The organism is Dyadobacter sp. CY312, assembly GCF_021390535.1.
In the GTDB taxonomy this organism is placed as follows: Bacteria; Bacteroidota; Bacteroidia; order Cytophagales; family Spirosomataceae; genus Dyadobacter.
Window position 1 is genome coordinate 57,672 of sequence record NZ_JAJUXG010000007.1, and the last position, 57,671, is coordinate 115,342.

At 42.5% G+C, this 57,671-nt stretch carries 44 protein-coding genes (2 of these 44 cut by a window edge); 11 read left to right on the forward strand and 33 right to left on the reverse strand.

Going from position 1 to position 57,671, the window contains the following annotated elements; translation table 11 throughout:
• From LZG71_RS10035 to LZG71_RS10045, 3 genes are all read left to right on the forward strand, one after another.
• Window positions 1-3,008 carry the 3' portion of a gliding motility-associated C-terminal domain-containing protein gene (locus tag LZG71_RS10035; protein WP_233819955.1) on the forward strand. The gene continues 490 nt to the left of window position 1, outside the view, so 3,008 of the gene's 3,498 nt are visible here — the last part of the coding sequence; its start codon lies beyond the left edge, outside the window; it ends in the stop codon at window positions 3,006-3,008.
• A 90-nt stretch (window positions 3,009-3,098) separates the two neighbouring features.
• Window positions 3,099-3,548 (forward strand): DUF4920 domain-containing protein, encoded by a 450-nt coding sequence (locus LZG71_RS10040; protein ID WP_233819957.1) that lies wholly within the window; start codon window positions 3,099-3,101, stop codon window positions 3,546-3,548.
• A 73-nt stretch (window positions 3,549-3,621) separates the two neighbouring features.
• Window positions 3,622-5,406 carry an SGNH/GDSL hydrolase family protein gene (locus LZG71_RS10045; protein WP_233819959.1) on the forward strand — a complete coding sequence of 595 codons (1,785 nt, stop codon included), beginning with the start codon at window positions 3,622-3,624 and terminating at the stop codon, window positions 5,404-5,406.
• Window positions 5,407-5,550: 144 nt separating this feature from the next.
• Here LZG71_RS10045 and LZG71_RS10050 read toward each other — a convergent pair whose 3' ends face one another.
• From LZG71_RS10050 to argS, 3 genes are all read right to left on the reverse strand, one after another.
• Window positions 5,551-6,447, reverse strand: coding sequence for a 1,4-dihydroxy-2-naphthoate polyprenyltransferase (locus tag LZG71_RS10050; protein WP_233819961.1), 897 nt, complete (start codon window positions 6,445-6,447; stop codon window positions 5,551-5,553).
• A 118-nt stretch (window positions 6,448-6,565) separates the two neighbouring features.
• Window positions 6,566-7,123 carry a glutathione peroxidase gene (locus LZG71_RS10055; protein WP_233819963.1) on the reverse strand — a complete coding sequence of 186 codons (558 nt, stop codon included), beginning with the start codon at window positions 7,121-7,123 and terminating at the stop codon, window positions 6,566-6,568.
• A gap of 164 nt (window positions 7,124-7,287) precedes the next feature.
• Entirely contained in the window at window positions 7,288-9,066 is a 1,779-nt protein-coding gene (argS, locus tag LZG71_RS10060) for an arginine--tRNA ligase (protein WP_233819969.1), read from the reverse strand.
• Window positions 9,067-9,327: 261 nt separating this feature from the next.
• On the opposite strand from argS, the gene LZG71_RS10065 reads away from it, so the two are divergent.
• Complete coding sequence (locus LZG71_RS10065) at window positions 9,328-10,875, forward strand: hypothetical protein (protein ID WP_233819971.1); 1,548 nt, start codon at window positions 9,328-9,330, stop codon at window positions 10,873-10,875.
• A 150-nt stretch (window positions 10,876-11,025) separates the two neighbouring features.
• On the opposite strand, the gene pyrR is transcribed toward LZG71_RS10065, so the two are convergent.
• A complete protein-coding gene (gene pyrR, locus LZG71_RS10070; RefSeq protein ID WP_233819973.1) occupies window positions 11,026-11,568 on the reverse strand; it encodes a bifunctional pyr operon transcriptional regulator/uracil phosphoribosyltransferase PyrR in 543 nt (180 codons plus the stop codon).
• Between the two features lie 150 nt (window positions 11,569-11,718).
• On the opposite strand from pyrR, the gene pth reads away from it, so the two are divergent.
• Window positions 11,719-12,279: an aminoacyl-tRNA hydrolase gene (gene pth, locus LZG71_RS10075; protein WP_233819977.1), complete on the forward strand. Its 561-nt coding sequence runs from the start codon at window positions 11,719-11,721 to the stop codon at window positions 12,277-12,279.
• A 749-nt stretch (window positions 12,280-13,028) separates the two neighbouring features.
• Here the strand turns inward: pth and LZG71_RS10080 are convergent.
• Window positions 13,029-14,423, reverse strand: coding sequence for an OmpA family protein (locus LZG71_RS10080; protein WP_233819978.1), 1,395 nt, complete (start codon window positions 14,421-14,423; stop codon window positions 13,029-13,031).
• 73 nt (window positions 14,424-14,496) lie between these two features.
• Between LZG71_RS10080 and LZG71_RS10085 the strand changes: the two genes are divergently transcribed.
• Window positions 14,497-15,378 carry a DMT family transporter gene (locus tag LZG71_RS10085; protein WP_233819979.1) on the forward strand — a complete coding sequence of 294 codons (882 nt, stop codon included), beginning with the start codon at window positions 14,497-14,499 and terminating at the stop codon, window positions 15,376-15,378.
• A 25-nt stretch (window positions 15,379-15,403) separates the two neighbouring features.
• On the opposite strand, the gene LZG71_RS10090 is transcribed toward LZG71_RS10085, so the two are convergent.
• From LZG71_RS10090 to LZG71_RS10115, 6 genes are all read right to left on the reverse strand, one after another.
• A complete protein-coding gene (locus LZG71_RS10090) occupies window positions 15,404-16,189 on the reverse strand; it encodes a PhzF family phenazine biosynthesis protein (RefSeq protein ID WP_233819980.1) in 786 nt (261 codons plus the stop codon).
• A 134-nt stretch (window positions 16,190-16,323) separates the two neighbouring features.
• Window positions 16,324-17,874 (reverse strand): alpha,alpha-trehalase TreA, encoded by a 1,551-nt coding sequence (gene treA / locus LZG71_RS10095; RefSeq protein ID WP_233819981.1) that lies wholly within the window; start codon window positions 17,872-17,874, stop codon window positions 16,324-16,326.
• A 124-nt stretch (window positions 17,875-17,998) separates the two neighbouring features.
• The gene (locus LZG71_RS10100; RefSeq protein WP_233819983.1) at window positions 17,999-18,931 is read right to left on the reverse strand and encodes a M20/M25/M40 family metallo-hydrolase; all 933 of its coding nucleotides are present in this window, start codon (window positions 18,929-18,931) and stop codon (window positions 17,999-18,001) included.
• Window positions 18,932-19,010: 79 nt separating this feature from the next.
• Complete coding sequence (locus LZG71_RS10105; protein ID WP_233819984.1) at window positions 19,011-21,974, reverse strand: glycoside hydrolase family 3 N-terminal domain-containing protein; 2,964 nt, start codon at window positions 21,972-21,974, stop codon at window positions 19,011-19,013.
• Window positions 21,975-22,084: 110 nt separating this feature from the next.
• A complete protein-coding gene (gene chrA / locus LZG71_RS10110) occupies window positions 22,085-23,272 on the reverse strand; it encodes a chromate efflux transporter (protein WP_233819992.1) in 1,188 nt (395 codons plus the stop codon).
• 37 nt (window positions 23,273-23,309) lie between these two features.
• The gene (locus LZG71_RS10115) at window positions 23,310-24,266 is read right to left on the reverse strand and encodes an isopenicillin N synthase family oxygenase (protein ID WP_233819993.1); all 957 of its coding nucleotides are present in this window, start codon (window positions 24,264-24,266) and stop codon (window positions 23,310-23,312) included.
• A gap of 90 nt (window positions 24,267-24,356) precedes the next feature.
• Here LZG71_RS10115 and LZG71_RS10120 point away from each other — a divergent pair, with 90 nt between their 5' ends.
• Together LZG71_RS10120 and LZG71_RS10125 are read left to right on the forward strand one after the other, a co-directional pair.
• Window positions 24,357-25,166, forward strand: a complete 810-nt coding sequence (locus LZG71_RS10120) for a glycoside hydrolase family 25 protein (RefSeq protein WP_233819994.1) — start codon at window positions 24,357-24,359, stop codon at window positions 25,164-25,166.
• A gap of 162 nt (window positions 25,167-25,328) precedes the next feature.
• A complete protein-coding gene (locus tag LZG71_RS10125) occupies window positions 25,329-26,606 on the forward strand; it encodes an amidohydrolase family protein (protein WP_233819995.1) in 1,278 nt (425 codons plus the stop codon).
• Between the two features lie 78 nt (window positions 26,607-26,684).
• Here the strand turns inward: LZG71_RS10125 and LZG71_RS10130 are convergent, their stop codons facing one another.
• Complete coding sequence (locus LZG71_RS10130; protein ID WP_233819997.1) at window positions 26,685-27,740, reverse strand: agmatine/peptidylarginine deiminase; 1,056 nt, start codon at window positions 27,738-27,740, stop codon at window positions 26,685-26,687.
• Between the two features lie 165 nt (window positions 27,741-27,905).
• Between LZG71_RS10130 and LZG71_RS10135 the strand changes: the two genes are divergently transcribed.
• On the forward strand, window positions 27,906-28,808 hold the full coding sequence (locus LZG71_RS10135) for a sterol desaturase family protein (protein WP_233819999.1): 903 nt from the start codon (window positions 27,906-27,908) through the stop codon (window positions 28,806-28,808).
• A gap of 3 nt (window positions 28,809-28,811) precedes the next feature.
• Here the strand turns inward: LZG71_RS10135 and LZG71_RS10140 are convergent, their stop codons facing one another.
• The 10 genes from LZG71_RS10140 to LZG71_RS10185 form a co-directional block, all read right to left on the reverse strand.
• Window positions 28,812-29,402, reverse strand: a complete 591-nt coding sequence (locus tag LZG71_RS10140) for a hypothetical protein (RefSeq protein WP_233820004.1) — start codon at window positions 29,400-29,402, stop codon at window positions 28,812-28,814.
• Window positions 29,403-29,416: 14 nt separating this feature from the next.
• Window positions 29,417-30,517, reverse strand: coding sequence for a hypothetical protein (locus LZG71_RS10145; RefSeq protein WP_233820006.1), 1,101 nt, complete (start codon window positions 30,515-30,517; stop codon window positions 29,417-29,419).
• Between the two features lie 141 nt (window positions 30,518-30,658).
• Window positions 30,659-31,846, reverse strand: coding sequence for a histidinol-phosphate transaminase (locus LZG71_RS10150; RefSeq protein WP_233820008.1), 1,188 nt, complete (start codon window positions 31,844-31,846; stop codon window positions 30,659-30,661).
• A 60-nt stretch (window positions 31,847-31,906) separates the two neighbouring features.
• Window positions 31,907-32,473, reverse strand: coding sequence for a hypothetical protein (locus tag LZG71_RS10155; protein ID WP_233820010.1), 567 nt, complete (start codon window positions 32,471-32,473; stop codon window positions 31,907-31,909).
• 45 nt (window positions 32,474-32,518) lie between these two features.
• Window positions 32,519-33,997 (reverse strand): SusD/RagB family nutrient-binding outer membrane lipoprotein, encoded by a 1,479-nt coding sequence (locus tag LZG71_RS10160; protein ID WP_233820012.1) that lies wholly within the window; start codon window positions 33,995-33,997, stop codon window positions 32,519-32,521.
• A 39-nt stretch (window positions 33,998-34,036) separates the two neighbouring features.
• Window positions 34,037-37,195: a SusC/RagA family TonB-linked outer membrane protein gene (locus LZG71_RS10165; protein WP_233820014.1), complete on the reverse strand. Its 3,159-nt coding sequence runs from the start codon at window positions 37,193-37,195 to the stop codon at window positions 34,037-34,039.
• A gap of 700 nt (window positions 37,196-37,895) precedes the next feature.
• Window positions 37,896-38,801 carry a carbon-nitrogen hydrolase gene (locus LZG71_RS10170; protein WP_233820015.1) on the reverse strand — a complete coding sequence of 302 codons (906 nt, stop codon included), beginning with the start codon at window positions 38,799-38,801 and terminating at the stop codon, window positions 37,896-37,898.
• Window positions 38,802-38,852: 51 nt separating this feature from the next.
• Window positions 38,853-39,863 carry a glycosyltransferase family 9 protein gene (locus tag LZG71_RS10175; protein ID WP_233820016.1) on the reverse strand — a complete coding sequence of 337 codons (1,011 nt, stop codon included), beginning with the start codon at window positions 39,861-39,863 and terminating at the stop codon, window positions 38,853-38,855.
• On the reverse strand, window positions 39,856-40,773 hold the full coding sequence (locus tag LZG71_RS10180; protein ID WP_233820017.1) for a lysophospholipid acyltransferase family protein: 918 nt from the start codon (window positions 40,771-40,773) through the stop codon (window positions 39,856-39,858). Before LZG71_RS10180 ends, LZG71_RS10175 begins: the two co-directional genes overlap by 8 nt.
• A gap of 102 nt (window positions 40,774-40,875) precedes the next feature.
• Window positions 40,876-41,775: a lysophospholipid acyltransferase family protein gene (locus tag LZG71_RS10185; RefSeq protein WP_233820018.1), complete on the reverse strand. Its 900-nt coding sequence runs from the start codon at window positions 41,773-41,775 to the stop codon at window positions 40,876-40,878.
• A gap of 153 nt (window positions 41,776-41,928) precedes the next feature.
• Between LZG71_RS10185 and LZG71_RS10190 the strand changes: the two genes are divergently transcribed.
• Window positions 41,929-42,225 (forward strand): hypothetical protein, encoded by a 297-nt coding sequence (locus LZG71_RS10190; RefSeq protein WP_233820019.1) that lies wholly within the window; start codon window positions 41,929-41,931, stop codon window positions 42,223-42,225.
• Between the two features lie 2 nt (window positions 42,226-42,227).
• Here LZG71_RS10190 and cobA read toward each other — a convergent pair whose 3' ends face one another.
• From cobA to LZG71_RS10235, 9 genes are all read right to left on the reverse strand, one after another.
• Window positions 42,228-42,992 (reverse strand): uroporphyrinogen-III C-methyltransferase, encoded by a 765-nt coding sequence (gene cobA / locus LZG71_RS10195; protein ID WP_233820020.1) that lies wholly within the window; start codon window positions 42,990-42,992, stop codon window positions 42,228-42,230.
• Between the two features lie 199 nt (window positions 42,993-43,191).
• Window positions 43,192-45,417, reverse strand: coding sequence for a HEPN domain-containing protein (locus LZG71_RS10200; RefSeq protein WP_233820022.1), 2,226 nt, complete (start codon window positions 45,415-45,417; stop codon window positions 43,192-43,194).
• A 333-nt stretch (window positions 45,418-45,750) separates the two neighbouring features.
• Entirely contained in the window at window positions 45,751-46,995 is a 1,245-nt protein-coding gene (locus LZG71_RS10205; RefSeq protein ID WP_233820025.1) for a sulfate adenylyltransferase subunit 1, read from the reverse strand.
• A gap of 139 nt (window positions 46,996-47,134) precedes the next feature.
• Window positions 47,135-48,094 carry a sulfate adenylyltransferase subunit CysD gene (gene cysD / locus LZG71_RS10210; protein WP_233820034.1) on the reverse strand — a complete coding sequence of 320 codons (960 nt, stop codon included), beginning with the start codon at window positions 48,092-48,094 and terminating at the stop codon, window positions 47,135-47,137.
• A gap of 110 nt (window positions 48,095-48,204) precedes the next feature.
• Entirely contained in the window at window positions 48,205-48,906 is a 702-nt protein-coding gene (locus LZG71_RS10215) for a phosphoadenylyl-sulfate reductase (RefSeq protein WP_233820036.1), read from the reverse strand.
• On the reverse strand, window positions 48,903-49,367 hold the full coding sequence (locus tag LZG71_RS10220) for a DUF3368 domain-containing protein (RefSeq protein WP_233820045.1): 465 nt from the start codon (window positions 49,365-49,367) through the stop codon (window positions 48,903-48,905). Before LZG71_RS10220 ends, LZG71_RS10215 begins: the two co-directional genes overlap by 4 nt.
• Window positions 49,360-49,587 carry a UPF0175 family protein gene (locus LZG71_RS10225; protein ID WP_233820047.1) on the reverse strand — a complete coding sequence of 76 codons (228 nt, stop codon included), beginning with the start codon at window positions 49,585-49,587 and terminating at the stop codon, window positions 49,360-49,362. Before LZG71_RS10225 ends, LZG71_RS10220 begins: the two co-directional genes overlap by 8 nt.
• 13 nt (window positions 49,588-49,600) lie before the next feature.
• A complete protein-coding gene (locus tag LZG71_RS10230; RefSeq protein ID WP_233820053.1) occupies window positions 49,601-50,788 on the reverse strand; it encodes a PLP-dependent aspartate aminotransferase family protein in 1,188 nt (395 codons plus the stop codon).
• A gap of 185 nt (window positions 50,789-50,973) precedes the next feature.
• The gene (locus tag LZG71_RS10235; protein ID WP_233820055.1) at window positions 50,974-52,134 is read right to left on the reverse strand and encodes a sulfite exporter TauE/SafE family protein; all 1,161 of its coding nucleotides are present in this window, start codon (window positions 52,132-52,134) and stop codon (window positions 50,974-50,976) included.
• A gap of 191 nt (window positions 52,135-52,325) precedes the next feature.
• Here LZG71_RS10235 and LZG71_RS10240 point away from each other — a divergent pair, with 191 nt between their 5' ends.
• A complete protein-coding gene (locus LZG71_RS10240; RefSeq protein ID WP_233820057.1) occupies window positions 52,326-53,273 on the forward strand; it encodes an Rpn family recombination-promoting nuclease/putative transposase in 948 nt (315 codons plus the stop codon).
• 65 nt (window positions 53,274-53,338) lie between these two features.
• Here LZG71_RS10240 and LZG71_RS10245 read toward each other — a convergent pair whose 3' ends face one another.
• Window positions 53,339-55,630 (reverse strand): FAD-dependent oxidoreductase, encoded by a 2,292-nt coding sequence (locus tag LZG71_RS10245; RefSeq protein WP_233820059.1) that lies wholly within the window; start codon window positions 55,628-55,630, stop codon window positions 53,339-53,341.
• A gap of 226 nt (window positions 55,631-55,856) precedes the next feature.
• On the reverse strand, window positions 55,857-57,671 hold the 3' portion of the coding sequence (locus LZG71_RS10250) for a glycoside hydrolase family 2 protein (protein ID WP_233820069.1). The gene runs 264 nt beyond the window's last position; the window shows 1,815 of its 2,079 coding nt (coding positions 265-2,079); its start codon lies off the right edge, out of view; the stop codon is at window positions 55,857-55,859.

Below are 57,671 nucleotides of genomic sequence, written 5' to 3' on the forward strand. Positions count from 1 at the left end.
TGCGCATATACATGCACGAGTTTACGCTCAAATATGAGTTCATCTTGCAACCATCGTCTAATGCGGATGCTATCGCACTCAAATATGAAGGAGCATCTGATCTTTCGTTAAGTGAGGAGGGGCAGGTTATCATAAAAACGCCGCTATCGTCTTTTAAAGAAGCCGTTCCCTATTCTTTTCAGCAGGTTGGGAAAAAAACGGTTGAAGTGAAATCAAAATTTGTCCTGAAAGACGGAAACACCGTTCATTTTGCTCTTCCCGATGGGTACAACAAATCTGAAAAGCTGGTTATTGACCCGGAACTGATTTTTTCAACTTATTCTGGTTCGGCGGCTGACAACTGGGGGCATACCGCTACTTATGATGATGACGGTAATCTATATTCCGGAGGGACCGTTTTTGGAAGCAATTTCCCTACAACAACTGGTGCTTATCAGGTACGTTTTCAGGGAATGGTCGACGTGGCTATCATGAAGTTTAGCCCCGATGGGAGCGAACTGCTTTATGCAACTTATCTGGGTGGCAGCAGTACAGATATTCCCAATAGCCTGATCGTCAATAGTAAAAAAGAGCTCGTTATTCTTGGTACAACTTCTTCTCTTAATTTCCCTGCAACCACTACTGCTTTTCAGAAAACCTTTGGAGGAGGTACAGCTGTCTTCCCAATCTCAGGGCTGGATATGCCCAATGGAAGTGACATTTTTATTGCCAAATTATCGACAGAGGGCAAACAGCTTTTGGCATCAACCTTCATTGGTGGCCGTGGTAACGATGGATTGAGTACAGAAGAAAACGTGACCGTTAAAAACTACGGAGACAGTTTTCGAGGAGAAGTGGTGGTAGATAAGGAGGATAACATCATAGCGGTAACTTCCACAACGTCAGTTAATTTTCCCTTGAGAAATCCGGTTCAAAGCACTTTGTCTGGCAGGCAGGATGGTGTTTTGTTTAAACTTACCACCAATCTCAATACGTTGCTATGGAGCACTTATGTAGGTGGAAATGAATACGATGCTGCGTTTTCTGTCAAAGTGACCAGTAGCGGAGATACCTACTTAACAGGAATTACGCAAAGCACGAATCTGGCGGTGCATACAACCGCAATTCAGCCAAAATTAAAAGGAGATGAAGACGCTTTTATAGCCAGGTATTCGAATGAAAAACTTGCAGGAATCACTTATTTGGGTACCGACTCGTCTGATGGTGCATATCTTCTGGATCTTGATAAAAGTGGAAATGTCTATGTATACGGAATAACCTACGGCAGTTACCCTGTGAGCAGCGGCGTTTACAGCAATGCGAAAAGCGGTCAGTTTATTCATGCACTGAGTGCTGATTTGAGCAAAACAGTTTTTTCAACGGTAATAGGTTCGGGAAGAGGTACGCCTGACATTTCTCCAACTGCGTTTTTGGTTAATGAATGTGGCAATATTTACATCGCAGGCTGGGGTGGAGATGTCAACATTGTAAGCTTACATAACCTGGCAAGTAATACAAATGGAATGGTTGTGACGCCGGATGCTATTCAATCTCAAACCAATGGCAACAATTTTTACATAGCCATTTTGGAAGAAGGGGCAAAGTCGTTGCTGTATGCCACCTACTTCGGTAGTCTGGATCGTTCAGGTAATTCGCAGGGAGACCACGTCGATGGAGGTACAAGCAGGTTTGATAAAAATGGCGTCATCTACCATGCGACTTGTGCCTGCGGTGGCAGCCATTTCCCGGTGACATCCCAGGCGTGGTCGACAACCAATAAGAGTGAAAACTGTAACAATGCTGCCTTCAAAATTGATATTGACAGACTGAAAGCAGACTTTGATGTTTACGATGGAGACAAGAAAGATGTACTAAGTGGCTGCGCACCATTGACATTGTCATTTGAAAATACCAGCGAAGGAGGAGTAGATTACCTATGGGACGTAAATGGCAGTACCATTTCAAGAGAGGAAAACGGCGGTGACTTTGTATTCAGAACGCCTGGTGAATACATAGTTACTTTAAGAGCTTTTAATCGACTGTCGTGCAAAAGGGTAGATGTGGCGCAAAAGAAAATTGTTGTGGGAACCATTAACGCCACGGTTACTGCAGACACAACGGTTTGTGAAAATACTACTTTAAAACTGAGCGCTTCTGGGGGTACGAAATACAAATGGTCACCATCAAAAGGAATGCGTGATTCTTTAAGTGCTTCGCCAGCAATTCTTATAAATGAAAGTGCAACCTATACCGTAGAAATAAGCAATGTGGAAGGATGTAAAGTGACGAGGCAGGTGAAAGTGAGTGTAGAAAAGAAGTCTGATTTTATTGAAATGCCCGATTTGGAAGTCTGTGCCGGAGCTTCGACCACACTCTCTGTTACGGGCGGAGCAACAAAATTTCGCTGGTTGGCTGCACCCGGCTTGCCCGAAACTTTCGGGAATTCAGTTACGGTACAACCGGAATCGACAACCACATATACCGTTGAAGGTTTGTATGCGGATGGCTGTAAGCCGATCAGGCAAATTACGGTTAACGTGGATCGTTCCTATGAACCAGATTTTGAGATCGTGAGATCGGGAGAATCCTGCAATGGGCCATTTAGCTATGGAATGTTAAATAAGACCTCCAACGCAGCCAGGCATGAATGGAACCTGGGTGTCGGTAATGCGGTAAATGAGGTGAACGTTGAGAACTACGTTTATGAAACTCCGGGTGAATATGTTGTAACCCTCACATCTTACAATGTAGCCGGTTGCGCTTTATCTGCTACGAAGAAGCTGAACGCTGAGCCACCATTCATTCTTGCGAATGTAATAACACCAAACGGCGATGGTAAAAATGACTTTTTTCATGTGCCGGTTGCAAAGTCTTCACTGGAAATTTACAATCGCTGGGGGAAGAAAATATTTCAGTCGGCGGATTACAAAAATGACTGGGGGAAAGGAATTAGTAATGGAACCTATTACTACGTTGTGAATACACCAAACGGGAAAAACTGTAAAGGCTGGCTCGAAGTGCTGGAATGATCTGAGAACCAGGATTTATTTATTCAAATGCTTTCATGCTCTCTTATTTATATTAATTTTACATAAGCAAACAAATCAAATAATATTAACATGAAAAAAATACTTGCACTTCTATTTATGACAGTGTCTTTTTGTGCTGTTCAGGCTCAAACGGATGAAAGTTTTGGTAAAAAAATAGATGCGAAAAAAGCGATAACCGCAAGTGCTCTTCCTGAAAAAATGGGAAAGGAAGAGAAAATGGATGCCAAAGTTACCGGAACTGTGGAGTCGGTTTGTCAGGTTAAAGGTTGCTGGATGAAGGTGAAAATGGATAACGGTGAAACAATGCGTGTAATGTTTAAAGATTATGCATTTTTTGTTCCTAAAGATATAGCAGGAAAAACGGTTGTCTTCGAAGGAGAAGCACAGAAAAAACTGGTTTCGGTTGAACATTTACAGCACTATGCGCAGGATGCCGGTAAAAGCAAAGAAGAAATTGCAAAGATTACCGAGCCAAAGCAAGAGTTAACATTTATAGCTGACGGTGTAATTGTTAAATAGTTTAGCACCGTAATAGGTAATAACCTTACTGAGGACACTTTTGTAGCAATACATTGGTGTCCATTTTTTATTTATGAAAATCAAGATTTTTATATTCTTCGTACTCTTCGTTTTTGTCAAAAACCAGTCATTTTCTCAGTCAGCTGTACTAAAATGGAGAAATCCGGAAAATGAAGCGCAAAACGTAGTAGAAGGACGGGCCTGGTCGAAGGAAGTGAAAAATCCGTATGACAGATTTCCGGCCCGTGCAGAGAAGGATGTAAGAAAACAGGTTTGGGATTTATCCAGGCAGTCTGCTGGCTTAATGATCCGTTTTCGTTCAAACGCTGAACAGATTAAAATCAGGTATACAGTCGGTGGAAATCATGCTTTGCCTCATATGCCTGCAACTGGTGTAAGCGGCGTGGATCTATACGCCGTTTCAAGTGATGGTGATGAACTTTGGTGTGCGGGAAAATATGCTTTTAAGGATACTATTTCATATGATTTTCAGAATCTCAATCCTAACGATCAATATCATAAACATGGTCGGGAGTACCGGCTTTTTCTTCCTTTATACAACAGCGTGAAATGGCTGGAAGTCGGGGTTCCCGAAGGGACAGAGTTTAAATTTTTACCTATACGACCTGAAAAACCTATTGTTGCATATGGTACGTCCATCATGCAGGGTGCCTGTGCATCTCGTCCCGGTATGGCATGGACTTCCATATTGAGCCGAAAAATGGATCGGCCGCTCATTAATCTGGGTTTTTCTGGAAACGGAAGACTGGAAAAGGAAGTGACCGACCTTGTTGCCGAAGTGGAGGCCAGTGTTTACATTCTCGATTGTCTTCCAAATCTGACCATTCGCACCGATAGTGTTTACAGTATGACCGCAACGGAAGTAGCCAAGCGAATCAAAGATGCGGTGAGGACTTTGAAAAATAAACACACGGATACACCAATTGCGTTGGCAGGGCATCCCGGCTGTACGGATGGCGCCATTAATCCCAAAAGACTTTCCTATTGTCAGGAAGCAAACAAGGTATTGACTGAAACTTTTGCCGAACTAAAGGCGGAAGGAATACAGGGTATTTACCTTATTCCAAGTGATGATTTTCAACAGGGAATTGAAACTATGGTGGATGGCACGCATCCGACAGACCTTGGCATGATGCTTTATGCGCAGGGCTACGAAAAACACCTTCGTAAAATACTGCATGAAGAAGCTGGGACGATGATGACGACCAGGCCACGTACTCAGCTACGAGAGTTGAATAATTATGATTGGGAAACCCGGCACCGGGATATTTTAGAACTGAATTCTAAAACTCCACCTAAAACCGTGGTGATTGGTAATTCCATCACACATTTTTGGGGAGGATTGCCAAAAGGTCCGCGCGCAGTTGGAGAAACGTCATGGTCGGATACATTCGGGAAAAACAAAGTTCTGAATGCAGGTTATGGTTGGGACAGGATCGAAAACGTGTTGTGGCGTATTTACAGCGGCGAATTGGATGGATTTACAGCCAATCAAATTTTCGTCAATATTGGTACCAATAACCTTCAACATAATACTGACGAGCAGATTGTAGAAGGCTGGGAATTGTTGATAAATGCGATTAAACAGCGCCAACCCACGGCTGGACTTTACATGATAGGAATTTATCCGAGAAGAAATCAGGAAGAACGTGTAACTAAAATCAATTTGCAACTCGCCAAACTATGCGGATCACTAAACATCCATTACATCAATCCCGGAAAAGTATTTTTAAAATCCGATGGCAAAATTGACGAAGGCATGTTCTCCGACGGTCTGCATCCAAACGAAAAGGGATATACAAAGCTGGGAGCTGCAATAAAGCCTTATGTGAAGTGATTTTTTTAGGGAGTGAGACGTAAAATGTGAAAAGTGGGGGGCACATTGTAGCCAATTATTTTATGCCCGGCCTACCAACATTCGTGTCTTAATGGCAAAAAAAGTGAAAAATAAATCATCTCACTTTTCACTCAAATCGAACAGCTAATTCAACACTATCCCCAAACCGAACAGAATTACGAACAAAAGCGTAGACAATGCCATTTGTTTGAGATATGGATCGAGTTCTGATGCTTTTTTTAGTCTCGTAATTGCCAATCCGTTTTTGATAAACAAGGGAAAACTAAGAAGGAAAAGCAAACTGGTAAAGCTGGAAAAGTTTTGGATCGTATAAATCAAAATACAAAGCATGCCTGTAAGCAATATCGTCCAGTGATAGATAACCGCCTTTTCACGTCCAAGTCTTACAGGAATTGAATTTTTACCAGTAGCTCTGTCCGATTCGATATCACGGATGTTGTTGATGTTCAATACACCCACAGCAAAAAGTCCGCAACTGCTAGCAGGTAGTAGCAAATCCCAGTTCCAAACCAGCGTATGCAGGTAGCTGCTGCCAATAACGCCTACCCAGCCGAAGAATACAAGAACAGATAAATCTCCCAGTCCCACGTAGCCATATGGGCGCTTTCCTGCTGTATATGTTATGGCCGCGATTATACAGGCAATCCCGATTCCGAGAAAAACCCAAAAGGTATTCGCCGGAGCATTTTTCAAAGCAATGGTCAGTAACGCTATCCCGGAAATCAGCGCAAGGATTGAGAAAACGATAATGGCTTTGAGCATGGTGGAGGCCGGAATAGCGCCCGAGTGAACTGCACGTATAGGGCCTTCCCGCAGTTCGGTATCTTTTCCGTTTACAGCATCACCGTAATCATTGGCAAAGTTGGATAGTACCTGCAACAATATCGTCGTCAGTACGCTGAGCGAAGCGACTGTCCAGCTAAAATTTCCCGTTGCAGCAGCCAGGAAGCTGCCCATTAGTATACAGGAAAGGGCAAGAGGTAATGTGCGGGGACGTGCTGCTTCTATCCAGGATTTCATTGTTTTTCGTAAAAGTTATTTTGGAGAGGTATTTAAAAACCCATAGGCATACACATTTTACAATGCATGGCTATGGGTTTAATCACTTATCCGATATTGTAATCACAATTGACATGTATCAGATTCCTACTGCCTTCAAAAATTCAGGATCAGTAGGAAGTATTTTAGAGGCAAAAAACTGGGTCAATTCACCGTTTTCATTCACTACATATTTGCAGAAATTCCATGAAGGTTCTTTGTCGTTCCAGCCATTAAGATCTTTTGTACTTAGCCATTTGTAAAGAGGCGCTTTGTTTTCTCCCTTCACTTCTACTTTTTCAAACATTGGAAACGTAACACCGTAAGTCGCTGAGCAGAACGTCGCGATTTCTTCGCTTGTACCTGGTTCCTGGCCACCAAAGTTGTTGGACGGGAAACCCAATACAACAACTTTGTCTCCATGATCCTTGTTGAATTTTTCCCAGTCAGCATACTGCTTGGTATATCCGCACTTAGATGCAACATTAAGAATAACCACTTTTTTCCCTTTATACTGGCTTAGGTCAACTACCTTGTCTCCAACAAGAGACTTTACTTTAAAATCGTATAAAGATTGCTTGGCAACAGGTACTTCGGCAGGCCTTTTTACAATTTCGCTTTTGTCGGCAAAAATACCCGTGATCAGTGATGTAATCATGATAAAAACTGTCTTTAAAAAGTCCATATTAATTATTGGTTATCGGTTAAAAGTAATAGCAAAAATCAGTTTTATTATTGATCTAACTAATTGCTTAAAGCAGATCGCTAAGAGCTATTTAATCCAAATCAGACTGGTCATTCAGCTGTTTATCCTGGCCCGGCTTACATTCTTTCCGGTACATCTATTCCCAATAACTCCAAAGCGCTGTGAATCGTTTCAGAAACGACTTTGGATAACGCAATTCTAAATTTTACAGCTTCCGGATCAGGATCCTGGAAAATGGAAACCTCTGCATAAAACTGGTTGTACACCTTCGCCAGCTCAAAAGCGTACAATGAAATCACAGAAGGAGCGAATTCGTTGGCAGCAGTAAGAACGCGGGACGGGTACAGCGATAATGAGAAGATAAGCTCCTTTTCTGCTGCGTGAATTTTATAGTTTTCAGACGGTACCGTTGGAATCAATCCACTCTGCTCCGCTTTGCGTAAAATAGAGCGTATTCGTGCATAAGTGTATTGTATGAATGGACCTGTATGTCCTTGGAAATCAATTGATTCTTCCGGGTTGAAAAGCATTCTTTTCTTAGGGTCAACCTTCAAAAGGAAATATTTTAAAGCACCAAGAGCAAGCTGATCGTATAGCTTTTTGGCTTCTGCGCTTTCAAAATCGTCAATTTTTCCTAATTCTTGTGTGCGATCCGCTGCGGTTTGAATCATCTGAGAAACCAGTTCATCGGCATCCACTACGGTACCTTCACGCGATTTCATTTTACCTGATGGAAGGTCAACCATACCATAACTGATGTGGTAACAACCATCTGCATAAGGACGTCCCAATCTTTTTAATATTGCAAAAAGAACTTTGAAATGGTAATCCTGCTCATTTCCCACAACCCATAAGTATCTGTTATTGTGAAAATCGCTGAATTTCAGTTCGGTTGTTCCAAGATCCTGGGTAATGTATACCGAAGTTCCATCGCCACGAAGCACCAATTTTTCATCAAGGCCTTCTTCTTTCAGATCTATCCATACAGAATTGTCGTCTTTTCGGAAGAATACATTCTTTTTAAGCCCTTCTTCGATGATATCTTTTCCTAACAAATAGGTGTTGGATTCGTAATAGGTTTTGTCAAATGCAACACCGATTTTATCGTATGTCTGGCGGAAACCGTCATACACCCAGCCATTCATTTTATTCCAAAGATCCACAACAGCCTGGTCGCCCTGTTCCCAGGCCAGAAGAAGCTGCTGCGCTTCGAGCATCCACGGTGCTTTTTTAGCGGCGAGTTCCTCACTCATGCCTTCTTCTACCAGCTTACCGATTTGTGCTTTGTATTCTTTATCAAACAGCACGTAATACTTACCCGCAAGATGGTCGCCTTTCAACCCAGACGATTCCGGAGTTTCGCCGTTGCCAAGCTCACGGTAAGCGAGCATAGACTTGCAGATGTGAATTCCACGGTCGTTAACCAGGCAGGTCTTCACAACATCATAGCCGCTGGCTTTCAGGATTCTGGCGAGAGAGTCTCCCAGAAAGTTATTTCTTAAATGTCCGAGATGGAGCGGTTTATTGGTATTTGGAGATGAGAATTCAACCATCACCGACTCCCCGTTTGAGGGGAAAGTGCCAAATGCAGGATTTGTAAGAATGCTATCGAATAGTCCCCGCCAGGTCGAATCTTTTAGGCTCAGGTTCAGAAATCCCTGCACGACGTTGAAATGTGAAACAAGAGAAGAACTCTCCTGAAGTTCGGTGCCAATGATCTGACCTATTTCGGCTGGGGATTTTCTTGCAGTTTTGCTTAGCGAGAAAGTAACAAATGTGTAAAATCCTTCAAATTCCTTTTTGGTAGGTTGCAAAATGATATCGTCCGCAGCTACATCGAAATGTTTCTGGATTGCTATTCTTATATCTTCTTTTAAAATTGCTTCAATCGTCATGAAAATTATTTTAAATTGACAGTCAGTGCTTTTCTGAGAATTCAGGGTAGATTTCTCTTATTTTTTATTTGAATAAAAATATTATCAGTATTAATAAGGATGTTATCCTTTTTGATGCAAAATTAGGGTAAATATTGAACCGACTTGCACCCCGGTAAAAGAAGTTATGAAACAGGTATTGATTGGCTGAAGGAATAGGACGAAAAATCCCCTTTGTGGTCCGTATCTTATTCATAAAACGTTAAAATTAACCTTTGGCAAATGAAGAGGCGAATTCTATACAATGTATTTTCTGTAGTATTTCTTTCTGCCGGCCTGGCGCTTATCTGTCCGGCTTATGCTCAGCTCGAACAATCCGATCGGCTGGAAATTCCTGCAAGTTCTTATTCTACCGAGCAGTTTGAGGTTTTTGGCCTGGGAGAAGAGGGAATCTTATCCGTGATACGCGGAGACCCTTTTTCGAGCCGGAGCGAGCAATGGCAGTTTGTCAAGTATGATACAACGCTTAAAGCAGTATGGCGGAATGCCTACAAACTTGATTTTAGATATACGCCCGTGATGGCGCACAAAACGGAGCACTTTGGCTATTGGCTTTTCGCTGAGCCGGATACCGACCGCTTTCTTTTTTTAAAACTCAATTTTTCTGACGGTACGATAGATATTCACAAAGGAAACCTGTTGGCTGGCGTAGATGTGCAGCAGTTCAAAGTGATTGGAAGTAAGGCTCTTATTTCGGGTTATTACAGGTCCAGACCGGTGGTATTGGTTCATTCTTTCTTCGACCATACAACCAGGGTATTACCAGGCCTCTACGAGAAGAACACGGAGATTAATAATGTGGACATCAATGAAGTGGACGGGTACATCAATGTGATTACCTACGCGTATCGTAAAAAGAACTGTGTATTTGAAATAAAAACTTACAGTTATGAAGGGAAGTTGCTGAAAAAAACAACGCTAAGTGATCCTAAAAACAGCTTCATATCCGGCCAGATTGTACCATTAAATCCTGACGATTCTTATCTGATAGGAAATTATTCTGTGGGATGTACGCCTTATTCCCAAGGGCTGTATGTTACACACATTGAGCATAATGAACCAGCGCAGCCGGAGTTTATAGAGTTCTCGGAATTGCAGAACTTTTTCAACTTTATGAAGCCTAAACGGCGCCAGAAAATGCTGGAGCGCATTGGGAAGCGTAAAAGTATGGGTAAGGAAAATAGGTTTCGTTACAGGTTACTTGTGCATGAACTGATCCAGACGGAGAATGAAATTGTGCTGGTTGCAGAGGTATACTACCCGAATCAAAGGTCTACTACACCCGTTATTTCCGGGGGAATGACCCGACCTTATATCTCCCGTTCAATAGAAGGATATCGCTATACACACGCTATCGTCTGTGGCTTTGACAGAAATGGGAAATTCAAATGGGATAATTGTATAACCATCAAAGATCTGACCAGTTTTGATCTTCAGGAAATGGTGCAAATCACACGTGTTGATGATTATTTTGTTTTGGCATACCCGCAAGAAGGTGAAATCCATACGGAGGTCATCAGAAGAGACAAGGTGGTTGTGCAAGGTGAAAAGTTCAAAATTGAAACCAAGCAGGAGGGACAGAAAATTCTTAACAACGAAGACGGCTACCTGTTACCATGGTACGGACAGTATTTTCTTGCCTATGGAATGCAGAGAGTTGGAGGCTCATCAATAGGGCAGGGAAAGGAAGTTTTCTATGTCAACAAGCTCAATTACAAAACCGAAGATATAGGTAAGGTGGAAAATGCTGAGGATAAGGAGCTCAGGTAAGCTTAGTTTTTAAGTTAAAAGTTTACAGTAAAAAAGTTACAATAAACAGTTTTTGTTGCTGATTATTAATTGAATGGGCAAATAATGCGGGGCTAGAAACAGGGCCTGTTTACTTAACTGTAAACTCATTTTAGACTGTAAACCTGCAAACTAATCCACCATCCAGATGTGATCAGCAGTAAATCCCTGTTCTTTCCACTCTACCTGTACCCTCTGGCTTTCAAGCGTGCTTACTTTCATGCCTACATAATCAGGTTCAATCGGGAGCTCACGGTTGTAGCGTCTGTCAATCAATACCAGTAATTCGACCATCTTGGGTCGCCCAAAGGCCGTCATGGCATCCAGTGCGGCTCTTACCATTCGTCCGCTAGCCAGCACATCGTCTATAAGTATCACACGTTTTCCTTCGATCAGGAAAGGAACATTTGTTTTGTTTGGTAAAAGCGGGGAATCCCTGCGGCGAAAGTCATCTCTGTAAAAAGTGGCATCCAAATGACCAATGGGAATATCCTTTCCCGTAATTTGTCGTAATTCTGTAATTACACGTTCTGCAAAGTGGATTCCTCTTGGCTGAAGACCCATGACAACAGAATTGGAAAAATCCTGATGGTTTTCAATAAGTTGCTGGCAGAGCCGGCTGGTCATAATTTCCAGCAGCGGGCTGCTTAGTATCAATCGTTTTTGGGGCGTCATGTATTTTGCATGAATTTTAGCCTAAATTAACTTGACAATTGTGAAATCTAAAACTTTTCAGGTTAATAGATTTGTTAATTTATTTCGGGATCGCTTTCTCAATTAGCTTATTTTGCGATTTGATCCGCTTGAACATACAATATTGCACAAATGAAATACCTCATTGCCGGCCTTGGAAATATAGGTCCTGAATACGCGCTAACCAGACATAATGTAGGTTTCATGGTTTTGGACAGACTTGCTGCGTCCAATGGTTTTACATTTTCTTTCGAAAAACTGGCGTTTGTTGCCGAATGGAAGCACAAAGGGCGCCAGTTCTATTTTATTAAGCCGACTACTTTCATGAATCTGAGCGGGAAAGCGATCCGGTACTATATGGATCAGTTTAAAATTTCACCTGAAAACCTTTTGGTAGTTGTAGACGAGCTGCAACTGGAGTTTGGTACACTCAGGCTAAAACCGAAAGGCAGCCACGGCGGACATAACGGACTCAGGCATATTGAGGAGGTTTTAGGCAACTCCAATTACTCCAGACTGAGGTTCGGGATAGGTAATAATTTTCCTCGCGGAAGACAGGTAGATTATGTTTTGAAGGCGTTTTCGAAAGACGAAATGGTAGAATTGCCTATCTTTTTGGACCGGGCAGGGGATATGGTCGTTTCGTTTTGCACTTTGGGTATACAAGCTACAATGAATAATTATAATCAATGATTGTATTTTTTTAAGAATTTATAATTATTTCAAGAATCATATAAATTTTGGCAAATGCTATTTTTGTAAAATATTATTTTAACACAGACGCTGTAAGTATCTGATTGTTGTTTTAATGCAGCAAGTAAGCTTTAATTGTTCCAAATATTATTCTGTTTGTGAGCTTTATTGTTATTTGTAATTATGAAATTTATAGTGATATTTGTATTACGATTCAGTTGCAACCGAATTGAATTAAACCATGAAGGGAATTGTTATTGGCTTGATGGGGCAATTTGACAAATGGATCGTGTTGATTTGGGTCGTTGCCAGTGAATGAGGAGTAAAACTAAATGTCTCTGCCTAAATCGAAACAAGAATTTATTTCGTATATACGTTGAAATCCTTGTTGAGAATTTTGCTAGAAAAAATGGAGTATTATAAGAACGGAAGTGACTTTATAGAACCAATCGACGTCTGATATAATAACTTTCCGAGATTGCGACGTAAAGGTTTTAAGTAAGAAGTAGTACAATTATACACTGAACTGAAAGTAGTTATTTGTAGTTAAGTGCTTAATTGAAAATGGAAAGAGGAACAAAGAAATTAAATGTTCTGGTCCGAAATTTTAGGTTTTGAAATTAATACAGATTGACTAACATTGATGGTGACTAATGCACTCAATTGTAGTAATCTGAAAGATATTAAAGATAAGAAAAGGTTAAGGGTTTAGGAATAGTCAGTATAAAGCCATCTCATTTGAGATGGCTTTATCTTTTTATAGGCTCTGCCCACACTTCCACCCTCCGGTTACGCTGTTTCTGTGTCTCAGTCTGGTTTTGGGCATTTGGACGTGCCGGACCATAACCAGTTCCCTCAATACGATCAGCTGGAATTCCCCGTTCCACCAGATAATTTTTTACGGTTTCTACACGCTGTCGTGACAGTGCGATATTTTTATCGAAATCACCCATATTGTCCGTGTGACCTTTCAGCAGAATCCTCAGGTCTTTTCTTACATTGAAATAAGATACCATCGAATCCAGCTTTGTTTTTGCATCACCTTCCATTTCTTCAAGACTTTGAGGGAAATAGATGGTTACAATAGGAGACTCGTAACTTTCCGGGGAAAGGTTAAATAGTGACTTTACTTCCTGCGACTTTCCCGAGGTTTTAACAGGCATACTCTTGCTTTGAAAGCCAACTGCGTCCACCGAAATTTTATAAGATTCGTAAGGTTTCAGCTCCACCACATATAGTCCGTCAATTGTCTTGGTCTGGGTTACCAATAAATCATCTTTGCTCTGGCGAACCGACACACTTGCATCCTGAACGGGTTTTAAATTTCGACCGTCGTAAACTCTTCCACTCACACTGACAAGGTTTGAGGGAGCTTTGGCCTCTTCCTTAATGGCTTCTTGTTTGATCTCCTCAACAGGTTCTTTTTCTGCCACCTCCACAGGGGGCTTTGCCTTGTTTATAGATTGAAAACTTCGTCTGATAAAAACTGGCGTCATTACCCGGTCGTATATCCGGATCAGGGCCACAGAGCCGGCGCTGGCTTCATGGTTGGCAATGAGATCATCCTGGAAAAGGTTCAGTACCTGATCCTGATCCAGCACACCTTCCGTTCCCGGGTCTTTAAATTCCAGTTTAAGCAGGCCATTGATGTACATCTTAATGGTTTTCGTTTCGAAGTCTCTCGAATACACATAATGCAAATACTGGTTGCGCCTTATCGGAGCCTTTTCACTGATCGCAAAATCGTAAAAGTTAAGCTTTCCATCATAGATGTAGCAACCGTAGTCACTTTTACGGTTTTTAAAATCAAGTACGCGCTTCCAGCTCCCGAGTGTGTCCAGTTTGAAATAGATCTCCACAGTGAACGATTTGTTCAGAAAGCCCTTCGCTTCGGTGTTATTAAACTGTAAGCCGCTGTTTGTTTCAAAGCGATAGGTGGTCCTGAAAAGATCTTCTGTACCAGGGATTTTTTCTTTGACGTATTGTCCGGGCTGCCCCAACATTTTGAGTGAAATACCTCCACTTTCAATTGGATTGAGTCCGTTGTTAAAATCGTAGGTCCACTGGCTTTGAGAAAAAGAAGGAATTCCTATTGAAAGGAATAAAAACAGATAAAGCCAGCAGACATTTTTTTTGCAAATCATTTTCAAAAATATGAAAAGTGCAGGCGGAAGCCGAAAGGCATCACGTATTTTTGAGAGATAATTAATTTCGCGTGTGAAAAATATTGCTATTGGTCTTCTTTTTTCCATTCTATGGGCTTCGGCTTCCGTTGCAACCAAGTTTGGGGTACAATCGGCGGCTCCTTTAATTTTGGCTAATGTTCGGTTTTTTATTGCAGGAATATTACTGCTGGGCTTTTCTTACGGTTTTATCAAAGACCAAAGTTATCGATTACCCACCCGCAGGGAATTTGGGCAGCTGGCGTTATTTGGCTTCCTCAATACAACGCTTTACCTGGGTCTCTACGTGTGTGCGATGAAATATACTGCCGCGGGGATAGGGAGTCTTGCTGTATCTACCAATCCTTTAATAATAGTTTTGCTCTCATCATGGTGGCTGAGTCGCCGACCCGCTACCGAAGAGTGGCTGGGTATTATACTTGGCATGGCAGGTATAGCGATAGCCACTTATCCCTTAATGAAAAACAGTTTTACCACGCCGTTTGGAATCACACTTCTCATGATCAGTATGATCGCCGTTTCGGCGGCAAGTGTTTATTATGCCAGTGTAAAATGGGAGTTGCCCAATTTGCTGATCAATGGATGGCAGGTATTTCTGGGCGGTGTTTTCCTGCTTCCTGCAACATTATGGATGGGTAATGAAACGCAGACACAGTGGAATGCTCAATTTTGGGCGTCTGTATTGTGGCTTAGCCTCGCAGTGTCAATTGTGGGACTTATTTGCTGGTTTTACCTGCTCCGGCTGGATACCGTCAAAGCTTCTATGTGGTTGTTTCTTTGTCCGCTATTCGGATTTCTCTTTGCCTGGTGGCTGATGGATGAACCGATTACGATTTACACGATCATCGGAACGATACTCGTTGTCGGAGGATTGTATGCAGGTCAGCGTAAGAAACTGAAAAAGGGCAGTGTATAGTTTTAACCATACACTGCCCTGAATATTAATCTACCTCTATTTCTCCCTGTAAATACAATCTAGCCTGGCCGGAAATATTTACGCGGTCGCCCGCAAGTTCACATTTAAGATAACCTCCTCGTTTAGATAATTGTTTGGCGGTAAGTGTTTTTTTGTCAAGTTTATCTGCCCAATAAGGAATCAGGGTGGTATGAGCGGAGCCTGTAACAGGATCTTCATCTATACCTGATTGGGGAGCAAAAAACCTTGATACAAAATCCACATCGTCTCCAACTGCTGTGATAATAATTCCACGGGCAGGAATTGTCGACAACACAATGATATCAAAGTCAAGATTTTTAACTTCTTCCTCCGAATCCAGAACAACCAGGTAATCCGTTTTTCCTTTGTAAACCTCCGCCATGGTGATGTTGAGACTTTCAACCAAAGCGGGAGGCGGAACTGCGATCTGATACTGATCAATAGGGAAATTCAGCGTAAGCCAGTCTTCTGCCAATTTTACAGTCAAAATACCACTACGCGTATCAAAGCGGATTTCATCACCTTCGTAGTTTTGCAGATTGAAAATAACATACGCAGCTGCTAGTGTGGCATGTCCGCATAGATCAACTTCTACTGTAGGAGTAAACCACCGAAGGTCGAATCCAGCATCTGTTTTTACATAAAAGGCTGTTTCTGCAAGGTTGTTCTCCGCTGCGATGTTAAGCATCGTTTCATCAGATAACCAGTTAGTTAGAGGAACCACGGCCGCAGGATTTCCGCAAAAAAGCTTGTCTGTAAATGCGTCGATGTGATATATAGGTAATTTCATAAAAGCGTCACAGATGATGGTTATGGTTTTACCAAGGTATTAAAAATATTTCCTATTCAACGATGATGGACTCCGGAAATTTTAAGAATCTTATTAGAAAGAGATAAATGGAGTGTTAGAACTTGTACTATCACTTATCTCTTTCTGTTCTTCATTCTGAGGTAAACGCCATTTGTCCAGCCAAAGCCTTCCTGGATTTCATACTCACCGCCACCGGCCGTCAAATTTGTGTCAGATACGTTGTACTTTTCCAGCATTTTTCCGGAATGTCTGAATTCTTTTTCAAGCAAGCCGAGCCACTCCGCACTAAGCTCATTTGCTGTACGATGAAAATTGTAATTTCTTAGTCCCTTGTAAGTAATCCACTGCAAAGGCGCCCATCCATTCGGAGCATCCCACTGCTGCCCTGATCGAACCAGTGTTGTAAGCAATCCGCCCGATTTCATGAAATTGAGCCTGATGTAGGCACGTATGTAATGGGATTGTGTTTTGCTTGCAAGCTTGAAAAACAAGGGAAATGTTCCGGCGAGTGTCACGGAGTTCGTACATCTTTTTTTCTTGAAATCGTAATCCATATAAAAGTTACGCAGTCCATCCCAAAAGTAGGTCTGGATGGCATCGCAACGATCTTTGGCCAGTTGTACGTACTTGTAATGCAGGTCAAACTGGTCGTTCAGGAAGTAGGCCTCGGCCAGCGTTTTTTCCAGATTATGCATCAGGCAGTTCAAGTCAACAGGTAATATATCTGTTGTATGTATGGAGGCAAAATCGTCTTCGTCCCGGAACCAGCGGCTGCTAAAATCCCAGCCGGACTCGGCCGCAGCGCGGACATGCCTGTAAATATCTTCTTTTGATGCCTTGTATTTGTACTCAGCCTCTTCTGCAAGTTCTAAATCTTCTGAATAGGATTCCGGTCGGGGAGTTGCCTTGTCGTCCCAGTAACGGTTCAGTTTCAACCCCGAAGGTAAGTTCACCACCCTGCGGTGGGCCGTGAAAGGCTCTGTGAGGCTCTCGCTTCCGTCCATCCAGTAATCGTATTCCCTTTGCAGTTGGGATAAATACTTTTTAAGTACCTTTTTTCCCTCCATTTCGCTGTATAAATTGATCATCAGCGAAAAAAATGGCGGTTGCGAACGGCTGAGATAGTAGGTGCGGTTTGCGGTAGGTACGTAACCAAATGTATCAATAAGGAATGCGAAATTATTGATCATACCTTCTATAAGGTCTCCTCTTCCGGATTCCTTCAAGCCCAGCATGGTAAAGTAGCTGTCCCAGTAATAAATTTCCCTGAACCGACCTCCCGGCACTACATAAGAATGTGGTAATGGAATAAGTGATCCGCCGCGCTCCTGGCTTTCCGGATGCCGTGTAAGCACATTCCAAAGCTTTTGGACATGCTGTTCCGCAGTTGATTCCTTGTCCGCGGTGAAGCTGGATTTTATTTCTTCTGCCTCGCGAAAGTAGTTTATGACGAAACTTTTTATACTGAAATCAGGTAAGTTTTTCTCCTGGTGATATCTTTCAATGATCAATACCGGATCTGCCAGAGGGATACAATCAGCAAATGTTTTTGAATCAATAAATATATGGGCCCGTTGCACATCCCTGAAAAGAGTTCCGTATAAATCTTCCGGAGAAATGTAAGACTGACCGTAGGTAAAGGCTGGTGCTATGAATCCGTACACTATTCTTGTTTTAAGGGTTCTTACAATTTGTTGAATGTTAACAACGCAATTTTAAATGCGAATGTTGCCTGAGCGGAAAGTATCCGACCTGTTGTCGGATACCAATAAATTCATGCCAAAAGTATTATTTGGCTTCTGTGAATGTTAGTTTAGGAAGCTTTAACGCGTTTTCAATCAGCTGAATCTCAATGTTCAGGATGCCGGCCTCTGCAACCGTATCTACCTTGTTGGCATCATCGGTAGGCTTGTGATAATCGTCGTGGCCGCCGGTGTGAAAAAATAGCACCGGGATTTGTTTAGCATAAAAAGAACCATGGTCAGATCCGCCGCTGCCGGCATTGTCAGTGAAATATTTCGTTTCACTTTTTACATCCTTAAATATCTCAGGCCATTGGGGGCTGGTACCGTAGCCACCAATACCTACTCCACGGTTTTTGTCATACCTGCCAATCATATCCATGTTGGTCATGAAATTGATAGAGCTTAGCGGGATGGTCGGATTATTCACAAAGTGTCTCGATCCAAGAAGTCCCAGTTCTTCGGCACCAAAGGCGATGAAGAGAAAATTACAGGTTTCATTTACATTATTTTCGGAGAAATATCTGGCGAGTTCCAGTAATCCAGCCACGCCGGAAGCATTATCGTCGGCACCATTATGAATTTGTCCCTCGGGATTTTCAGCTTTGGAGCTTCCCTGTTTGCCCATACCAAGGTGGTCGAAGTGAGCTCCTATAACTACGGTGTAAGCAGCGCCGTTATCCAGAAAGCCAATTACATTCCTTGTCTCTCTTAAACTATCGGGAACCACAACCCGCCTCACCTTTGCTGTAAATTTCTGGTAGAACCCGTCCGTTCCTTTGGGCTGTAAATCGTACTTTCTGAATTGCTTTGCTACGTACTTTGCCGCCTTTTCATTTTCCTTACTGCCTGTACCACGCCCTTTCATCTTGTCGGATGCAAGATAGGAGATGTGTTTGGAAATGATTGTGGGGGATGGGGATTGGGCAAAGCAGGTTAACGTAACTAATGAGAATAAAGAAGTTGCCAGGAATTTCATAGGTTAAATAACTTTTGTTTTATAAATAAAATCAGGATGAGTGGAGGCTCATCCTGATTGGTAATATTCGGTCGGGTTTCTATTTCTTCATTAAAGCCTCGTAAATCACATCCATAATCCCGGTTCTGATATTCAGCTCTGATATTTTGTTGTTCGCCCTGGTGGGATACACCCGGTTGGACAGGAATACGTAGTTGAGATTCCAGGCAGGATCGGCCCAGGTCATGATTCCTGTGTAGCCAGTGTGACCATAGCTCGACGGACTTGCGAAACGAGGTGAACTACCCGTATACTTAAATGCTGGCTTGTCGAATCCTATACCGCGCCGGCTTCCCATTTCAGGATACTGATAGCGGGTAAATTCAAACAGAGCGTCTTTACTCAGCAATTGTTCGCCACCATAATAGCCCTGTTGCAAATACATCTGCCAGACTTTCATCACATCATTTGCGTCACCAAAAAGCCCCGCATGTCCGCTCAATCCGCCCAGCATTGCCGCTGCTTCGTCATGTACCTGGCCGTGAAGCTGCGTCATACGGAAAAACGTGTCGCGTTCTGTCGGAACGATGTCTTCAGGTTTAAAAAAGCGTTTTGGATTGAAAGTGAGTGTGTTTGCGCCCAGTTTGTGGTAATAATGGTTTTTGAGATAATCTTCGAAACCCTCACCGGAAAGACTTTTTACAATTTGCGGATACAAAATGAATGAAAGATCGCTGTATACATATCCTTCTTTTTCATTTAGAGGAGAATCCCGGATGGATTTGAAGATCGTTTTATCGTAATTCTTGTAAATAAACAAACTGTCGCCCACCACAGAGATAGGATATTTGGCTGATTGCTTTGTGCTGAAAGTCTTCTTTTTCCAGCTACCGTCAGCATTTTGTGCTTCCTTCCAAAGAACAATAAAAGCTTTCAGTCTTGCACTGTGCGTAAGCACCCGGCGCCAGGAAAGGTCAGCCTTATCTGACTTTTTAAAGTCAGGCAAATAATCTCCCATGCTGGCATCCAGGTCAAACTTCTTTTCGTCCCAAAGGCTCATAAGTGCCAGTGTGGAAGCGGTGATTTTGGTTACAGAGGCCAGGTCATACAAATCCGTCAGCTTTACTACTTCGGGTTTTTCATAAGTATGTTTGCCATAAGCTTTGCGGAAAAATACCTTTCCATCTTTTGCCAGTTGAACCACAGCTCCGGGTGTTGCTTTCTGGTTGACTGCAAGGTTAGCGATGGAGTCAATTTTGAAGGTAATAAGCTTGGAATCCAGCCCGACTTCTTCCGGAATCGTATATTTCAGCCTGCCTATGGCAGTGGTTTCTATTCCAGCATTGTAAGGGAAATTCGCGTTCACAGTAACAGGTAATTTCCCCTTTGCCGGAATTGCTCCGAAAATTAGCTGAGCCGACAGATCCTGTGTATAAGGCGTAAGTTGGTAAGCCATCACGAGTGCTTTGGCGGCTTCTGTGCCTTTGATTTTATTAAGCGAATATGGATTGCCGAAAACCGATACGACTGTTTTTTTAGCGGTCATCAGTTCTGCAAGAACATTATTCATCGGTTCTGTTAATCCGTAACTGGTTTTCGGAGAGATGCTACCCAGGTGAACACCCACGAGTAATAAGTTATAGGCACCCATTTTGCTTTTCAGTTCAGTAAGCTGGGCTTCGGTAGGTTTAGCTGGGATGGTGTAATTGTCAACAGTTGTGTAAAGCGAAAGTGTTTTTTGAAATGTAGTCACGCTGTCTGCTCCGATGGAAACAGATGCAATTTTTAACGTATCAAGCGCACGCAGAGGAAGCAAATTATTTTCATTTTTTAAAACGGTAAGTGCTTTTTCCGTGAGAAGGCGGTTTGTTAATTCTGCTGCCTTTGGATTAAGATCTTCGTAAAGATTTTTAAGGTCAACAGATTGATAACGATTGAGTCCAACCCACGCTTTGGCTTCCAAAACCTTGCGGCAACGAGCATCAATTTCCGCCTGAGAAATGCGGCCTTCTGCGATACTTTTCTTGATTTCTGCAATGGTTTTTGTTACGTCTTCGGTGAACTCCAATACATCCATTCCTGCTTCAAGTCCCATTGCGTCCGCTTTGCCATTCGGGAAATATTTGGTGACTCCCTTCATATTCATGGCATCGGAATAGATCAGCCCCTCAAAACCGAGTTGTTTTTTTAACAGATCGGTAACAATAGGTTTGGATAAAGTTGAAGGCAAGTTCGGTGTTTTGTCAAGAGCCGGAATGCTCAGGTGGGCGATCATTACGCCGCTCAATCCGTTGCTCATCATCGCCCGGAAAGGGTAGAGTTCAAGAGAATCGATCCGGTTCATGTCGTGGGCTATTAAGGGCAGATCGAAATGGGAATCTACACCGGTATCGCCATGTCCAGGAAAATGTTTTGCACTGGTTAGCAATCCGTTTTCCTGCATTCCACGCATGTATGCAATGGCTTTGTCTGCCACTTTATATTTATTTTCTCCAAAAGACCGGAAACTGATCACCGGATTGTTCGGGTTATTGTTAACATCGGCAACGGGAGCAAAATTGATGTGAACACCAAGTCGCCTTGCTTGTCGGGCAAGTTGTGCTCCCATTTCATATATCAGGTCGTTATTACCCTGAATAGCGCCAAGCGTCATTTGATACGGATACCGGACGGTGCTGTCAATACGCATGGCGAGCCCGAATTCAGCGTCCATAGCAACAAGAAGGGGAACCTTGGATACGGACTGAAAATGGTTGGTAAGCCTTGCCTGAGGAACAGGACCTCCCTGAAAAAACACAACACCACCTACTTTATTTTCCCGTATCAGCTTTTCCACAAAAGCCGGATTACTGGTTTTTGGGTCAATAACAGCTCTTTTTACGTCCGAAACGGCTGCAACCATAATTAGTTGTGCAATGCGTTCGTCAGGTGTAAGGCTCGCAAAAACGGAGTCAACCCACTGGCGATTCTGATGCAGGAAACCGGGGACGGATCGGATTTGTGCGTGAACGAGTTGAAAGGTAGTAGCAATTAGTAAAAGGAAAATTGAAATGTATTTTTTCATGAGACAGGATATAGACAAACCATTCGTCAAAGTTTGAAAAACCTTGGCATTAATGCAAAGTAACGTAATAAGTTATTGGAGAAGACAATTGACCAAACAGTAAGCCAACCTCACGGTGCCAGTAATCCCAGCAGCAAACCTGCAATAATGATCAGGTAGGATGGGGTTTTGGTAAAAGTCAGGATCAATAAAGTTGCTATTACAGTAATGATCGGCTGCGGACTTTTGAGCATGGGCTGAAACATGGAGATGGCGGCCGCAATCGTAAGCCCGCAACTTGCAGCGTGAACTCCTTGCAAGGAAGCCCGTATTCCACGATACTTTTTTAGCTGGTCCCAGAAAGGGTAAGCAAAGAAAATAAAGAATGTTCCGGGTAGAAATATGCCGGCTGTTGCCACAAAACCACCAATAATCTGGCCAGTGATGCCATCCGGCTGCATTGACATGCTCCCCACGAAGGTGGCAATGGAAAAGACCGGCCCGGGAACTACCTGAGTAAGAGCCATTCCGGATAGAAATTCCTGATCTGTGAGATAGTGTTTGAATTCTACAAATTCGTTGTAAAGAATCGGAATAAGAACTTGTCCGCCTCCGAAAACGAGACTCCCATTACGATAAAAATTCTCAAAGAGCCTTACCGGAAGCGATTGTGTAACCTTTCCCACCAAGGCAGCTGCAACCAAAACGGATATCCAGAAAATGAGTGGTCGCCACGTGATTTTAATGGGGCCCCTTTCCATTTTCTCATGTTTTCTGAAATTTAGCGATGCTGCCACACCTCCCGATATGATCAGCACCGGGGTCATATAAGGCGATGGATACAGATAAGTTAGTATAATTGAAATAACCAAAAATGTCCATGACTGGGCATCGTGAATTACCTTTCTGGCAATGGCATAAGCTCCGAATATCAAAAAAGCTACAGCCATTGGCCCCACAAAACGTGTGAAGGAAAGCGATATCTGATTTTTTTCAAGGTAGTGAATGCCAATTGCGGCAAGAGTCATGAGAATCATACCGGGCAGGGACCACACGAGCAGGCTAAGGTAGGCGAGCGGTTGACCACCAATTTTGAGTCCGATCGCTGTTACGGTCTGTGTGGAGGTGGGACCAGGAAGAACCTGGCACAATGCCTGTAATTCAAGTAGTTCTTCTTCGGTAATGTACCGTCTTTTTCTCACCAGCCTTTCGATCATCATCATTAAGTGAACCTGTGGACCTCCAAATGCAGTACAAGACAGCAGCAGGATGTCCAACAGGTAAATGATGTATCGGAAACGCCGGATGGGGTGAGCCAATGTGTGGGATATTTACTTATTCAAATGCAGTCGCCACTTATTTTTTTAGTCCCAATTCCCTTAAACGCTCATCCAGAAATTCTCCCGCAGTCATATCTACATACATCTTTGGATTTTCAGTATCAATACAGCTTTCCAAAGAAGTAAGACTCATATCAGCACGCGGGTGCATGAAAAACGGAATCGAATATCGGGATGTGCCCATTTTTTCGCGAGGTGGATTCACAACACGGTGGATGGTCGATTTCAGTTTATGGTTGGTAAGCCGGTCGAGCATATCACCAACATTTACCACGATTTGATCAGGCAACGCGGTGATGGCTATCCATTTTCCATCTCTGCGAAGTACTTCAAGCCCTTCGGCACTGGCTCCCATCAGCAAAGTGATCAGGTTGATATCACCATGAGCGGCAGCTCTCACGGCACCTTCCGGTACCAATTCCGGATTTGGGATCGGGAAATAGTGTAGCGCACGAAGCAGACTATCTCCATTTTTTACTTTGTCCTCAAAGTAATCTTCCGGTAAGTTAAGGTAAATCGCAATGGCGCGAAGAAGCGTTTTGCCGGCGTTTTCAAATGTTTTATAAACCTCCAGTGTGAGTGCTTTAAATTCAGGAAGTTCGTCTGGAAAAACATTGCCGGGCATAGAGCCAATAGGGTCGGGCTGACCAATGTGATAGAATTCCTTTAAATCAGCCACTTTGAAACCCTTTGCCGTTTCTTTTCCTTTGCCGATATAACCCCGTTGGCCGAACAGCTCAGGATGTTCATATTTCTTTTTTTGATCATCGGGCAGCGAGAAAAAACGCTGGACAGCCTCGTATAGCTGGATGCGTAAGTCATCGCTTAGACCGTGGTTTTTGATTGCAACAAAACCAATATTGGTAAATGCTGCGCCAAGCTCTGCAACGAATTTCTCTTTTTGTTCCGTATTCCCGGAAGTAAAGTCCGCCAGATCAAGAGAAGGGACTTCGTTCAATAATGCTGGTTCCATAGTTTTATTTTTTTGCAAAGTATAAAACAATCTATTGTCCATGCAACTAAATATATACCAATACTCATCTTTTCGTACTTTTACAGTTGTATGGCGAAAAAAAATAGACACACTTCAAAAACGACAAAATCTTCATATTTAAAGCCGTTGCCGGCCAAAGGCTGGGCGATTATCGGTGGAATTATCATTGTTGTTGCAGCGCTTTTCTGGTGGAAAGACACCACAGATGAAAACCAGTGGGAATTTGTTAGCAAATTCGGGATAAAACTTCCGCTTAAATATGCCATTCATGGTATTGATGTTTCACATCACAATGCCAGAATCAATTGGGATAAATTGAAAGATTCCCGCACCGACCAGGTAGGAATTGACTTTGTGTACATCAAGGCAACGGAAGGTGCGACACACCTCGACAGGCAGTTTCAACGTAACTGGAGTGAAGCCAAACGGATCGGGATGAAACGTGGTGCGTATCATTTTTACAATCCTCGTGTGATGTCCGACAGGCAAGTAGCCAATTTTATTGGACAGGTGCGGCTTGAACCGGGTGACCTGCCACCCGTGCTGGATCTTGAAACGGATGCAAGAAAACCCAACGATATTATTGTAAAGGGCGTGCGTAACTGGCTGGTTTTGATTGAGAAACACTATGGAGTGAAGCCAATTATTTACGTGAATGAGCATTTTTACAAAAAATACATTGCCGGAAATTTTGATGATTATCCACTTTGGCTTGCAGGATATTCCAGAACCGATTTGAAAGACCTCGCATCGGATGCGCACGTACTTTTTTGGCAACACAGCGAAAAAGGCTGGGCGGATGGCATTAAAGGGTTTGTGGATTACAATGTGTTTTTGCACGAACCGGGAGATTGGGAGCGGCTGGGGGAGTTGAGGTAAGAGTATCCGAATCCAGCAAACAATTTTAATGCGAATTTGAGCCATCACGGGAAGCAGTGAGGGCTTTTTTTGTTTTGAATCAATCCGTATATTTAAGAAACAGATACTCAGTCAAGAGAATCTTATTAATAAAAATCACTTTTTATATAAATAGTAGCAATTATGAGATTTATCTACCTGACTGTGTTTGGTATGTTGATGACCGGCAGCGCATTTGCCCAACGTTCCCTTATCTATTGTGGAAATTTGTTTGACGGTGTAAGTGGTAAAACGCGCTCATCGGTAACCGTTGTGGTTGAGAAAAACAAGATTATTTCAATCGCCGATGGATTCACCGCTGCCTCTGGTACAGATAAAATAATTGACCTGAAAAGCAAAACAGTTTTGCCGGGATTGATCGACATGCACGTACACCTGGAAGGGGAGACGAGTAAAGATCAATTTCAAAAGCGTATGCAGTACAACATGGCTGATGTTGCTTTTGAGGCACAAAAAAATGGATTAACCACGCTTATGGCTGGTTTTACTACGGTTCGTGATTTGGGTGGAAGTGGTGCAAACATTGCTCTGCGAAACGCGATCAATAAAGGAACTGTAACGGGTCCAAGGATATTGACATCCGGCAAAACAATTGCAACAACGGGTGGGCACGGTGACCCTTCCAACGGTATCAAGCCCGATCTCCATTTGCCGGAAGCGGCGTTGGATGGAGTGGTTAATAGTCCGGATGAGGCGAGGCAGGCCATTCGTCAGCGATATAAAGATGGCACTGACTGGATCAAGATTACGGCTACGGGTGGAGTGCTCAGTATTGCAAAAAATGGAAAAGGGCCGCAATTTCAGCCGGATGAGCTTAAAGCGCTTATTGAAACCGCCAATGATTATGGTTTTAAAGTTGCTGCACATGCTCATGGCGCCGAAGGCATGAAACGTGCTCTGCGGGCGGGCGTGACAACTATTGAGCATGGTTCATTTCTTGATGACGAATGTATCAAGCTTTTTGTTGAAAAAGGAGCCTATCTGATTCCTACCATTATTGCCGGAAAAACGGTGGCTGATTCTGCAAAAATACCAGGATATTATCATCCTTTTGTCGTTCCAAAAGCATTGGAAACGGGAGTTTTAATTCAGCAATCCTTTGCAAAAGCATACAAAGCAGGTGTAAAAATTGGTTTCGGTACCGACGCCGGAGTTTTTGTCCACGGGAGAAATGCCAAAGAGTTTGTTTACATGACAGAAGTAGGGATGCCAATGAATGAGGCACTTTTATCCGCTACAAAAACCAATTCTCAGATTTTAGGTATGCAGGATCAGATCGGCTCTATTGAAGCAGGGAAATTGGCAGATATCATTGCCGTTGATGCAGATCCTTTAAAAGATCCGACGGTAATGATGAATGTGAGTTTTGTGATGAAGGATGGGGTGGTTTATAAGGAGTGAAGTGAACGGAAGTACAGGTTTCCGATAAAAGTAACGGCGCAGAACTCTGGAAGTTTTGCGCCGTTATTTTTGTTACTGTTAAACCGGCTCCTGCTGGCTTAAACAGTGAAAACTTCCTTGTCCCCAGATGATTTCGGTAGCTTCTAGCGGAATGATTTTTCTACCTGCGAAAGCTTGCCCGAGTATATCCAAAGCAATGGTATCATTCGAATTATTGAAAACAGGAACAATTACACCTGAATTGCAGATCAGGAAATTGGCATAAGAACCCGGTGTACGGAATCCGTCGATTACAACTGCTTTTGGCATAGGTAGCTCAATGATATCCGGCTGCTTGCCGTTAAGCAACCTCATACCTTTCAACATGTTCAGGTTGGTCTGCAGTACTTCGTAATTCTCATCATTCCGGTCGTTTTCTACGCAGGCAACAATCGTATTCTCATTTACAAACCTTGTCGTGTCGTCTATATGTCCGTCGGTGTCGTCACCTACAATTCCATCTTCTACCCACAAAGCCTGCTCTACACCGTAAAAATTATATAAAAACTCTTCGATTACTTTTTGGCTCAAATGTGGATTACGGTTTTTATTCAACAAACATGATTTACTGGTTAGTAAACTTCCTGCACCGTTGAACTCCACCGAGCCACCTTCCATGATAATTCCTGCACTCACCGCCGGCAAACCCAGATATTGAGCAATGGCGCGCGGTGTTCTGTTATCATCGTCGTAAGGCGGATATTTTCCTCCCCATGCATTATGGCCCCAGTCAATGATCATTTTTTTGCCGGTTTCTGGATTGATAAGGAATGCAGGTCCATGATCGCGGCACCAGGCATCGTTTGTAGGTTTCACTACAAATTCTATTTTGGCAAGATCCACTTTGATCTTGTCCAGCTCTGTAATGATGAAGTTTTTCAACTTTTCGTCATTAGCCACAATCCCCACATTTTCGCCCTGACTAATTGCCTTGATGAATTGCAGATATTGCGGACGCATTTTTGCGAGTCTGTCTCCCTGCCACGAAGCATCATTGTGCGGAAAAGTGAGCCAGGTAGCACGGTGTGGATGCCATTCGGCTGGGAAAACAAATCCTAGGTCTTTCGGAGTTTGAAACAGATTAATTTCTGACACAATGAATACGGCTTGCAGATGATAAAATAAACGTCGCAACAAAGGTCGTAAAGGATTGGAAAATTCTTACCCTTCGCCTCTTTATTAATCCTGATCTTCCATATGATTTAAATATCTTCCATAAAAATCATAAATTCGTTATGTTTTTTAATAGAATACTTCATCATGAAAGATATTATTCTATACGCCATTCCTGTTTTTGTATTTTCTCTGATTGCCGAGATACTCTATTTCCGGTCGCAGCAAAAGCATCATGAGTACTATCTGACCAAAGATACGGCGAGTAGTCTTTCTATGGGTATTGGAAATGTGATCACAGGATTCGTATCCAAGGCTGTTGTTTTTGGCGCAATTGTGTTGGTTTATCAGTACCGCATTTTCGAACTGGAGCGAGGTGTTTGGTGGTATTGGGTGCTCATTTTTTTTGCAGATGATTTCAGTTATTATTGGTTTCACCGTATGAGCCACCAGATACGGTATTTCTGGGCATCGCATGTGGTGCATCATTCTTCGCAATTCTATAATCTGGGCACGGCATTACGGCAAACCTGGACCGGAAACATTACAGGATCTTTTGTTTTTTACCTCTGGATGCCATTGTTCGGCTTTCATCCCATTGATATCGTTTTTATGCAGGCTGTGAGTTTGTTATATCAATTTTGGATTCATACCGAAGCCATTGATAAAATGCCTCGTTTTTTCGAATTTATCTTCAATACGCCCTCTCATCATCGGGTTCACCACGGTTCAGATGTGAAATATCTGGATAAAAATCATGCAGGTATACTCGTTATCTGGGATAGAATTTTCGGCACTTTTCAGGCAGAAGAAGAGAGGCCAAAATATGGACTAACAGGCAATTTGTCAACTTACAATATATTTACAATTGCCTTTCACGAGTGGAAAGCGATTGTGAACGACATCAGAAAAGCACCTGATTGGAAAGCGGGAATGGGTTACCTTTTCGGTCCTCCGGGATGGAGCCATGATGGTTCCCGAAAAACAACAGAACAACTTCGGAAGGAACTGCGAACTGAAAAGGAAGTCGTGGATGTAACGGAATACTGATTATTACTGTGCCATAACCATATTGCCAATTAGATAAGTGCCTTCCTCTGTTTCAAGGTTATATGCTTTATTAACCTTGCGGGCTTTTGTATGAATCAATCCCACTTTCCAGCTCGAAACTACACCAGTTTCAGGCTCGTAATGAATAAGAATATCGTTCTTGGATAATTCCTTCATTTTTTTCTTTCCATGACTGGTTTGGACCAGGTGATGAGGTGTGGCCTCCAGCAACAAAGCAGGTATCAGAGGCTCATTGGTATAATTAGATTTTTCCGACGGGCGGAGATATACAGCTGTCAGTAAAGAAGATGGGCTTTCGAAAATTTCTACCTGTTTTACCTGGGTAGTAATAGTTTTTCCGTTCCGACAGGTTTTTACATTTTCACCAATTTTTACTTCGGAAATAGACTTGACACTGCCATCAGCCATGGTTACGGATGCGTTGTCGGAGAAATATTTGTAACGTTTATTTTTCTTAAAGAACTTATGTGTTGCTTCGGATCTGATAATTTTCGGGCCAACATTTTGCGCCAAAACATTACCAGAAATTAAGACAAACATGCAAATGGCAATTCTTTTTTTGATAAACATCATGTTGAAATTCATTATTAAGCTTTCGAAACTTTTACAAACACTCTGCTCAGTGCATTAGGTAGCGCGCCCAAACTAATCAGGATTAATCCGGAAGTGATCAGTGTAGACGTGTGAGCGAAAAATGCTCCCGATGATAATATTGCTAGAATCAGAATGGTTGAAAATGGCAATGAGAACGCCAATAAAAGCACTGCGAGTTCAAGGTCAAAAGTTCTTTTTTCTTTGGGCAAAGACTTTGCATCTTCCCGTAGATTAAATGCCGAAATATGAGCAAGAGGCCAGAAACTTGCCGCACTCAACGGAATCACAATAGCAAGCAAAACCATAGACAGATCGCTGATATTCAGAATGTAGATCATACCTGCGCTGATAAGCATTGTGATGCCTGCGCGGAAGAACAGTATACTTGCAACGATACGCTTCTTGCCTTCTTTTAGTTGCACGGCCAGCCCGATAAATAACAATACAAGCGGTGTCATCATTGCACTGGTTTTGTCAAAAAGATCGGTGATCACATAAGGCAGTGTGTTGTAATTGATTCCGAGGCTCAACAAGATGATCGCCAGAAAAATAAGTGCATTGATCGGTTCCTGGAGCATACTCAGCAACAGGCTTTTCAGCTTGTCTGCCATCTTTGTTTCTTTTTTCTCTTCGTTGCTGTTTTTCAGGAACATATTCATGGCAAGAATATAAAGCGAGATCAAAACGAAGAACTTGTTGCCAACATCGGCAAGGGCGGCAATGGCAAGGCTTTTCTCTCCCAAAAATTCGGCGATAAAAGGAAAGCAAGACAAACCCGGAGCAAGTGAAGGAATAAGCATCATTAGCGTTCTTCCTGTCGGGCTGTTTTTTTCTATACCAAATAATGTAAATGCGAGCGGCGCAGAAAAGAACATGAGAAAATTAAAAACCAGTGTCACCAGCGGAATGATGATCATGGATGAATCCATATCTATTTTCATCAATGAGATAAAAATAGTTGAAGGAAGTGCGACGGAAAGTATGATTTCCTTTATACCGTTTGTCTGCTCTTTGTTTTTAAATTTCCCTTTAAGAAAAAGTCCAAGAGCAATCAGTAATAGAAGTGTTATGGTTTTTTGCAGTGCATCACTCATGAGTAAAGAACTTTTGGATTGTCGATTTTTTGAATGAGGTTGTCGGAGTAGGATTGCGTGTGTTGGGTATTGTGCAAGATTAATTTCTTATGGATGGATAAAGTAAGGAAGCCAGGATTTGCTCCTGACTTCCCGGATTTTTTAACTCAACTGACCAAGGGCGTTTACAAATGTTTTCATTTCGTCCATAGTTCCGATACTTACACGGCACCAGGGTTTGTTCAGAATATCAAATGAGCGTATGGAAATACCTTTGTCAGTCATTTTTGACAATAACTCTTTTCCCTGTATACTGACAGGGAAAAGAACAAAATTGGTATATGAAGGAATGTACTTGTACCCCATTTTATCAAGATTGCTATACAAATACAGCTTCGCTTCATGGTTGAGCTTGCGAGTCATATCCTGAAAGTCGTTATCATCCATGCTTGCTTTTGCAGCTGCCACTGTGGTATTGGTTATGCTAAAACCTCCTCTTGTGATTTTGTTTATCTCTTTAAGGAAAGACGGTAATGCTACCATGTATCCGAAACGAAGCCCTGCCATTCCCATAATTTTGGAAAATGTACGTGCAACTATTACGTTTTTCTTTTGAGACAAAAGCGATACCATACTTTGTGTGTCAGCGCCTACGGCAAGTTCTATGTAAGCCTCGTCAACAAAAACAGGTACTTTCTCTGAAACGCGGGAGCAGAAATCAAGCAAATCCTGGCCGTTGGTGATTGCGCCGGTAGGGTTGTTTGGGTTACAAACGTAAACCAGTTTGGTATCTTTATCTATTGCCGCTTCCATTGCTTTTAGGTCGTGAGACCAGTCTGCGGTGCAGGGAATTGCTTTCCATTTGGCTCCAACAGACTCCGCTACTCTGATCATGGACATGTAGCAGGGATCTGCTGATACAATATTGCCGCCGTTCATGAAAAGGACAATCGCTACTTTTTCAAGTAAGTCGGAAGAGCCTGGCGCAACCATAAGGTGATCAGCTGTAACGCCTTCTTTTTTAGCGATTTTTTCTACCAGTTCGAACATATCTCGTCCTGCGTAACGGTTACCGTTTTTAACAGCATCAATTACCGCTTTCTGAGCAGATGCAGGCGGGCCGTAAGGATTCTCGTTGGAACTCAGTCGGGCAACAATTTTAGGTGCTTTGAAATTTTCTGGCAAAAAATGCTCGCGAACCATAGGACTTCTGAAAATACGGTTTTCAGGATCCATTGTAATTGGCTGGCCTGCAAATGCGCCCATACTTAGATGAGGTGCCAAAGTCATTCCTCCAATTGCCAGTAAGCCAGATTTTAGTAAGCTGCGACGGTCGATTTTTTGATTCATTGCATTCATGTTTAGTAATAGGTGACGATTATTGTTTTATTAGGTAGGATTTGTATTATTCTATTTATCTGTCACTGTGATTTGGGAGAAGCGGGTAAACGGAATTCCTTTATGCGTCCCCTTCCAGGTGATTTTAATAATATCACCTTTTCGCTGAATTAGATTTTCTTCAAACCCAAGTTCTTTATAACTTGTTTTGATGGAAACCTGTCCATTAGTATCTGTTGTGATCTCTCCCCAAGTATCACTCTTTTTATATACTTCATCCTTGAAAGTATATGTTATCCCCTTAAAAAGGAGGGTGTCAACCTTTACAGTCTTTGTGAGTTCGTAAGTAAGAGTTACTTTAATGCCGGCAACAGGTATTGAATCAATGCCTTTGGTATTGTCAAGAATATTGGTTTTATCTAGTTCCAGCAATCTTGAGGCTACTGTAATTTCTTTTGAAGAACTATCGGTAGGAACATTCGCCGTGGCGGAAATTGGGGCGCCAAAGGTTGCTCCTTGTACATCTACCAAAACAGGTGCTACAGTGCTGTCCAGAAACGGGTCCTCGACTTTACAGGATACGATTACCACGGTGAAAAAAGCCAGGACCCCGATAGAAAGTGTTTTTATATTTTTCATAATTCTGAAATTTTCGATGACTTGCTATTCCAATTGTTGCTTAACTTATTTTTCCGCCCACCAAAGTTTGGTTTTCATGTCATCAGATCCTCCGTTCAAGGCTACGCCTGCAGCTACGGAAGTTGCGTTCAATGAGAATTCTGAACTTGGGTAGTTGAAACGTGTTGGTAGTACTCCATCGTTTTTCAAAACTGCACGTGAGTCGGGAGCAGGGAAAACGGGGAAGCCGGTGCGGCGCCATTCTGCCCAAGCCTCAATACCCTGTGCGTATAGCGAAACCCATTTTTGCTCCAATATCTTTTCACGGGTTACGGTGCCAAGTGCCGTTGTGAATGCGGCAGGTGGAGTGAGTCCGTATTGTTGAAAAGAAGCCTTAATTGCTGCATCAAAATAGGTTTGGGCATCGCCGGTAATATCTCCATCTATCACAGCTTCGGCAAGAATGAAGTTTAGTTCAGAGAAAGTCATGATTACTTCTGGCGCATCTGCTTTGGTAAACGCACTTCCGATGGTGGAGCTGGTAGCGAGGTAAGAAGTCGCAATTGCGTCCGGCAAACCATTAGGGTGACCCTGGTACACGCCGTCTTTGTTTGGATTTGCATAAACAGTGATTCGTGTATCTCCCAATGAGTTCATTTTGTCAGCAAGAGTGCTGCTAATATTCCAGTCGGTTCTGCCACCCTGGATCAGGATCTGATTCCATTCGTTGTTGCTTGGCAAAACGGTGGTGCATTTTAGTGATGCGTTGTCATCGTTGCTATTGAAAATGGGATAGGTAGTAGGATTACCCAATATCTCAGCCATGATCGCCCGGGATTCAGTTGGTTTTTTCGCAGCCTGACGATTCGCCAGACGCAAACGAAGTGAGTTTGCGAATTTTTTCCATTTTAGAATATTACCTGAATAGAGAATATCACCAGCTATTGCGGGGCCACCCACAGTTAATTTTGCATTGGCAGTTTTCAGGTCATTGAGCATACCGGCGTATATCTCTTCCATTGAATCGTACTTCGGCGTGTAAATTGCTTCCGATGCCGTTCCTTTGATCGCATCTGAGTAGGGTATTGATCCATACATGTCTGTCAGCAGAGAAAAAACCCATGTACGCATCACCAGCGCCACTCCTTCATAATTTACATTTGGTGTTGCAGATCCTTCGCCAGTCTGAAGAATGATACGCTGGAAATTCAGTTGTGAATCGTTGTAAAATCCTTTCCAGTTATTTGCAATCAACGCAGGAGATACCGTGTAATCATCGCCTTCGTTGCTGTAAATGTTTCTGGTAAGGTGCTGTACATAAAGTTCGGCTGCATCGATGTTGATCCTCTCGAACCGGTCGCGATGGCCCCAGTAGCGGTCAATAGCAGCTTCAATTCCGGTAGGAAGAAGATATTGTGGTCCTATCGCCGTTGGAGCATTAGGGTTCACATTCATTTCATCAAAATCTTTGGTACAGCTGGTCGCAGTTAGAATTCCTGCCAGCGCAGTTATCCAAATGGTTTTATGATTCAATATGTTTTTCATCAGAAAGTTCTTTTAAGTCCTGGATACGGTTTAACTGTCTTAGAAAGATAGTGATAGGTTCATCCCAACGCTGCGTGAGCTTGGAAGTTCACCGTAGCCAAAACCTTGTTGATTTCCTCCTTTGGAGTCAATTTCGGGATCAATGTGTGGCGTGTTTTTAAAGATCATCCAAACGTTACGTCCAACAACCGATAGTTTTGCCGACTGGATTTTTACCCTTTTCAACAAAGAGTTGCTGAAAGAATATCCAAGAGAAACTTCACGAAGTTTTACATAACTGGCGTCAAAAATCGCTGACTCATGATAGTTACGGGGATTGCTGTATCCGTAAAGTTGATTGGCTGTCACGATGATGTTGTTAGGAATGTAGGAGATGCTTTTGTCGGCAGCAACTACTTCACGCACACCATTTCCAATCACACCTTCTTCACGTCCAAGAGCAGTTTCGGCGTATTGGCCAGTCCAGCGAGCGGTACCTGTTCCTTCATCATAAATGTCACCGCCAATGCGGGCATCAATCAGAAAGCTCAATGTGATTCCTTTGTAGTTCAAAGAGTTGGAAATACCACCAATCCAGTCGGGCTGAATGTTACCAAGTTTCTGATTCGCCACTGTCACAGGAAGTCCGCTTGCATCATAAATAACCTGTCCGTCAGGAGATTTTTTGAAACCAACCCCGTAGAATGTTCCGTAAGCTTGTCCTACACGTGCTTCTGAGGTCATACCTCTTTGTGTGGCAAGGGTGTAGGTGGTTAGTCCTTCTGCAAGTTCAATTACCTTATTTCGGTTGCGGGAATAGTTTAAAGAAACATCCCAGCTAAACCCATTCGAAAGTTTGATTGGTGTACCTGTAATGGAAACCTCAATACCTTTATTCGTGATTTTTCCGGCATTCAGGATACGCGTGTTGTAACCACTTGCTTTTGAAATTTCAACTCCCAAAATCTGATCACGTGTAGTTTGATCGTAGTAAGTGAAGTCCAAACCCACTTTTCCGCGGAATAAGCGGATGTCCGCACCAAGTTCAAGGCCTGTTGTAATTTCCGGTTTCAGGTTAGAATTGGCGATTTGAATATTCTCTGTGAATTTGGCAACTGAACCATTCCATGAACCGCTCGCAAGGAACGACTGTGCCAATTGATATGGTAATGCATCATTACCTACCTGAGCATAACTGGCGCGAACTTTACCAAATGTTAAAATGTCGCTTTTTACATCCAGTAACTCTGTTACTACCGCACTTAGTGAAGCTGATGGATAGAAGTACGATCTGGCATTACTTGGCAGGGTACTCGACCAGTCGTTACGGGCTGTAAGATCAAGGAACACAGCGTTTCGCCAGGAGAAATTAGCCGTTCCAAATATACTTTGAGTCTCAGATTTAGTGATGTTACTTTCAATGGTATTCTGACTAGGAACTGAGTTTCCTGCATTGTATAAACCATCTACTACCATTTCACCTACGTAGAAATAATTTCTCTTATAATAATTGGTACGTTTTATTCCCCCGAGTTGCACGTTTACGCCAAAATCTTTCGAGATATCTTTGTTGTAAGTCAGGATAAAATCTGAGTTTGTTTCCTGGCTGCGCAACACTTCCTCCGAGAAACGACCAGGCGTGCGGGCACCGTTACGGACTCTGTTGAAGTTAGAAACGTTTATGCGGGTGTCGGACCAGTAATCTGTTCCGCTTCTTACCATTAATGTAAGTGATGGAAGGATTTTGTAAGTCAAGGCGATGTTACCAAGCAATCTGTCTTTCTCGTTTCCGTTTGTAAGGTTTCGCTGAGAAAAGTACGGATTAAGGAAGAAAGTATGTTGCCAGTTTGGTGGATCCGTATCTGTTGCAGGTTGGTTGTGTACTGCGGTGTAATCTTCATAATTACGTAATTGCTCCCATGAAACATGGCGGTGAGACCAGATAAATTCCTGTCCCGAATTATATCCCTTGTGGTCAGAACCAGATTTGATGTATTCCCCGGAAAGCGTGATGTTCAGGTTTTTGGAAAGGTTATAGCCCGAGTTGATACGGAAGTTATTCCTGTGGAAATCGTTGTAATACATTATCCCCTTCTGGTCAACACGACTCAAACCCAGGCGAAAGAATCCTTTGTCATTACCACCTGAAAGCGCAACGCTGTTGGTGATTGTACGGCCCGTTTGCCAGTATTCCTCCCAGTTGTCGGACTGAGGAGTCAGTGGTGCAACTTCGTCACCTGTCCACCACTGTCTCACCAGGCGACCATCCATAGGAGCTCCCCAGCTTTCATCGGTTCCTTCCGAACCTGCCAGAGGATACCTCGAATCATACACGGAACGATATTGAGCTATTTCAGTAGGGTTGCTAATTGATCCGCTCCATCCATTGTTATACCAGGTGCGGTATCCGTTACCACCACCGTACGTGTTCTGAAAATTTGGTTTAATCCAGGGACGCTCAAAAGTAATGTTGGAGTTTACTTCAACTCCCAGACCTTTTGTACCCTGTCCATTTTTAGTTGTGATCAATATTACGCCGTTTGCAGCACGGGATCCGTACAGGGCAGCAGCGTTGGGCCCTTTAAGAACCGACATTTCTTTGATGTTGTCAGGATTTATTTCTGATATCCCGCCGCCCCAGGTTTTGTTGGCTGTTTGCTCCATCGGAACACCATCAATAACGATGAGTGGCTGGTTATTTCCCGAAACCGAGGAAGCACCTCTGATTTGGATGGTTGATCCACTACCGGGACCACCGTTTGACTGTACTCTTACACCAGCAATTTTACCGGATAAGGCATTGGCAACATTGGTTGACCGGGATTCTGTGAGCGCGCTGCCTTTCACTTCCTGCACTGTATAGCCTAATGCTTTTTTCTCTCTTTCAATACCAAATGCAGTCACCACCACTTCGGAAAGCTGTCGGGTATCTGCTTCAAGTTTAATATCAAACTGCGTTTGATTTCCTATGGGAATTTCTTTGATAAGAAAGCCTACGTAAGAAACAACTAATATACCATCTCCTGGAATCGTGACGCTGAATTTTCCATCAGCATCGGCGTTAGCACCAATGTTGGTGCCTTTGAAAATAATAGAAGCACCGGCAAGTCCAAGCCCGTCATCGGACGCTTCTACTTTCCCCGAAATGCTCCTTGTTTGAGCACTTACAAGTGTGCAAAAGCAGCAGGCTAGTAGCAATAGTGGTAAAAATTTACGCATGGGAGGTGAGTGGTGTTTAAGTAGTTAGGTTAAACGCGGCACTGGAAGGAGAAAAGTTATGGCTGTGAGATGTCCACGTTCCCATGCGCCGCACACACTTTCGCGTGGACAGACAAGCACAGCCATAATCTTGCAAAACTGCTTTTCCGGAAAGCAATACCCTCTTCAATCGAGGACGGGCAGGCGGATAAACGCATAACAAAGTCAGGCGTCGACGATCGGCCCGTCCACGGTGAAAATCTAAACTATGTTATAGTAATTATTTCTGTAAGTTGAAACCCCTTCACAGGTACACCGGAGTGCGGTTTCCTGAAAGTTCGGTTCCCTCTTTATATTCGGATGAGTTCATGTGCGGCTGGAACAAATCCGTTCATCAAGAAGTAGTCATTCGTGTAACGACCTTTCAAATATACTGACAAAGGTTAAAATAGCAATAGGATAATTGCATTATTAAGCAATTTTAAAAATAAAAATTGCTTTTAATCTCACATTGTAAAATATTATAGTAATAATCCTTTATTTTTTTTTAATAATCCGTTTTAGTATATATTGATGCAGACTTGGAGTCACATAGCACCTGATGGGTTCTGTAAAAATTGAGAAAAATAGCCGGTCCGCTTTCTCCCTCAATGTTAAGTTGGAATATAAAAAAAACGAGACCCTTAGAAGAGTCCCGTTTGTACAACCTTATTGTATTTTACTAATCTATATACCTTTTCAGAATCGGTTTATAGGAATCTACCCGGCGGTCTCGCAGAAATGGCCAGGTAGTTCGGTAATGATCCAGTTTTTGGAGATCAAGTTCTTCTACATGTATTACTTCCTGATCATGGGGCGCAAGGTACAGCAATCTTCCCTGGGGATTGGCAATGAATGAGCCTCCCCAGAATTGCTGATCTGCTTCACGACCGACTCTGTTCACGGAGACCACATACACGCCATTCGCAACAGCATGTCCGCGCTGAATTGTCTGCCAGGCACCATACTGTTCTTCATTGATAACAGGATCTGTTTCGTTTGTATCCCATCCAATTGCAGTAGGGTAGAACAAAATCTCAGCACCCATCAGGCTTGTAATCCTTGCCGCTTCCGGATACCACTGGTCCCAGCAGATGAGTACTCCTATTTTTGCAAATTTTGTCTTAAAAATCCGGTAGCCGATGGGGTCAGAGGTTTCCTCTGTTTCACCATTAATTGCATCGCCGGGAGTGAAATAGAATTTTTCGTAATAGCCCGGATCATCCGGAATATGCATTTTTCGGTATTTACCCAAATAGGTTCCGTCGGCATCCAGTACTGCGGTGGTGTTGTGATATAGACCATGCGCGCGTTTTTCGAACAGCGAAGCAATAATCACCACACCAAGTTCCTTTGCTAACACACTCAGGGACTCGGTGGATGGACCAGGTATAGACTCAGCAAGTTCAAAGTTTTTATGATCTTCCACATCACAGAAGTACAGCGATTTGAACAACTCCTGTAAACAGATGATTTGCGCTCCTTTGGCAGCAGTTTCCCTTATTTTTAACCTGGCTTTTTCGAAGTTAGCTTCTATATCTCCGGAACAGCTCATTTGAACGATTCCAATATTTGCTTTTTTTGTCATAATAATTTTATCTCTGGTCTTGAATCAACAATTATTACGGAATATCGGTGTTCAGACAGTCCGTGCTTCATGGAACATATTTAAGGCTGTTTCGGCAATGAAAGTTTCATTTTGATCTTTCATACACTTGAAATGCTTCTGCGGACATTGAGCAAGTCCGAAATTGCTGCATGGGTGGCAGGGCAGGTTTGGGACTTCCGCAATTACATTTTGGTCATTTAGATAAGGCCAAACCCCAAAATGAGACGCCGATGTACCTCCCCAAACTGACACGATGGGTTTATTAAATGCCCCTGAAATGTGCATGAGACCTGTATCGTGAGCAATTACCGAGCGGGCATCCCTTAACAGAGAAACCGACTGATTCAAACTGTATTTTCCACAGGCATTAAAAATATTGACACCGCATGATTCTTCTATTTCCCTGGCAGCCGCCACGTCTTCCGGTCCGCCCAGCAATACAATGGGTATATCCATTTTTTTACAAATAGATATAATTTTTTTGGTTGGCAAACGCTTCGTAAAATGCTGTCCACCTATCACAAATGCAGTATATCCGGATTGATGTGTAATGGGAAGCTGGGAAATTGGGATTATCTCATCGTCTGAAATGAAATAATCAACAGGTTTCTGATCGTTCTTTACGCCAAGCGATTCAACGGATTTCAGGTTTCTTTCTACAATGTGAATATCCCGGGGGAGCAGGTCAATATGAAAGCGATTCATGACAAACTTTTCCACGGACAACTTGCGGAATGAAAGCGTTGGTCTCCTCAGTTTGAATCTGAGTAAATAGGATCGTAATGTCTTGTGAAGATCAATGATATAGTCAAAGTTTTCGGCTTTAAACTCTTCCACAAGTTGGTCCAGATTTCCGTCCAGCAAATGAAGTTTGTCGATGTAAGGATTGTGTTCTACAACTGATCTGAACTTTTTCTTTACGACGAAGTGGATTTCAGCATTGGGGTATTGTTGTTTCAGGCACCTTACTACGGGGGTGGTCAGCACGATATCACCAATTGATGAAAAGCGGAGAATCAGAAATTTAACTGGTTTAATCACTATTTTTAGGTTCTTCCAATAATTGAAAAGGCTGCAATTTATGCGGTCGGCGATGTTTCCACCTTTTGTGGCTCCAAAGCCAGTTGTCAGGTTGTTTCAAAATATCCCTTTCCAGCATGTTTATCTGCGTTTCAAGGATATGATTATTCGGTTCCTCCTTCGGAGATTCGGTAATCAGGTCAAAGTAAAATTTATAAAAACCTCTTTTAAACTCATTCCTCAATACGCCCATATAAAGCACCGGGGCGTTGATACGCCTGGCAATGAGCTCCACTCCACGAAAAACACCCGTTTCCTGATGCAAAAAGTTAGTCCAATATGCCTTTTCAGGAACCGGAGACTGATCATTAACCAGAATATAAATAAACGGTTTATCTCTTGGTGTAACTGCTTTTGCAAATGCGTCTTTCATGGGCACCATTTCCGTTCCAAACTGAGTCCTTACTTTTTTGAACCAGTCTTCGAAGGTATTGTTGGCCAACTCATGATAAACGACCACAATTTGGTAGGATAATCTCGCAGATGCAAATAAATTGAGCATTTCCCAGTTTCCCAGATGCCCGGCTACTACAACGAGATTTTTTCCGCGGGCATAATAGTGATCCAGTAAAGAGGTGTCAAATTCGAAACGACTCAGAAGATCACTCTTGGAAATTGAGTTTAATTTGATGGTTTCAAAAATGATGTCGGTGAAGTTACGGTAGTATTTTTTTGCGATTAGCTGAATCGTCTCTTCTTGCTGCTCAGGAAAGCTATTGTGCAAGTTTTCGAGAATTACCTTCTTTCGATAACCGATTATATCAAATATTAAATAACGAAACAGGTCGGATAATTTATACAAGTTCCGCCAGGTCAGCTTTGATATCGCTGTCAGTATTTGAATCAATATTCTTGTAAATACTTTGTTCATTCCCTTGCTGCTATTTCCAAAATAATAGCAATTCACCCTTAAAATTAGTTCCCTTTTTGGGCACTATTTGGTGCATTCGGAAATGGCTCGCCGGGTATTGAATTACATAGATACTTGCTCTGGTTTAAGATTTACAGGCATTTTATGCTTCCAGCGGCGATGGCTCCAAAGCCAGTTGTGGGGTTGCTGACGAATGTTTTTTTCCAAAATAGCTATCTGCTTTTTCAGGATCATATTGGTCGCCATTTCTTTCGGCTCTTCGGTGATAGTCGTAATATCAACCTGATAAAAACCTCTTCTCCCAGGTGTTTTACGGAAGTCTGCATACAAAACGGTGAGGTTGTAACGGCGTGCAATTGCCTCAACACCTCGAAAAATGCCCGTTTTCTGATTGAGAAATGTAGTCCAAAATGCCGTTTCAGGTACTGGTGACTGATCGTTAGCAAGAACGACAACATATGGTTTTTCTCTTGGTTTTTGCAGTTCTCTGAAAATCTGATCCATCGGGACCAGAATGGCGCCAAATCGGGTACGAAGATCAAGAAACCACTGATCAGATTCCTTATTTTGAAGCGGACGATAAACCACGATACATTCGTGGGTGAAACAAAGGGAAGAGAATAAGTTAGCAAGTTCCCAGTTGCCGCGATGGCCCATGAGGTAAATGATATTGGTTTTGGAAGCATAAAAATCATCCATAATACTGATGTCGCCTTGGATACGTTCACGAATCACCTGTGGACTCGCTGTACGGAATTTTATGGTCTCTACAATCAGATCGGTAAAATGCAGTTGAAAGTCCTTTGCTATTGCTTTAAGTTCGGTATCAGATTTTTCAGGAAAGCTATTTTTAAGATTTGTCCAGATCACTTTTTTACGGTATCTCCCGATATCAAACAGGATCCATTTGATGACAACAGATAACCTGAAAGCATTTTTCCAGGACAAACCAGAGAGGGAGTTAAGTAAATAGAGAAAAAATTTCGTGATAATACGATTCATGCATACATTTTTTACAATATTACATATATATGATATGTTATTAAAATGTTAGTTTTTGGTTTCTAATTTAGGTAGTTTCACCTATTCAAACATTTTTTGTAATACGCTGTGTTAGAAGGATTATTTGACATAAAGAACGACCGACGCCTCAGTATGTATCTATACAGAATGGGGTTTGGCATGTGGCTGATGTACCTGGTGTTGGGTGCGCCTGCAATGCGGGCATATGAACATTATCGCACCGACTGTGGCGTGTTATGCTTTTTTTTAATGATCGTAGGTTTTTCAGCATCAATGGTTTATGATTATTTTCACCAGCGGGATGCCTACGAGCAGAAAAAGAAGTGGCTTTTTGTAAGCTATCTTATTTTGGCAGGAATTATTTATTTCTTCGTTCTCGAGGGGAAAAATAATTTTATCGATTTCAAATGGCTTCTACACATCCTTTGACCTTATTCAGGTTGTAGATCCTGCTTTTTGATCATTTTTTGAACTTCTTCAATTGACAAGTCTGGCAATGCGGCCACGGAGCCGATCACGATAATTGCAGGAGAACTTATTCCACTCACCTTCACAAGCGGCTGAATATTGCTGATTTTGCCAGTTACCACTTTTTGCTCAGGAAGAGAGCCATTTTGTATAATAGAAATCGCTTCATCTATTTTACCCAGACCAGCATAGATATCTACAATTTCATGTAGTTTGTGCATGCCCATTAGTATCACTACCGTAGCCGTAGATTGGGCTGCAAGCAGGATGTCCCCAGATAATGCGTGGTCTTTTGTTGTACCGGTGATCACCCAAAAACTTTCGCTGAGTCCTCGCGAAGTCAATGGAATTCCTGCCAATGCGGGAGCGGAATAACTACTTGAAATTCCTGGAATGACTTCGTATTCAATGCCATGCTGTGCTGCAAAAATAATTTCTTCATAACCACGGCCAAAAATGAACGAGTCACCACCTTTTAATCGAACCACTTCACCATATTGATTGGCAGATTCGACAATCAGGTTGTTAATATCGTCCTGTCCGCAACTGGTTTTTCCATAGCGTTTACCAACGAGTATTTTCACACAATCGTCAGGGCAGTGCTCTAAAAGAGAAGGATGAGCAAGAGAATCGTAAAGTACGACTTTCGCTTTTTGAAGTGCCTTGATCCCTTTTAAGGTAATCAGATCCGGATCACCCGGACCAGCACCAATGAGTGTAAGTTTCATATTTAGCTGATAGCTATAAGCTTTAAGCCGTTAGCTTTTTTGAGCAGAATGAGAAAATTTATTGAAGTAGGACAGTTTGTAGGTTGAAGAAGTCAACTTCCTGAAAGTTGACTTCTTCAAAACATTTACCAAGCTTAGCCAGCGAGCTAACGGCTCAAAGCTAATCGCTAACAGCGGTCCGCCGCGCGGCCATCAGCTGTTAGCTGTCTTTTCCGAATGAAAGTTCCTGCAATACCAGCTCGCTGTTTTCCATCAACTGGGCACCACGTGTTTCGCGTACGAAGTTCAGGAATTGCTCCGCTTTTTCCAGGAAGTAAGTGGCGAATTCCTCGGTTGGCTCAAACTTATTGATACTGAAAGCCAGTGAACGGAAAGGCGTTTCTGCCTTATCGTCAAGTTGGAATTCAGCAGGGGTGTCATACTGAAATTCTTTCCCAAAGTTTGCTTCAAAGTCATTAATGATACCATACTGTGTGTTGGTATTCACCTCCTTGGTCATCAGTAAACCTTTTGCTCCCGTGATAAGCACGTTGTAGGCATGGTAAATCGCATCAGCCCAAATACCCGACTGGTAGTTTTCTTTGGCAAGATTCAGTTTCTCTTGACCCTCTGTAATCGTTGTGGCAACAAGATCGACCATCACACTCGCACATTCTCCAACACCGATCTCCGTTTTAAAGAGTTCATCGTGATCCCAGTCGCGGTAATCATCATCCTGAATTGTCGAAAGATCAGCGATTGGTTTCAGTAATTGGAAGAAATAATTCTTGGTTTGACGCTGATAGTACTGGTTGAAATATTCACCATCAAAAGAGTTGGCTTCGTAATCATTAAAAATGGTACGAAGTGCTTCCGGCCCACGTTTGGTAGGAACTTTGATCACTTTATCGCCGATCAAACCAATGCCGTCACCTGTAAATCCACCGCCCAACAAAACTTGTAAAGCAGGAAGAACCAATTTGCCGTTTTTGATAGAACTGCCATGGAAACCGATATTGGAAGCATTGTGCTGACCGCAACCATTCATACAGCCACTGATCTTTATTTTGATATCCTGATTGTATAACATTTCAGGGAATTCGTCTTTCATGACGTCTTCCAGCACTCGTGTAATTCCATAGCTGCTGGAAATCGCCAGGTTACAAGTATCCGTTCCCGGGCAGGTGGTAATGTCCATGGTGCTGTCAAATCCAGGAGTTGCAAGTCCAAGATTGTTCAGCTCTTTATAAATTGCAACCAGATCTTCGCCTTTAACAAAACGTAAGATATATCCTTGGTTTACCGTAACACGAATGTCATCAGCAGCATATTGGCGAACGATATTTGCCAGACTACGAGCTGTATCAGAGTGCATATCACCCAATAAAACACGAAGTTGAACTGCATACCAACCTTTTTGTTTTTGTTCAAAAGTGTTGGTTTTGAGCCATTTTGTGAATGTTGCAATATCTTCAATCCCATTTTCAGAAGCAATTTTCAAAACTTCTTCTTCGCTGATCGCAGGGCGGGGAGCATGGTTGATCGATTCGGCTTCATTGGTTCCAAACAGATCTTCAGGAATTGTGAAAATTTTGTGCTTAACCGCTTTACGCTCCTCGGCCACTTTTTCCATCATACCTTCCAAGCCGAAGTCATTCAGCAAAAATTTCATCCGTGCCTTGTGACGACGCGTACGCTCGCCATGGCGGTCGAATACACGGAGTAATGCTTCAATGAATGGAATTACGTTTTCTTCTTCAAGAAATTCAAAAGCAGTTTGGGCTGAAAAAGGCTGTGCACCAAGTCCGCCACCTATGAGTACTTTGAAACCTTTCACTGTTTCTCCGTTTGCGTTTGTACCCAACTTTGCGATAAGCCCAACGTCATGAATAAAGGCCAATGCAGAGTCTTTTTCAGAAGAAGAAACGGCAATTTTGAATTTCCTTCCCATATCCTGATTGATCGGGTTGCGAAGGAAATAACTGAAAATAGAATGTGTAATTGGCGTAACATCAAAAGGTTCGTCAGGATCAATTCCTGCAACAGCTGATGCGGTGACATTTCTGATGGTATTACCACAAGCTTCTTTAAGCGTAATTCCGGCATCTTCCAGATCCGCCCAAAGCTGTGGAGAATCGGATAGTTTTACAAAGTGCAGCTGAATATCCTGACGTGTGGTTGCATGTAGGTTTCCCGTTGCAAATTTGTCAGAAGTGTCAGCAATGCGAACAAGCTGATCGGCGGTAATACGTCCATAAGGAAGTTTGATCCGGATCATTTGTACACCAGGCTGGCGCTGACCATAAACTCCGCGTGTCAGACGAAATTTCCGGAACGATTCTTCTGGTGTTTCGCCGCTGTTAAACGCACAAATCTTGTTGTTTAGGTCAATGATATCGCGCTTTGCAACGTCCGATACCTTTTCTGAAATTACTAAATTGCTCATGGTGATCTTAACTTTATCCTATCGGAATAGTATATTAATATTAAATTGAAAATCTTGTGTCTGTTGCGTGAGTAACAGCCTCATGCTTCGTATCTACAAGAATTTTGGAATAATATATCTTTCAAAAATGTCAGGATAAATCACTGACGGGTATTTTATTATGGTAAAATGCTCCCTAGCACTTTACCAGTTTGATGTCACCCTGCGCGGACGGGGTCGCCCGTGCGATCGAAGGGTGTTTTTGGTATTTTAATATTCTAGCCCGGACTTCGACTCCGCTCAGTCTGACAACTGCTTTAAGCGTCACTGATACTTGATCGCGGCGTTCAACTTTTACTCAATCATACAAGCCCCAACTGTAACATTGGATGTCTCATCAATTAGAATGGCAGCTCCGTTGGCTCTGTTTTTCTTATATGGATCGAATGCAATAGGTTGTGCTGTACGCAAAACAATTCTTGCAACGTCATTCAATTTCAAATTCTCAACGTCTTCAAGTCTCTCGTACGAATTGATATCAATCTGATATTCAATATCTCTAACCGAGCAGCGCGATCTTGAAGTACCGTGCTGAAGAACATATTTGTTACCTGGTTTCAGCGTTTTTTTGTCATCCATCCAACACACAATCGCTTCCAGATCCTGGCTTACGATAGGGGAGTTGTTCAGTGAAACGATTGAATCTCCGCGGCTGATGTCAATGTCGTCTTCCAAAAGGATCGTTACAGATTCCAGAACAGACGCACTTTCAATTTCGTTTCCTCCAAATTCAATTTTAGCGATTTTCGACTCCTGCTCAGAAGGAAGCACTTTAATAGCATCTCCCTTTTTGAAAGTCCCGCTTTGAATACGGCCAGCATATCCGCGGTAGTCGTGAAGCTCATCAGTTTGAGGACGAATTACATATTGCACAGCAAATCGAGCATCTTCCTGATTCTGATCTTTTAAAACATTTACTGTTTCAAGAACCGAAAGCAAGGTTTCACCTGTGTACCATGGCATGTTTTCTGAGCGGTCAACGATGTTGTCGCCGTTTAATGCACTTACCGGAATAATAGTAAGGTCCTTGATATTCAGCTTTTCAGCAAGTTCTTTGTAAGCCGTTGCAATCGCAAGGAAACCATCTTCGGAATTCCCGATAAGGTCCATTTTGTTAATTGCGACAATTACATGCGGAATTCCCAACATGGAGGCAATTAACGAGTGACGACGTGTTTGCTCAACAACTCCGTGACGTGCATCCACTAAAATGATGGCCAGATCCGCATTGGAAGCACCAGTTACCATGTTACGGGTATACTGAATGTGTCCAGGTGCATCGATACTGATGAACTTGCGGTTTGGAGTCTGGAAGTATTTGTAAGCCACATCAATGGTAATGCCTTGCTCACGTTCCGAACGCAGACCGTCAGTCAATAAAGCCAGGTCAATTTCACCAACGTTCCGACTTTTGCTCGCACGTTCAATGGCTTCCATCTGGTCAGCCAGAATATTTTTTGTATCGTAAAGCAGTCGCCCGATCAATGTGCTTTTGCCATCGTCAACGGAACCTGCTGTTATAAATCTTAGTAAATCCACTTTTTTAAAGTTAGAAGTTAAGAAGTTATGTAGTTAAAGGAGTTAGGATCCCGCTTTAAACAAAGCTCTTAACGTATTTGAATTATTATCCTTGGTATTTTAAGCGATGAAAATATTCTTAATTCTTAATTCATCATTTTTAGAAATACCCCCCCTTTTTCCGGTCTTCCATTGCTGCTTCCGTTTGCTGGTCGTCTATGCGGGTTTCGCCGCGTTCGCTGATTCTTGAAATGGATATTTCCGCAATTACTTCGTCCAGTGTTGATGCACTTGATTCAACAGCAGCTGTACAGGTCATGTCACCCACGGTACGGAAACGAACCTGACGTGTTACGATCTGGTCGTTTTCGTCTTTTTCGATTACAGGAGTATTGTTAAGCAACTTCCCGTCTCTTAAAATAAGGGAACGTTCGTGTGCAAAATAGATGGATGGAAGCGCAATTTTTTCTCTTTTCAAGTAGGCCCAAACATCAAGTTCAGTCCAGTTAGAGATCGGGAAAACACGAACGTTTTCGCCTTTGCTGATACGACCGTTGAACAGATTCCATAGCTCAGGACGCTGACGTTTCGGATCCCACTGACCAAATTCATCTCTGAACGAGAAAATACGTTCTTTCGCACGTGCTTTTTCTTCGTCACGGCGAGCACCACCAATGCAGGCATCGAATTCAAATTCTTCTATGGTATCAAGCAAAGTAAAAGTTTGCAGCCAGTTACGACTTGCATTTTTACCAGTCTGTTCTTTCAGACCTTTTGCCTTAATAGTATCTTCAACATAACGCACAACCAGTTTGGCACCGATTTGCTCGGCCAACTGGTCACGGTATTCAATGGCTTCAATAAAATTGTGTCCGGTATCGACGTGCACAAGAGGGAAGGGGATTTTGCCCGGAGCAAATGCTTTTTGCGCCAACCTGACCAGGGTAATGGAATCTTTTCCACCTGAAAACAACAAAGCTGGACGTTCAAACTGACCGGCCACTTCGCGCATAATGTAAATCGCTTCCGCCTCTAACTGATCCAGATAATCAGGAGTTTTGCGTCTTTCGTCCGCTTCCTGATCGCTGATATCCGACACATCTTTAACTGAAATTGACATATTTTTTAGCTTTTAGCTATGAGCCGCGCGGCGGACCGCAGTAAGCTCTTAGCTTTTAATTAATTCTAATTTGGAACTATGTATTTACTTACTCTGATTGTTGCTAACAGCTATTTCGCGTGCAAACCACACTCTTTTTTCGACTCATCTTCCCACCACCAGCGTCCGGCGCGAAAATCTTCGCCTTCCTGAATGGCGCGTGTACATGGTGCGCATCCAATACTTACGAAACCTTTATCGTGCAAAGGATTGTAAGGAATACCATTTGACTTTACATAACCCTTCACTTCTTCAAATGACCAGTCCAGTATCGGGTGGAATTTGATAAGGTCGTGTGCTTCATCAATTTCGAGCTTGCTCATTGACTGACGGTTTCCTGACTGTTCAGCCCTGATACCCGTTACCCATATTTTGGCTCCTTTCAAAGCTCTGTTGAGAGGTTCTACCTTACGGATGAAACAGCATTCTTTCCTGTTTTCAACGGAATCATAGAAACTCAACGGGCCTTTCGTACTTACCAAAGTTTCAGCAGCGCCCGTTTGCGGATAAAAAACCTTGATTTTTGTATCGTAACGGTTATTGGTTTTTTGCAGTGTCATATAGGTTTCGTTGAACATCCTGCCCGTATCCAAAGTGAAAATGGTAATGTTCAGGTTGTTCTTTAAAATGAAATCCGTAATGACCTGGTCCTCATAACCCAGACTGGTCGAAAATACCACTTCGCCAGGAAACAGATCAGCCAAAATGGCTAGTGATTCTGTTTCACTTTTGCCTTCAATGGCGGCGTGTAGTGAGGATATGTTTGTGTTCATGGTGATTCGCCTGCTAGTTTGATTGCCTCCTCAACAGTTTTAGAATTGATTCGGAAATCGGTACTTAATATCTTATTTAATATTGCCTTAGCGGATGGAATATTTCCTCTAAGCTTTGCCTTGATTATAACTCCAATTGTGCCCGTAATCTTTAAGCCTAACTTTTGAGCTAATTTTCGAGCTTTTAAATCGTCAAGGATGACGGTTGCATTGTCTGTTTCAATTGCCAAAGCCAATGCGGTAGATTCTCCTAAATCAAGAGAATCTTGTAGTAATAATTGCAATCCTCTATCTTTTAATCCTATTACTTCAATCCAATCCGGCAAATCTTGGTTAAATTCATTAGCGATTTCAGGTGTAATAAGAATCCTATTGTAATTGAGTTTAAGAATTGCTAATTCATCCACCTTGCTCAGCAGAATTAAACAACTTGTATCCGCAATCACCAAGCTTTCAGGCATTACTTACATCTGCATTTAAATCCTCAAACGATTCACTGAAAACTGAAAAACCAAAGCGACCCATAACTTCTATAAATGTTCGCTTGCTAACTCCAACAATTTCGGACGCCTGTCCCAAAGTGACCTTACCACGTTCATAAAGCTGACCAGCGAATATCATCTTCAACTCAAACTCTTCAGATTCGACTGATTCAGGTAAAGTAATCGTAAGTGTCTTCATAAGAACATTATTTTTACTCCAATATAGCACTTTTGACCGAGACCTCTATTGCGTTGGTGAAATCTTTGATCAGGTCTTCAACGTCTTCCAAACCAACAGAAATACGGATCAAACCCTCTGTTATTCCCAAAGCCAGTTTTTCGTCTGGTTTCAGTTTTGCGTGAGTCGTCGTGTACGGATTCGTTACAATGGTACGCGTATCACCCAGATTTGATGATAACGATGCAATTTCCAGAGCAGCCATAAAAGCGGATACTCTTTCAAAACCACCTTCTAAATCTATTGTAACGATGGCACCACCGGCACGCATTTGTTTTTTAGCTAGTTCGTGCTGTGGGTGAGAAGGTAAAAACGGATATTTAACCATTTTTACATCCGGATGTTTATCCAACGCCTGAGCGAGTTGCAATGCATTCGATGCATGTTTTTCCATTCTCAGGTTCAGGGTCTCAAGGCTTTTGCTCAACACCCAGGCATTGAACGCTGACATGGACGGCCCGGTCTGACGGCAGAAAAACCGCAATTCGTTAATATATTCTTTCTTGCCAACAACCACACCGCCAAGTACACGACCTTGTCCATCCATGTATTTGGTTGCTGAATGTACAACCAGATCAGCTCCGAAATCAACCGGATTTTGCAGTGCAGGGGAGGCAAAGCAGTTATCTACATTGAAAATAAGATTGTGCTTTTTGCAAATTCTTCCAATCATTTCAAGATCAACCAAATCCAAACCCGGATTTGAAGGCGTTTCCAGATAGATCATTCTTGTATTCGGTAATACCGCCGCTTCCCAGTCAGCTTCGCTGGCATCGTGATCCAGGTAAGTATATGTAATGCCCCATTTGCTGATTATCTGCGTAATAATCTGATGAGCAGAGCCAAATAAAGCACGACAAGCCAAAATGTGATCTCCGCTTTTTAACAACGCAGCCATACTTGCAAACACAGCAGCCATACCCGTAGCAGTTGCCACACCATCCTCACAGTCTTCAAGCAGACAAACCTTGTCTACAAATTCCTGCACGCTTGGATTAGAAAAACGGCTGTAAATATTCCCCGATTCCGTTTCTTCAAACAACGCTTTTCCCTGTTCAGCACTTTCGAATGTAAAACTGCTTGTAAGGAACAACGGCGTGGAATGTTCACGGTACTGAGTCTTTTTTGTTTGCGTACGTATTGCTTTTGTCTGCTTTTTCATATTAACTAGCTGTAAGCCATTGGCGATTAGCCGTTAGCTTGGAAATGAATATTTCTTATTTTAATTACCAATTGGACCTTGTTCGCACTGAGAACCCTATTGTTTTTTTAAGATGCGAATCCGCATTCCTTTCATTTAATAATTCGTTTATGGCAGATTGGCTAACTGCCAATCGCTGATAGCTTTCAGCTAAAAAGAACCATGTAAATAATTCTCATACTTACGATAATGACAACAGTTCCCACCATAATCATCATTGTTTTTATAGGCAGTCGGCGGGACAATGTTGCTGCAATTGGCGCAGCCACCATTCCACCTAAAATTAGTCCTAAAACCACTTTCCAGTGCGAAAAACCGATAATGGTAATGAACGTTACCGAGCTTGCAAGAGAAACAAAAAACTCCGCAAGATTCACCGATCCAATGGTATATCTTGGATGACGGCCTCTTGCAATCAGTGTTGATGTTACAATGGGTCCCCAACCTCCTCCGCCAATCGAATCCAGTGTCCCTCCGGCCATTGCGAGCCATCCAATCTTTTTAATCGGGCGTTTTTCAATACGTTTCTTCAACGCTTTTTGAACAATAAGAATTCCCAGAATAAGGGTATAAACTGCCACCAACGGTTTGACAATGTAAATGTATTTTTCAAGTGTAGATAGCAAATAAGCACCCGTAATAGCGCCTAAAACACCGGGAAACAGGATTTTCTTGAATAATTTACTGTTTACGTTTCCAAATTTAAGGTGCATATAGCCCGAAACCCCACTTGTGAAAATTTCCGAAGTATGTACGCTGGCACTAACTGCTGACGGCGGAACGCCTAGTGTTAGCAAAAACGTAGCGGCTGTTACACCGTACGCCATACCCAAAGCGCCGTCAATCATTTGTGCCACAAAACCTCCGAGCACGTAATAGAAGAATTCCTCATTCAGTTCGAGCTCATCCCATAGTACAGACAAGCGATCATAAGTCAGATAAGTGAAGAGCAAATGCCCAACAATCATCAGAGCGATCGCTGAAAAAATATTAACAAATATTTCCGTTCTGGTTCGCTTACGTAATGTGGCAGCCCATATTTTCTCCTGAACAGTTTCCCAGGTAAGCGGAACTTTTGGTGCTTTATGTGCTGGTGTTGAAGTGGTGTTTTCTGATTTGTGGAATATGGAGTCGGATTCCCCCGGTAAGTCTCTTAAATAAACTTTCTGCCCCTTTTCTCTTGCCAATGCTGCCAAACGCCGGTCTTCTGCCGGATCACCGCTTGCAATGTAGGCTACATCTATAGATTGCCAGTCAGCCGGTTTGCCGATTTCAGATGAGGGTATAGAGTCCACCGCTTCCTTCAAAGTCTATGTAGTATACTATTATTATAGAGTATATTTTCAATAAAATAGCAAACAAGTGTTTGCTATTCAGGCTACAAAAGTAGAATCAAATTATTAATTTTCAAAGAGGGAGGCCGGATATGGTGCCCGGATGGCGGTTCTGAACTTTATTTAAAATCATTACATACATTGCGCTTTGATTACTTCATCTCATGAGCAAACTATCCATTCACGACAATTTTATCCGATCTATTATGTCCGATAAAAATGTAGCAAGAGATTATTTTAAAGGTTTTCTGCCTGGTCTTGTCAGGGATTTACTTGACTTAGATTCACTTGAACAGAGTACTGACACGTATGTCTCCAAAGAATTACATAAAACAATGTCGGATATTGTTTATACATGCCGAAAAAAGGATATGGGTGAACCTGTGAAGATATGCCTGTTGATTGAGCACAAAAGTTATGTCGATCAGAATACGCCGGTACAAATTGGTGGTTATATTTTTGCCGGGTTGATGAAGCAGGTGGTGAATAAAGAGTCAATTTCAATGATTATTCCAATTCTGCTTTACCATGGGAAGAAGCGTTGGGAGTACCAAACACTATCAGACTTATTTGTAAATTTGGAACCAGCTTTACGAAGCTTTGTTCCCAATTTCGATTATATTTACAATGATTTGGGTGAGATAAGCGACGAACAGATTGAGCTTTTAGAGAATAAATTTCTTGTTGCTTCTATGCTGGCACTCAAATACAGTTTTAACAAAAAGTGGTTGGAGTTAAATGCGGTAAGATTGCTTGTGTGGTCCGACGGTATTGATGGGAATTTGCAAAGTGGATTTATTGTTTACTTGTTTGAACGAAGTGAATTGAAAGAAAATAATATTGTTGATATTCTTGAAGCTGTACCGTTTAAAATTAAAGATAAGGTTATGAGCACGTTGGACATTTTTGTAGAAAAAGGTAGGAAAATTGGCTTGGAAGAAGGAATTGGGAAAGGTATTGAAAAAGGACTAGAAAAAGGCATAGCTCAGGGGAAATCAGAATTTGTGTCAAACCTTTTGAAAAATACCGATTTTGACCATACCAAAATTGCAGCTCTGGCGAATGTGTCACAGGAGTTTGTAAGAAATGTTCAGTTGAATCTTAACAAATAGTTCACCACCAAAGATTTTATAAAACCCGAATCTCCTGTCAATAATCAGGAGGTTCGGGTTGTTTTTTAGTAACACCTCACTTCCATTAATGCAACAGGTACGTCTGTTGCTGATCCTGAAAGTCTGATCTTCAGATGCTGCGTAGTAACAGGTTTTTTTAAGTAAATTGTTCTTTTGCTCTGATGGTTATTCTCAATGGTTCCAACTACTTCATCATTACAAGTAAGCACCTGCAAATCCTGTACACAGAAGGGCATTACCGTTTCAGGGTGGACATAAATAACATTTTCCATCGGATGATCATAATCGGAATCAAATACGAAATCTACCCTTGAAATTGTTGTTGGTTCATTCCAGCTAATGGTCAAAAGTGGAGTTTTGTCTTTCGTGTCAGCAACCCAGGCATTAGGTTGTGAAATGGGGCGGTGCAGGCCATTTGTAATATTTTCTGTACCAAAAACTTCCAGCGATTTTCCGAATTTCATGGCAATATTTCTCCCTTCGGGGCGGCGTTGCGGGCACCAGAATTCAAATGTATCCACACCGATATCTTCCGTTGGTTGCTGCTTTCCGTAATTGGACACAGCTGGATTGGTAGCGTTGAAAACAGAAACCAATCCCGTAACCCTCATTTCGCTGTACCGGATTTTAACCTGCTGGTTTTTCATGAAACAGACAAATGCATAACATGTTTCATCAAAATCCACAGACCAGTTGACAGTGATTTCCTGTTTTCCTTTTTTGAGCTCAAAAGCCTGAAAGTCAATCGTAACGTCGGGTGTATGGTTGAAATATTTACTGCTTTTTCTTAGCTCAACCGCTAACGTTGTATCCGTTTCTGCTTCCACCTGAAAAGTTACTGATGGCATGTAGCCTTTAGCTATTGGAAGCATTTGCGCGACGGAATCTTTGATAACCGCCCAGAAATCTGAACCTGGAAGTTCAGTCAACTTTAAGGTTGAGGATGCCTTTATTTCCACTGCTTGTGTTACCAGATTCTCTCTGTCGGCAACATCCGTTTGAGGAAGATATTGTCCCGAACGCCATAAAGCCAGTTGTAGTTGTTTAATATATTTAGTCCCCAATTCTCTTGGCGTGCAATCATACTTTTTACAAAGAGCCGCTGCAACTGCAACAGCCTGCCCGCCAACGGCGCTTGTTGCCATCACCCGGGTAGATGCGAAAGCCACGTGCGTAGCGCTGATAATCCTTCCGGCAATGAAAAGGTTGCTTATATTTTTACTGTAAAAACATCTGTAAGGCAGAGAATATACGCCTTTGCTGTGCCATTGATTGCAACCTGACTGGTCGCTGTAAATTCCATCGGCAGGGTGTAAATCGAGACTCCAACCACCGAATGCAACAGTGTCTTCAAAGACTTTTTGCTCTACAACATCCTGCTGTTTGAGCATATAATCACCTTCAAAACGCCTGCTTTCACGCTTTCCGGGAATGGTGCCGACCCATTCCAAAGTCATATTTTCAGCTTCGGGGAATTCACCTGAATTTTTGATGTAGTTCCAGGCTCCGTAAACTACTTTCCAAAGTTCCCATTTTATCTTCTCAGTGTCATGTACAGTATCAAGTCGGCCACCGTATTCGAGCCACCATAACCGGCAGCCAAAATCTTTGGGATTGAATGTTTTGTAACGAGGGATGTCTTTGATGTCCTGCAAGGCAAACGAGGGCGGAACAAATTTTACAGGCCGACCTGCATCTTTGGAATAGAAGTACATAGAATGTCCTAGCAATTCACCATAGGCTTTGTCCGGTGCGAATTTCTCGCCGAATTCTTCCATTGATTCCGCGCCCATACGGAATGCTGCTCCGGCCAGAAAACCCACAATTCCATCTCCTGATGCATCACAAAACAGTGGAGCTGATAATGTGTACTGGGTACTGTTTTGGCTGCAAAAGGCATGGACAGCAGTGATTTTGTCTTCATCTGCGCTTCCTTCCTGATTCTTGTCAAGATCAAAAACCGCGGTGTTGAGAAGCAATGTTATGTTCTTTTCCTCCACTACTTTTTCCAACAGAACCGTATCGAAAATAAGTGGATTGCCATCCGGATTTCTGTAAATGTTTTCGAGCATGATCTCGTCAATCACACCACTTTCGCGAGCCCAGCGGTTGTTGTTCCCCATGTGCGAAGTAGCGCCCAATATCCAGAGACGGACTTCACTTGAACAGTTGCCTCCTAAAACCGGTCTGTCCTGTACCAAGATTACTTTTATCCCCGCTCTTGCCGCTGTAATGGCAGCACAGGTTCCGGTTAGTCCGCCTCCCACGATAACAAGATCCGACGAAATTGAAGCCGATTTTGGAGTTCTTTTGTATGTGTATTCTTCTTTTAGCATTTTGTTAAATGTTTTTTGCCAGCCTGGTATTAAGTTAACAGTATGGAGTTTAAAGTAAACAGTATTAAGTGCTTGTAAAAAAGCGTATTGTGTTAAATTTAAGTGATAGAAACAGGCTTTGTTTAGCACTAAATACAAGTTCAAATACAAGACTTTGCGTCCTCTGCGTATAATTTCTTTACTCTGCGTGAAATCCTTATTTCTGTGGCCAATTACTTTGTATAGTTTATTTTAAATCAATTGTCTCGTCCAGAACTTTGAATCCTGTTGGTTTGAAAATGTTTATTTTAAGATTTTTGTCAAATCCTTTCACCGCAATCTCAATTTCCTTGCTTTCGCCGGGATTAAGGTTGGGAATGTTGACAGATTTTCCAGAAGTTTGAATGTAGTAACCCTGAATAGCGTAGGCCGGGAAATCATTACGGGCGGTTACTTTCAAGGTCAGCACATGCTCTCCCTGATCGCCAACTTTAAACCCTGTTTTTTCGATTGTAACTGGCGACATTTCTTTTTGATATACATAATAGGCAGGCCGTAAACTTCTGTCGGGGCGGACAATTCCCCAGGGACGGTAGCCATTGGGATTGGATCCATGGAATCTGCTTTGATAGTCATTGTAGGTCCACCAGGAGGCGCCTATTACGTATGGCCTCTTGCGTATTTCGGCAACAACCTCTGAAACATGTTTTGCCTGAACAACCTCACTGGACCCGAAATCATGTTCCGATGATTTTAGCAGTCCTTGGGTCGTTTCTTCCTTACTATCTGCCCGCAATCCCCATTCTGATATTAGTATCGGTTTTTCGGGATAGAGTGCATGAATGTGATCCAGTGCTTTTGCATGATTCCCGTAGGTGTTGGTGCTCACGAAATCTACATACTGACTTGCTTCGTCTTCCGGTTTTTTTGGAAGCGTGTTTAATAGCATCGTTGCAAAAGTATAAAGCCTGGTTGGATCAAGGTTGCGGGCATAATCGATCATATCTTTTGTCCACCGTTGTCCTGCATCACCCAAAGAGTTATATTCGTTACCAACACTATATGCGATCACACTTGGGTGGTTCCAGTCGCGTTCGGCCATTTCTTTAAATTGCTGGTGGAAATTTTTTCTGATTGTATCATTGTTCATCAGCTTTGGCGTGAGCTGCCAGTTTCCGGCTTCGGTGATGATCAGCATCCCGTATTTGTCTGCCAGGTCGTAAAAGTGTTCCGAAGGTGTGTAGTGTGTAAGTCGGTGAAACTCCATTCCGGCCTCTTTCATCAGTCTGAAATCCTTTTCTATCAGCCAATCAGGCTCTAAAGATCCAAGTTTGGGGTAGTCCACAACGCGGTTTCCGCCACCTAATTTCAAAGGCTTCCCATTCAATTGAAGCTGTACATTTTTGATCTCAACCTTACGTATTCCAAAATTACTTGACAGGGTATCTGAGCCTAAGAATGCCTTCAATTGATAAAGGTTCGGATCATCCAGGTTCCATAGTTTGACCTGTGCCGACGTCAGAGCTGTTTCGGATTCAACAATTCCTGTCTGACCCGGCTGAATGGTAACCGATTTTGTCTTCCATTTTAAAGGAATTTCTTTCTGATCAAAACTGACTGAAATACCTGTTTTCGGAGAAACTGGTTTTGTAGAAGCATTGCGGATCCGAAGTTGAGTTTTGATCGTGGCTGTACCTTTTTCAAGATCAGGAAGTGCATCAATCTTCATGTTTTCAGAGTAAACTTCTGATTCTATCGTGAAATAAACCGGACGAATCAGACCGCCATAATTCATCCAGCCTACGAAAGGATCATTTACTGCGTTGTCGTCTTTGGCACCAGGAATGCTGCCTGGTTGCCACGTATCATTATTGACAGATACTGCTAAAATGTTGTTGCCTTCTTTTAAAAAATCAGTGACGTCGAAGTGGAAAGGAGTATAACCTCCTTCATGTGAACCTACTTTTTGTTCATTGAGCCAAACATCGGTTTTGTAATAAGCTGCATCGAAATGCAGGATTACTCTCTTATTGGTAGCCGGTTTCCACGTAAATGGCTTTCT

Excerpts from the sequence above, each read along its gene's own strand:
- LZG71_RS10145 (WP_233820006.1), bottom strand. The coding sequence starts at position 30,517 with ATGAGTGATGCACTGCAAAAAACCATAACACTTCTATTACTGATTGCT.
- LZG71_RS10180 (WP_233820017.1), bottom strand. The coding sequence starts at position 40,773 with ATGAACAAAGTATTTACAAGAATATTGATTCAAATACTGACAGCGATA.
- LZG71_RS10120 (WP_233819994.1), top strand. The coding sequence starts at position 24,357 with ATGGCGAAAAAAAATAGACACACTTCAAAAACGACAAAATCTTCATAT.
- LZG71_RS10105 (WP_233819984.1), bottom strand. The coding sequence starts at position 21,974 with ATGAAAAAATACATTTCAATTTTCCTTTTACTAATTGCTACTACCTTT.
- LZG71_RS10185 (WP_233820018.1), bottom strand. The coding sequence starts at position 41,775 with ATGAATCGTATTATCACGAAATTTTTTCTCTATTTACTTAACTCCCTC.
- LZG71_RS10160 (WP_233820012.1), bottom strand. The coding sequence starts at position 33,997 with ATGAAAAACATATTGAATCATAAAACCATTTGGATAACTGCGCTGGCA.
- LZG71_RS10115 (WP_233819993.1), bottom strand. The coding sequence starts at position 24,266 with ATGGAACCAGCATTATTGAACGAAGTCCCTTCTCTTGATCTGGCGGAC.
- cysD (WP_233820034.1), bottom strand. The coding sequence starts at position 48,094 with ATGTCAATTTCAGTTAAAGATGTGTCGGATATCAGCGATCAGGAAGCG.
- LZG71_RS10190 (WP_233820019.1), top strand. The coding sequence starts at position 41,929 with ATGTATCTATACAGAATGGGGTTTGGCATGTGGCTGATGTACCTGGTG.
- LZG71_RS10065 (WP_233819971.1), top strand. The coding sequence starts at position 9,328 with ATGAAGAGGCGAATTCTATACAATGTATTTTCTGTAGTATTTCTTTCT.
- LZG71_RS10230 (WP_233820053.1), bottom strand. The coding sequence starts at position 50,788 with ATGAAAAAGCAGACAAAAGCAATACGTACGCAAACAAAAAAGACTCAG.
- pth (WP_233819977.1), top strand. The coding sequence starts at position 11,719 with ATGAAATACCTCATTGCCGGCCTTGGAAATATAGGTCCTGAATACGCG.
- LZG71_RS10140 (WP_233820004.1), bottom strand. The coding sequence starts at position 29,402 with ATGATGTTTATCAAAAAAAGAATTGCCATTTGCATGTTTGTCTTAATT.
- LZG71_RS10225 (WP_233820047.1), bottom strand. The coding sequence starts at position 49,587 with ATGAAGACACTTACGATTACTTTACCTGAATCAGTCGAATCTGAAGAG.
- LZG71_RS10125 (WP_233819995.1), top strand. The coding sequence starts at position 25,329 with ATGAGATTTATCTACCTGACTGTGTTTGGTATGTTGATGACCGGCAGC.
- argS (WP_233819969.1), bottom strand. The coding sequence starts at position 9,066 with ATGACGATTGAAGCAATTTTAAAAGAAGATATAAGAATAGCAATCCAG.
- cobA (WP_233820020.1), bottom strand. The coding sequence starts at position 42,992 with ATGAAACTTACACTCATTGGTGCTGGTCCGGGTGATCCGGATCTGATT.
- LZG71_RS10240 (WP_233820057.1), top strand. The coding sequence starts at position 52,326 with ATGAGCAAACTATCCATTCACGACAATTTTATCCGATCTATTATGTCC.
- LZG71_RS10245 (WP_233820059.1), bottom strand. The coding sequence starts at position 55,630 with ATGCTAAAAGAAGAATACACATACAAAAGAACTCCAAAATCGGCTTCA.
- LZG71_RS10200 (WP_233820022.1), bottom strand. The coding sequence starts at position 45,417 with ATGAGCAATTTAGTAATTTCAGAAAAGGTATCGGACGTTGCAAAGCGC.
- LZG71_RS10135 (WP_233819999.1), top strand. The coding sequence starts at position 27,906 with ATGAAAGATATTATTCTATACGCCATTCCTGTTTTTGTATTTTCTCTG.
- LZG71_RS10055 (WP_233819963.1), bottom strand. The coding sequence starts at position 7,123 with ATGATTACATCACTGATCACGGGTATTTTTGCCGACAAAAGCGAAATT.
- LZG71_RS10090 (WP_233819980.1), bottom strand. The coding sequence starts at position 16,189 with ATGAAATTACCTATATATCACATCGACGCATTTACAGACAAGCTTTTT.
- pyrR (WP_233819973.1), bottom strand. The coding sequence starts at position 11,568 with ATGACGCCCCAAAAACGATTGATACTAAGCAGCCCGCTGCTGGAAATT.
- LZG71_RS10100 (WP_233819983.1), bottom strand. The coding sequence starts at position 18,931 with ATGAAATTCCTGGCAACTTCTTTATTCTCATTAGTTACGTTAACCTGC.
- LZG71_RS10050 (WP_233819961.1), bottom strand. The coding sequence starts at position 6,447 with ATGAAATCCTGGATAGAAGCAGCACGTCCCCGCACATTACCTCTTGCC.
- LZG71_RS10215 (WP_233820036.1), bottom strand. The coding sequence starts at position 48,906 with ATGAACACAAACATATCCTCACTACACGCCGCCATTGAAGGCAAAAGT.
- LZG71_RS10170 (WP_233820015.1), bottom strand. The coding sequence starts at position 38,801 with ATGACAAAAAAAGCAAATATTGGAATCGTTCAAATGAGCTGTTCCGGA.
- LZG71_RS10150 (WP_233820008.1), bottom strand. The coding sequence starts at position 31,846 with ATGAATCAAAAAATCGACCGTCGCAGCTTACTAAAATCTGGCTTACTG.
- LZG71_RS10045 (WP_233819959.1), top strand. The coding sequence starts at position 3,622 with ATGAAAATCAAGATTTTTATATTCTTCGTACTCTTCGTTTTTGTCAAA.
- LZG71_RS10155 (WP_233820010.1), bottom strand. The coding sequence starts at position 32,473 with ATGAAAAATATAAAAACACTTTCTATCGGGGTCCTGGCTTTTTTCACC.
- LZG71_RS10220 (WP_233820045.1), bottom strand. The coding sequence starts at position 49,367 with ATGCCTGAAAGCTTGGTGATTGCGGATACAAGTTGTTTAATTCTGCTG.
- LZG71_RS10080 (WP_233819978.1), bottom strand. The coding sequence starts at position 14,423 with ATGATTTGCAAAAAAAATGTCTGCTGGCTTTATCTGTTTTTATTCCTT.
- LZG71_RS10040 (WP_233819957.1), top strand. The coding sequence starts at position 3,099 with ATGAAAAAAATACTTGCACTTCTATTTATGACAGTGTCTTTTTGTGCT.
- LZG71_RS10165 (WP_233820014.1), bottom strand. The coding sequence starts at position 37,195 with ATGCGTAAATTTTTACCACTATTGCTACTAGCCTGCTGCTTTTGCACA.